The organism is Pseudomonas sp. MYb327 (assembly GCF_040438925.1).
In the GTDB taxonomy this organism is placed as follows: Bacteria; Pseudomonadota; Gammaproteobacteria; order Pseudomonadales; family Pseudomonadaceae; genus Aquipseudomonas.
Window position 1 is genome coordinate 5,670,974 of the sequence record NZ_CP159258.1, and the last position, 57,671, is coordinate 5,728,644.

48 protein-coding genes and 1 tRNA gene (2 of these 49 running past the window's edge) are annotated in these 57,671 nt (G+C 59.0%); 19 read left to right on the plus strand and 30 right to left on the minus strand.

The annotated features are described in order from the left end of the window. Both ABVN21_RS25610 and ABVN21_RS25615 read right to left on the minus strand, forming a co-directional pair. A protein-coding gene (locus ABVN21_RS25610; protein WP_339554854.1) for a TOBE domain-containing protein crosses the window boundary here: on the minus strand, positions 1-303 show its start. 462 nt of this gene lie to the left of the window's left edge; 303 of the gene's 765 nt are visible here — the first part of the coding sequence; its start codon is at positions 301-303; its stop codon lies beyond the left edge, outside the window. A 63-nt stretch (positions 304-366) separates the two neighbouring features. Further along, positions 367-1,107, minus strand: coding sequence for a ComF family protein (locus ABVN21_RS25615; RefSeq protein WP_339554853.1), 741 nt, complete (start codon positions 1,105-1,107; stop codon positions 367-369). Positions 1,108-1,198: 91 nt separating this feature from the next. On the opposite strand from ABVN21_RS25615, the gene bioB reads away from it, so the two are divergent. From bioB to ABVN21_RS25670, 11 genes are all read left to right on the plus strand, one after another. Continuing rightward, positions 1,199-2,254, plus strand: a complete 1,056-nt coding sequence (bioB, locus tag ABVN21_RS25620) for a biotin synthase BioB (protein ID WP_339554852.1) — start codon at positions 1,199-1,201, stop codon at positions 2,252-2,254. A 119-nt stretch (positions 2,255-2,373) separates the two neighbouring features. After that, on the plus strand, positions 2,374-3,552 hold the full coding sequence (gene bioF / locus ABVN21_RS25625; RefSeq protein ID WP_339554851.1) for an 8-amino-7-oxononanoate synthase: 1,179 nt from the start codon (positions 2,374-2,376) through the stop codon (positions 3,550-3,552). Then, a complete protein-coding gene (locus ABVN21_RS25630) occupies positions 3,545-4,276 on the plus strand; it encodes an alpha/beta fold hydrolase (RefSeq protein WP_339554850.1) in 732 nt (243 codons plus the stop codon). Before bioF ends, ABVN21_RS25630 begins: the two co-directional genes overlap by 8 nt. Further along, positions 4,269-5,081, plus strand: a complete 813-nt coding sequence (bioC, locus tag ABVN21_RS25635) for a malonyl-ACP O-methyltransferase BioC (protein WP_339554849.1) — start codon at positions 4,269-4,271, stop codon at positions 5,079-5,081. Before ABVN21_RS25630 ends, bioC begins: the two co-directional genes overlap by 8 nt. Then, positions 5,078-5,758, plus strand: a complete 681-nt coding sequence (gene bioD, locus ABVN21_RS25640) for a dethiobiotin synthase (protein WP_339554848.1) — start codon at positions 5,078-5,080, stop codon at positions 5,756-5,758. Before bioC ends, bioD begins: the two co-directional genes overlap by 4 nt. 107 nt (positions 5,759-5,865) lie before the next feature. Beyond that, complete coding sequence (locus ABVN21_RS25645) at positions 5,866-6,162, plus strand: pyrroloquinoline quinone biosynthesis protein PqqE (RefSeq protein ID WP_339554847.1); 297 nt, start codon at positions 5,866-5,868, stop codon at positions 6,160-6,162. Between the two features lie 277 nt (positions 6,163-6,439). Then, entirely contained in the window at positions 6,440-8,245 is a 1,806-nt protein-coding gene (locus ABVN21_RS25650; protein ID WP_339554846.1) for a phenylacyl-CoA dehydrogenase, read from the plus strand. Between the two features lie 266 nt (positions 8,246-8,511). Then, complete coding sequence (locus tag ABVN21_RS25655) at positions 8,512-10,626, plus strand: cytochrome c peroxidase (RefSeq protein ID WP_339554845.1); 2,115 nt, start codon at positions 8,512-8,514, stop codon at positions 10,624-10,626. Between the two features lie 150 nt (positions 10,627-10,776). Continuing rightward, positions 10,777-12,069 (plus strand): GGDEF domain-containing protein, encoded by a 1,293-nt coding sequence (locus ABVN21_RS25660; RefSeq protein WP_339554844.1) that lies wholly within the window; start codon positions 10,777-10,779, stop codon positions 12,067-12,069. Positions 12,070-12,154: 85 nt separating this feature from the next. Then, on the plus strand, positions 12,155-13,951 hold the full coding sequence (locus tag ABVN21_RS25665) for an acyl-CoA dehydrogenase C-terminal domain-containing protein (RefSeq protein WP_339554843.1): 1,797 nt from the start codon (positions 12,155-12,157) through the stop codon (positions 13,949-13,951). Between the two features lie 189 nt (positions 13,952-14,140). Further along, positions 14,141-15,919 (plus strand): acyl-CoA dehydrogenase C-terminal domain-containing protein, encoded by a 1,779-nt coding sequence (locus ABVN21_RS25670; RefSeq protein WP_339554842.1) that lies wholly within the window; start codon positions 14,141-14,143, stop codon positions 15,917-15,919. Positions 15,920-16,146: 227 nt separating this feature from the next. Here ABVN21_RS25670 and ABVN21_RS25675 read toward each other — a convergent pair whose 3' ends face one another. Next, positions 16,147-17,076 carry a LysR family transcriptional regulator gene (locus ABVN21_RS25675; RefSeq protein WP_339554841.1) on the minus strand — a complete coding sequence of 310 codons (930 nt, stop codon included), beginning with the start codon at positions 17,074-17,076 and terminating at the stop codon, positions 16,147-16,149. A 169-nt stretch (positions 17,077-17,245) separates the two neighbouring features. Here ABVN21_RS25675 and ABVN21_RS25680 point away from each other — a divergent pair, with 169 nt between their 5' ends. Continuing rightward, the gene (locus ABVN21_RS25680; protein WP_339554840.1) at positions 17,246-18,529 is read left to right on the plus strand and encodes an aspartate aminotransferase family protein; all 1,284 of its coding nucleotides are present in this window, start codon (positions 17,246-17,248) and stop codon (positions 18,527-18,529) included. 207 nt (positions 18,530-18,736) lie between these two features. Beyond that, positions 18,737-18,895: a YqaE/Pmp3 family membrane protein gene (locus tag ABVN21_RS25685; RefSeq protein WP_003228885.1), complete on the plus strand. Its 159-nt coding sequence runs from the start codon at positions 18,737-18,739 to the stop codon at positions 18,893-18,895. A 107-nt stretch (positions 18,896-19,002) separates the two neighbouring features. Here the strand turns inward: ABVN21_RS25685 and ABVN21_RS25690 are convergent, their stop codons facing one another. The 10 genes from ABVN21_RS25690 to ABVN21_RS25735 all read right to left on the minus strand — a co-directional run bounded on the left by ABVN21_RS25690 (position 19,003) and on the right by ABVN21_RS25735 (position 29,971). Next, positions 19,003-20,829 carry a S9 family peptidase gene (locus ABVN21_RS25690; RefSeq protein WP_339554839.1) on the minus strand — a complete coding sequence of 609 codons (1,827 nt, stop codon included), beginning with the start codon at positions 20,827-20,829 and terminating at the stop codon, positions 19,003-19,005. Then, positions 20,795-21,949 carry a pyrroloquinoline quinone biosynthesis protein PqqE gene (gene pqqE / locus ABVN21_RS25695; RefSeq protein WP_339554900.1) on the minus strand — a complete coding sequence of 385 codons (1,155 nt, stop codon included), beginning with the start codon at positions 21,947-21,949 and terminating at the stop codon, positions 20,795-20,797. The genes ABVN21_RS25690 and pqqE overlap by 35 nt, the downstream gene beginning before the upstream one ends. Beyond that, the gene (pqqD, locus tag ABVN21_RS25700; protein WP_339554838.1) at positions 21,942-22,217 is read right to left on the minus strand and encodes a pyrroloquinoline quinone biosynthesis peptide chaperone PqqD; all 276 of its coding nucleotides are present in this window, start codon (positions 22,215-22,217) and stop codon (positions 21,942-21,944) included. Before pqqD ends, pqqE begins: the two co-directional genes overlap by 8 nt. Beyond that, positions 22,214-22,966: a pyrroloquinoline-quinone synthase PqqC gene (pqqC, locus tag ABVN21_RS25705; RefSeq protein ID WP_339554837.1), complete on the minus strand. Its 753-nt coding sequence runs from the start codon at positions 22,964-22,966 to the stop codon at positions 22,214-22,216. The genes pqqD and pqqC overlap by 4 nt, the downstream gene beginning before the upstream one ends. Positions 22,967-23,116: 150 nt before the next feature. Continuing rightward, positions 23,117-24,028 (minus strand): pyrroloquinoline quinone biosynthesis protein PqqB, encoded by a 912-nt coding sequence (pqqB, locus tag ABVN21_RS25710; protein ID WP_339554836.1) that lies wholly within the window; start codon positions 24,026-24,028, stop codon positions 23,117-23,119. Between the two features lie 72 nt (positions 24,029-24,100). Then, on the minus strand, positions 24,101-24,175 hold the full coding sequence (gene pqqA / locus ABVN21_RS25715) for a pyrroloquinoline quinone precursor peptide PqqA (protein ID WP_009045898.1): 75 nt from the start codon (positions 24,173-24,175) through the stop codon (positions 24,101-24,103). Positions 24,176-24,330: 155 nt separating this feature from the next. After that, positions 24,331-26,751: a pyrroloquinoline quinone biosynthesis protein PqqF gene (gene pqqF, locus ABVN21_RS25720; RefSeq protein WP_339554835.1), complete on the minus strand. Its 2,421-nt coding sequence runs from the start codon at positions 26,749-26,751 to the stop codon at positions 24,331-24,333. A 38-nt stretch (positions 26,752-26,789) separates the two neighbouring features. Beyond that, positions 26,790-27,584, minus strand: a complete 795-nt coding sequence (locus ABVN21_RS25725; protein ID WP_339554834.1) for a carbon-nitrogen hydrolase family protein — start codon at positions 27,582-27,584, stop codon at positions 26,790-26,792. Between the two features lie 12 nt (positions 27,585-27,596). Then, entirely contained in the window at positions 27,597-29,279 is a 1,683-nt protein-coding gene (locus tag ABVN21_RS25730; RefSeq protein WP_339554833.1) for an FAD-dependent oxidoreductase, read from the minus strand. A gap of 230 nt (positions 29,280-29,509) precedes the next feature. Next, positions 29,510-29,971, minus strand: a complete 462-nt coding sequence (locus tag ABVN21_RS25735; protein WP_046045363.1) for an Lrp/AsnC family transcriptional regulator — start codon at positions 29,969-29,971, stop codon at positions 29,510-29,512. A gap of 184 nt (positions 29,972-30,155) precedes the next feature. Here ABVN21_RS25735 and ABVN21_RS25740 point away from each other — a divergent pair, with 184 nt between their 5' ends. The 3 genes from ABVN21_RS25740 to ABVN21_RS25750 all read left to right on the plus strand — a co-directional run bounded on the left by ABVN21_RS25740 (position 30,156) and on the right by ABVN21_RS25750 (position 34,086). Further along, positions 30,156-32,510, plus strand: coding sequence for a glucose/quinate/shikimate family membrane-bound PQQ-dependent dehydrogenase (locus ABVN21_RS25740; protein ID WP_339554832.1), 2,355 nt, complete (start codon positions 30,156-30,158; stop codon positions 32,508-32,510). A 184-nt stretch (positions 32,511-32,694) separates the two neighbouring features. Beyond that, on the plus strand, positions 32,695-33,348 hold the full coding sequence (locus tag ABVN21_RS25745) for a hypothetical protein (protein WP_339554831.1): 654 nt from the start codon (positions 32,695-32,697) through the stop codon (positions 33,346-33,348). Positions 33,349-33,432: 84 nt separating this feature from the next. After that, complete coding sequence (locus ABVN21_RS25750; protein WP_339554830.1) at positions 33,433-34,086, plus strand: peptidase M41; 654 nt, start codon at positions 33,433-33,435, stop codon at positions 34,084-34,086. A 59-nt stretch (positions 34,087-34,145) separates the two neighbouring features. On the opposite strand, the gene ABVN21_RS25755 is transcribed toward ABVN21_RS25750, so the two are convergent. The 5 genes from ABVN21_RS25755 to rpsU form a co-directional block, all read right to left on the minus strand. Then, a tRNA-Ile gene (locus tag ABVN21_RS25755) sits at positions 34,146-34,222 on the minus strand. 15 nt (positions 34,223-34,237) lie between these two features. Next, positions 34,238-37,984 (minus strand): EAL domain-containing protein, encoded by a 3,747-nt coding sequence (locus ABVN21_RS25760; protein WP_339554829.1) that lies wholly within the window; start codon positions 37,982-37,984, stop codon positions 34,238-34,240. Between the two features lie 126 nt (positions 37,985-38,110). Then, positions 38,111-39,958 (minus strand): RNA polymerase sigma factor RpoD, encoded by a 1,848-nt coding sequence (gene rpoD, locus ABVN21_RS25765; protein ID WP_339554828.1) that lies wholly within the window; start codon positions 39,956-39,958, stop codon positions 38,111-38,113. 67 nt (positions 39,959-40,025) lie between these two features. Next, entirely contained in the window at positions 40,026-41,996 is a 1,971-nt protein-coding gene (gene dnaG, locus ABVN21_RS25770; RefSeq protein ID WP_339554827.1) for a DNA primase, read from the minus strand. A gap of 482 nt (positions 41,997-42,478) precedes the next feature. After that, positions 42,479-42,694 carry a 30S ribosomal protein S21 gene (gene rpsU / locus ABVN21_RS25775; protein WP_002551877.1) on the minus strand — a complete coding sequence of 72 codons (216 nt, stop codon included), beginning with the start codon at positions 42,692-42,694 and terminating at the stop codon, positions 42,479-42,481. Between the two features lie 199 nt (positions 42,695-42,893). On the opposite strand from rpsU, the gene tsaD reads away from it, so the two are divergent. Then, positions 42,894-43,919 (plus strand): tRNA (adenosine(37)-N6)-threonylcarbamoyltransferase complex transferase subunit TsaD, encoded by a 1,026-nt coding sequence (gene tsaD / locus ABVN21_RS25780; protein ID WP_339554826.1) that lies wholly within the window; start codon positions 42,894-42,896, stop codon positions 43,917-43,919. A gap of 23 nt (positions 43,920-43,942) precedes the next feature. On the opposite strand, the gene plsY is transcribed toward tsaD, so the two are convergent. Next, the gene (gene plsY, locus ABVN21_RS25785) at positions 43,943-44,512 is read right to left on the minus strand and encodes a glycerol-3-phosphate 1-O-acyltransferase PlsY (RefSeq protein ID WP_339554825.1); all 570 of its coding nucleotides are present in this window, start codon (positions 44,510-44,512) and stop codon (positions 43,943-43,945) included. Positions 44,513-44,586: 74 nt separating this feature from the next. Between plsY and folB the strand changes: the two genes are divergently transcribed. Both folB and folK read left to right on the plus strand, forming a co-directional pair. After that, positions 44,587-44,943 carry a dihydroneopterin aldolase gene (gene folB / locus ABVN21_RS25790; protein WP_339554824.1) on the plus strand — a complete coding sequence of 119 codons (357 nt, stop codon included), beginning with the start codon at positions 44,587-44,589 and terminating at the stop codon, positions 44,941-44,943. Further along, positions 44,934-45,452, plus strand: coding sequence for a 2-amino-4-hydroxy-6-hydroxymethyldihydropteridine diphosphokinase (gene folK, locus ABVN21_RS25795; protein WP_339554823.1), 519 nt, complete (start codon positions 44,934-44,936; stop codon positions 45,450-45,452). The genes folB and folK overlap by 10 nt, the downstream gene beginning before the upstream one ends. A gap of 90 nt (positions 45,453-45,542) precedes the next feature. Here folK and ABVN21_RS25800 read toward each other — a convergent pair whose 3' ends face one another. From ABVN21_RS25800 to ABVN21_RS25850, 11 genes are all read right to left on the minus strand, one after another. After that, positions 45,543-46,766: a multifunctional CCA addition/repair protein gene (locus ABVN21_RS25800; RefSeq protein ID WP_339554822.1), complete on the minus strand. Its 1,224-nt coding sequence runs from the start codon at positions 46,764-46,766 to the stop codon at positions 45,543-45,545. Positions 46,767-46,829: 63 nt separating this feature from the next. Next, positions 46,830-48,392, minus strand: a complete 1,563-nt coding sequence (locus tag ABVN21_RS25805) for a SpoVR family protein (protein ID WP_339554821.1) — start codon at positions 48,390-48,392, stop codon at positions 46,830-46,832. After that, positions 48,389-49,660, minus strand: coding sequence for a YeaH/YhbH family protein (locus tag ABVN21_RS25810; RefSeq protein ID WP_034147378.1), 1,272 nt, complete (start codon positions 49,658-49,660; stop codon positions 48,389-48,391). Before ABVN21_RS25810 ends, ABVN21_RS25805 begins: the two co-directional genes overlap by 4 nt. Positions 49,661-49,801: 141 nt before the next feature. Continuing rightward, on the minus strand, positions 49,802-51,724 hold the full coding sequence (locus tag ABVN21_RS25815) for a PrkA family serine protein kinase (protein WP_046029985.1): 1,923 nt from the start codon (positions 51,722-51,724) through the stop codon (positions 49,802-49,804). Positions 51,725-52,021: 297 nt separating this feature from the next. Beyond that, positions 52,022-52,351 carry a thiosulfate sulfurtransferase GlpE gene (gene glpE, locus ABVN21_RS25820; protein WP_008027054.1) on the minus strand — a complete coding sequence of 110 codons (330 nt, stop codon included), beginning with the start codon at positions 52,349-52,351 and terminating at the stop codon, positions 52,022-52,024. A 33-nt stretch (positions 52,352-52,384) separates the two neighbouring features. Further along, positions 52,385-53,269 carry a symmetrical bis(5'-nucleosyl)-tetraphosphatase gene (locus ABVN21_RS25825; RefSeq protein ID WP_339554820.1) on the minus strand — a complete coding sequence of 295 codons (885 nt, stop codon included), beginning with the start codon at positions 53,267-53,269 and terminating at the stop codon, positions 52,385-52,387. Continuing rightward, positions 53,269-53,649, minus strand: a complete 381-nt coding sequence (gene apaG, locus ABVN21_RS25830) for a Co2+/Mg2+ efflux protein ApaG (RefSeq protein WP_339554819.1) — start codon at positions 53,647-53,649, stop codon at positions 53,269-53,271. Before apaG ends, ABVN21_RS25825 begins: the two co-directional genes overlap by 1 nt. 123 nt (positions 53,650-53,772) lie before the next feature. Then, positions 53,773-54,591 carry a 16S rRNA (adenine(1518)-N(6)/adenine(1519)-N(6))-dimethyltransferase RsmA gene (gene rsmA, locus ABVN21_RS25835; protein ID WP_339554818.1) on the minus strand — a complete coding sequence of 273 codons (819 nt, stop codon included), beginning with the start codon at positions 54,589-54,591 and terminating at the stop codon, positions 53,773-53,775. Further along, the gene (gene pdxA, locus ABVN21_RS25840; protein WP_339554817.1) at positions 54,588-55,577 is read right to left on the minus strand and encodes a 4-hydroxythreonine-4-phosphate dehydrogenase PdxA; all 990 of its coding nucleotides are present in this window, start codon (positions 55,575-55,577) and stop codon (positions 54,588-54,590) included. The genes rsmA and pdxA overlap by 4 nt, the downstream gene beginning before the upstream one ends. Further along, positions 55,574-56,896 (minus strand): peptidylprolyl isomerase SurA, encoded by a 1,323-nt coding sequence (surA, locus tag ABVN21_RS25845; RefSeq protein WP_339554816.1) that lies wholly within the window; start codon positions 56,894-56,896, stop codon positions 55,574-55,576. Before surA ends, pdxA begins: the two co-directional genes overlap by 4 nt. Further along, positions 56,871-57,671, minus strand: the end of a protein-coding gene (locus ABVN21_RS25850) for an LPS-assembly protein LptD (RefSeq protein WP_339554815.1). 1,998 nt of this gene lie beyond the right edge of the window; only the last 801 of its 2,799 coding nucleotides appear in the window; its start codon lies off the right edge, out of view; it ends in the stop codon at positions 56,871-56,873. The genes surA and ABVN21_RS25850 overlap by 26 nt, the downstream gene beginning before the upstream one ends.

Below are 57,671 nucleotides of genomic sequence, written 5' to 3' on the forward strand. Positions count from 1 at the left end.
CTCTTCGGCGGCATCCAATACCTGGGCCTGCAGCGCTTGCAGCTTTTGATACAGGCGCAATACGCGCTCGCCTTCACTCGACAGTTTGGCGCCGCCACCGCCCTTGCCGCCGACCACGCGCTCCACCAGCGGTTTTTGCGCGAGGTTGTTCAACTCGTCGATGGCGTCCCACGCCGCTTTGTAGCTCAGGCCCGCGCTTTTCGCAGCGCGGGTGATCGAGCCCTGTTCCGCGATGTGCTGCAGCAGGGCGATGCGTTGCGGGCGACGGACAATGTGCTGGGACAACAACGTAGGCAAGGACATGGCTAGGCGCTTTGGGCTGTGACGGTGGTGAGGACGTTGGCGGCTCGGGGCCTGGGAGTCAAGTCAGGTCGACTCGTCAGGCTTGGGCGTGCGGGCCAGGCAATAGACATCGACTCGCGAGGCTCCCGCGTCGACCAACAGACGTGCGAGCGCTTGCGCCGTCGCGCCGGTCGTGAGCACGTCGTCCACCAGCGCAAGGTGCCGCCCCTTCACAACGGCCTCGGGCGTGAGTGCGAAGGCATCGCGCAGATTTTTTCTGCGTGCTTCGGCATTCAGATCCTGTTGTGCGTCGGTGTCTTGAGTCCTCAACAGCAACCGTTCGTCGCAAGGAATGTGCAGTCGGTCGCTGAGCCAGCGAGCCAGCATCGCCGCCTGATTGAATCCGCGTTGGCGCAGACGCTTGGTGGCCAGCGGCACCGGGATCAGGGCATTGGGTCTTGGCAGGTCGTGCTCGAAGCGATGTTGCAGGGATTGAGCAAGAAGTTCGCCCAGCAAGTGGCCAAATGGCCATTTAGCGTTGTGTTTGAAACGAGTAATCAGGCTGTTGACCGGGAAGCCGTACATCCACGGTGCAACGACCCGTTCGAAGGACGGCGGTTGCTTCAAGCATTGGCCGCACGTCAGGCCGGCGGCAGGCAAGGGCAGGGCGCACGTACAGCAGTGCTCGCCGAGCCAGGGCAGTTCGGTTTCGCAGGCCATGCAGATGGGCGTGGCGCCATCGGGTGTTTCACCGCAAAGCAAACAGGGCTGTTTGTTTTTTAGCCAGATGTAAACCGGTCCTTTGTATCCTGGTTGACAGCGCATCGCTCTTCCTTAAATATGCCGAAACATCTGTGATGCGCCTGTGGGTGTTCCGTCCCCAGCGCCAGCCAAGCATAAAACAAAGGAAACGCCCATGAGCGCCAGTACCTCTGCAACCCTGCGTCATGACTGGTCTTTGGCCGAAGTCAAAGCTCTCTTCGTTCAGCCATTCAACGACCTGTTGTTCCAGGCTCAGACGGTGCACCGCGCGCATTTCGACGCCAACCGCGTCCAGGTATCGACCCTGCTGTCGATCAAAACCGGCGCTTGCCCGGAAGATTGCAAATATTGTCCGCAGTCCGGTCACTACAACACCGGGCTGGAAAAAGAAAAGCTGATGGAAGTGCAGAAGGTCCTCGAAGAGGCCGCTCGTGCCAAGGCCATCGGTTCGACCCGTTTCTGCATGGGCGCGGCGTGGAAACATCCGTCGGCCAAAGACATGCCTTACGTGCTGAAGATGGTCGAAGGCGTTAAAGCCCTTGGCCTGGAAACCTGCATGACCCTCGGCCGTCTCGATCAGGACCAGACCGAAGCGCTGGCCAAGGCGGGCCTCGACTACTACAACCACAACCTCGACACCTCGCCTGAGTTCTACGGCAGCATCATCACCACCCGCACCTACAGCGAGCGCCTGCAAACCCTGGCGTACGTGCGTGAGTCGGGGATGAAAATCTGCTCCGGCGGCATTCTTGGCATGGGGGAGTCGCTGGACGACCGCGCCAACCTGCTGATCCAGCTGGCCAACCTGCCCGAGCATCCGGAGTCGGTGCCGATCAACATGCTGGTGAAAGTCGCCGGTACGCCGCTGGAAAACGCTGAAGACGTCGACCCGTTCGACTTCATCCGCATGCTCGCCGTTGCGCGGATCCTGATGCCGAAATCCCACGTGCGCCTGTCCGCCGGCCGCGAAGCCATGAACGAGCAGATGCAGGCCCTGGCCTTCTTCGCGGGCGCCAACTCGATTTTCTACGGCGAAAAACTTCTGACCACTGCCAACCCGCAGGCCGACAAGGACATGCAACTGTTCTCGCGCCTGGGCATCTTGCCGGAAGCCCGCGAAGAGCACGCTGACGAAGTGCACCAGGCCGCCATCGAACAGGCACTGGTGGAGCAGAAGAGCAGCGAGCAGTTCTATAACGCCGCCGTCTAAATGACACTGAACCTGTAGGAGCTGGCTTGCCAGCGATGGCATCGCCACGGTTTTCAGGCAGACCGTGGCGATGCCATCGCCAGCCAGCCGGCTCCTGCGATCTGACCTTCGAGGCCTGCATGTCTTTCGATCTCGCCGCACGCCTTGCTGCCCGTCGTGCCGAAAACCTCTACCGCCAGCGTCCGCTGCTCGAAAGCCCACAAGGCCCGGAAGTGGTGGTCGATGGCCAGCCCTTGCTGGCGTTCTGTAACAACGACTACCTGGGCCTGGCCAATCACCCGCAAGTGATCGAAGCCTGGCGTGCCGGCGCTGCGAAATGGGGCGTCGGTGGCGGGGCTTCGCATTTGGTCATTGGTCATAGCGGCCCGCATCACGCGCTGGAAGAAGCTCTCGCCGACCTCACCGACCGGCCGCGCGCCTTGTTGTTTACCACCGGTTACATGGCCAACCTCGGCGCAGTTACCGCGCTCGTGGGGCAGGGCGATACGGTGCTGGAAGACCGGCTCAACCACGCCTCATTGCTGGATGCCGGGCTGTTGTCCGGCGCACGTTTCAATCGCTATCTGCACAACGACGCGACGAGCCTGGCCAAGCGCCTTGAGAAAGCCACCGGCAATACGCTGGTCGTCACCGACGGGGTGTTCAGCATGGACGGCGACCTGGCGGACTTGTCGGCGCTGGCCCGGGAAGCGAAGGCCAAGGGCGCGTGGCTGATGGTCGATGACGCTCACGGTTTCGGTCCGCTGGGCGCGAATGGCGGCGGTATCGTCGAGCATTTCGGCTTGAGCCAGGACGACGTGCCGGTGCTGGTCGGCACCCTCGGCAAAGCGTTCGGCACGGCAGGCGCCTTCGTCGCAGGCAGTGAAGAACTGATCGAAAGTTTGATCCAGTTCGCCCGCCCCTACATCTACACCACCAGCCAGCCTCCGGCGCTGGCCTGCGCCACGCTGAAAAGCCTGGAGCTGCTGCGCAGCGAGCATTGGCGTCGCGAGCACCTGAAAACGCTGATCCGCCAATTCCGCCAGGGCGCCGAGCAGATCGGCCTGGAGCTGATGGACAGCTTCACGCCGATACAGCCGATCATGATCGGCGACGCCGGGCGCGCCGTGCGTTTTTCACAAATGTTGCGCGAACGCGGATTGATGGTGACCGCGATCCGCCCACCGACCGTACCCGCCGGCAGCGCCCGATTGCGCGTGACCCTGACCGCCGCCCACAGCGAAGCGCAGGTGCAGCTATTGTTAGAAGGATTGGCCGATTGTTTTCAACAACTTGGACCGGAGCCAAGCCATGCGTGATCGATTGATTCTGCTGCCCGGCTGGGGTCTCGGCGTTTCACCGCTGGAGCCATTAGCGGCAGCCTTGCTGGGACTCGATGAACACCTGCGGGTGGAAATCGAGCCGTTGCCTGAGCTGGAGTCTAGCGATCTGGAGGAGTGGCTCGATGAACTCGATTCGACAGTGCCGCAGGACGCCTGGCTCGGCGGTTGGTCCTTGGGTGGCATGCTTGCATCGGAGCTGGCGGCCCGTCGCGGTGATCGCTGCTGTGGTGTGTTCACGTTGGCGAGCAACCCTTCCTTTGTTGCCCATGAGCAATGGCCGAGCGCGATGCCCGGCGAAACCTTCGATGCGTTCCTGGCAGGCTGCGCGGCCGACCCGCGTACTACGCTGAAACGCTTTTCGCTGCTCTGTGCGCAAGGTGCCGAAGATCCGCGTGGGTTGTCGCGGTTGCTGTTCGGTGGCGCGCCGCATACTGCCGCGCCGGTGCTGATGAGCGGCCTGGAGTTGCTTGCGCAACTGGATACCCGGCAAGCGTTGCAAGCATTTCGCGGTCCGCAATTGCATCTATTCGCTGGTCTGGATGGGCTGGTGCCGGCGGAAGCAGCGGGCGACTTGCTGGCGTTGCTGCCGGATATCGAAATCGGTCTGATTGAACAGGCCAGTCACGCGTTTCTCCTGGAAGAACCCCACGGTGTAGCGGGGGCGATCCAGGCCTTTTTGCATGAGTCCGGTGATGACTGATTTAACCCTTCGCAACGTGCCCGGCGGTTTGCCCGACAAGCGCCAGGTCGCGGCGTCCTTTTCCCGTGCCGCGGCGAGCTATGACAGCGTGGCCGAATTGCAGCGCGACGTTGGCAGCCAATTGCTTGGCCGCTTACCCAGTGATTTTGTCCCAGCGCGCTGGCTGGACCTTGGCTGCGGCACCGGGCATTTCAGCCGGGCGCTTGGCGAGCGGTTCCCCGATGGTCACGGCGTGGCGCTGGACATCGCTGAGGGCATGCTTAATCACGCGCGGCCGTTGGGCGGCGCCACGCACTTCATCGCGGGCGACGCCGAGCGTTTGCCATTGCGGGATTCGACCTGCGACCTGATCTTTTCCAGCCTGGCGGTGCAGTGGTGCGCGGACTTCGCCTCGGTGCTCAGCGAGGCCCATCGGGTACTGAAACCGGGCGGAATTTTCGCGTTTGCTAGTCTGTGTGTAGGCACGTTGATTGAACTGCGTGACAGTTGGCGTCAGGTGGATGGCATGGTCCACGTCAACCGCTTCCGTGAGTTCGGCGCTTATCAACAGCTGTGTGCGGACAGCGGCTTGCAGGCGATGAGTCTGGAAACCCGTCCCCATGTGCTGCATTACCCGGATGTGCGCAGCTTGACCCATGAATTGAAGGCCTTGGGCGCGCACAACCTCAATCCCGGGCGGCCGGGCGGCTTGACCGGTCGGGCGCGGATTCTGGGGTTGATCGAGGCTTATGAGCAGTTTCGTCAGGCCCAAGGCCTGCCGGCGACTTATCAAGTGGTGTACGCCGTTATGGAGAAACCCTTATGAGCGCAGCCTATTTCATCACCGGCACTGATACGGATGTCGGCAAAACCACGGTTGCCGCGGGGTTGCTTTACGCCGCGCGTTCGGCGGGTTTGAGCACGGCGGCGGGCAAACCGGTCGCCTCCGGTTGTGACGTGACACCCAAGGGTTTGCGAAATGCCGATGCGTTGGCACTGTTGGCGGAATGCTCGTTGCCGCTGACTTATGCGCAGGTTAATCCGGTGGCTTTCGAGCCAGCGATCGCCCCGCACCTGGCGGCGCGTGAAGCGGGGGTGGCATTGACGGTGCAGTCGTTGTTGACGCCGATGCGGCAGATCCTCGACATGCAGGCCGATTTCACCTTGATCGAAGGTGCAGGTGGCTGGCGTGTGCCACTGGCGGATCAGGACAATCTTTCCGATCTGGCGATGGCCCTGGACTTGCCGGTGATACTGGTGGTCGGTGTACGTCTTGGCTGCATCAGCCATGCGTTGCTGACGGCTGAGGCGATTGCCCGGGACGGTTTGCAGTTGGCGGGTTGGGTCGCCAACATCATCGATTCGAAGACTTCGCGACTGGAGGAAAACCTCGCGACCCTCGCCGAGCGAATTCCGGCGCCGTGCCTGGGGCGGGTGCCGAAACTCAAAGTGGTGACGGCAGAAGCGGTGGCGGAGCACCTGCAACTGGATTTGCTGGACTAGGCTTTTCCTATGACAAGGCACTGTGCCATTAGTGTTTTTGTCGGGTGTTTTGCTCGTGCGTCTGTTTCAATGGCCGCAGTTGATCCTTTGCAAGGACGAGTTCTCCCATGGAAATCTCAGGAAACACCGCTTTTTATGCCGGTCTGAGCACCATTCAGACAGGGCAGAACCGTGTCGATCAAGCCGCTGGCCAGATCGCCAATAACACGATCGAGCGTTCGGTCACCAGTCAGTCCTCCGAGGTTCAGGTCGATCGTCTGCGTTCTGTGGATCGTAGCCAGCAATCGGACCTGGCCAGTAACGTTATCGAAATGTCCCAGGGCAAGTTTCAGGTAGAACTGGGCGTCAAAGTCGCCAAGGCTTCCGATGAAGTGCTCGGAACGCTGATCGATACCTTTGCTTGATCGTTCGTTGAACCCGCCCCGCTGACGCCGCGATTGTTCGCGGCGTTTTTCTGCGTAAGTCCTTCTTCCTTCACAAATCTTTCCTACCCTTGCGTGTTGCTCAGCCAACGGCGTTACGCTGCTGCGGGCGCTGTATTTATTGATGCGATGACGAACGGCAAAAGATCGGCGCTTGACAAGATTTAGGCGTAAACGTATGTTTCAAACAACTGTTTGATCGCAACAACAAATCAATGCGGTCGTTCATTCCCGGTTACATCAGCAGAGGTTTATCGCTATGCCTGACTACAAGGCCCCCTTGCGTGATATTCGCTTCGTTCGTGACGAACTGCTCGGCTACGAAGCGCACTATCAGAGCCTTCCGGCTTGCGCAGACGCAACTCCGGACATGGTTGACGCCATTCTCGAAGAAGGCGCCAAGTTTTGTGAGCAGGTACTGGCTCCGCTGAACCGAGTGGGCGACCTCGAAGGCTGCACCTGGAGCGAGTCCGGCGTTAAAACCCCGACTGGCTTCAAAGAAGCCTACAAGCAATTCGTCGAAGGCGGCTGGCCAAGCCTGGCTCACGACGTAGACCACGGCGGCCAAGGCCTGCCGGAGTCCCTGGGTCTGGCAATCAGCGAAATGGTGGGCGAGTCCAACTGGTCGTGGGGCATGTACCCAGGCCTGTCGCACGGTGCGATGAACACCATCTCCGAGCACGGCACACCGGAGCAGCAACACGCCTACCTGACCAAACTGGTTTCCGGCGAATGGACCGGCACCATGTGCCTGACCGAACCGCACTGCGGCACCGACCTGGGCATGCTGCGCACCAAGGCCGAACCTCAGGCCGACGGTTCCTACAAAGTTTCCGGCACCAAGATCTTCATCTCGGCCGGTGAGCACGACATGGCCGACAATATCGTCCACATCGTACTGGCCCGCCTGCCGGATGCACCGGCTGGCACCAAAGGCATCTCCCTGTTCATCGTGCCGAAGTTCCTGCCGAAGGAAGACGGTTCGATCGGTGAGCGTAACGCGGTGTCTTGCGGTTCCCTGGAACACAAGATGGGCATCCACGGCAACGCCACTTGCGTGATGAACTTCGACGCGGCCACCGGTTTCCTGATCGGCCCGGCGAACAAAGGCCTGAACTGCATGTTCACCTTCATGAACACCGCACGTCTGGGTACCGCGCTGCAAGGCCTGGCCCACGCCGAGATCGGTTTCCAGGGTGGTCTGAAATACGCTCGCGACCGTCTGCAAATGCGCTCGCTGACGGGCCCTAAAGCGCCGGACAAAGCCGCTGACCCGATCATCGTTCACCCTGATGTACGCCGCATGCTGTTGACCATGAAAGCGTTCGCCGAAGGCAACCGCGCGATGGTTTACTTCACCGCCAAGCAAGTCGACATCGTCAAGTACGGCGTGGATGAAGAAGAGAAGAAGAAAGCCGACGCACTGCTGGCCTTCATGACCCCAATCGCAAAAGCCTTTATGACCGAAGTCGGTTTTGAATCGGCTAACCATGGCGTGCAGATCTACGGCGGCCACGGCTTCATCGCCGAATGGGGCATGGAGCAGAACGTTCGCGACAGCCGCATTTCGATGCTGTACGAAGGCACCACCGGCATCCAGGCACTCGACCTGCTGGGCCGTAAAGTGCTGATGACCCAAGGCGAGGCTCTGAAAGGCTTCACCAAGATCGTCCACAAGTTTTGCCAGACCAACGAAGGCAACGAAGCGGTTCAAGAGTTCGTCGCTCCGCTGGCTGCACTGAACAAGGAATGGGGCGAACTGACCATGAAGGTCGGTATGGCTGCCATGAAAGATCGCGAAGAAGTCGGTGCGGCTTCCGTGGACTACCTGATGTACTCCGGTTACGCCTGCCTGGCCTACTTCTGGGCTGACATGGCGCGTCTGGCTGCCGAGAAACTGGCTGCAGGCACTTCCGAAGAGGCGTTCTACACCGCCAAGCTGCAGACTGCGCGCTTCTACTTCCAGCGCATCCTGCCGCGTACCCGTACTCACGTTGCAACCATGCTGTCGGGCGCCAACAACCTGATGGACATGAAAGAAGAGAACTTCGATCTGGGCTACTAAGCCTTAACGAGCCTCTATAAAAAACCGCTGCTCCTTTGGGAGTGGCGGTTTTTTTTGTGTTTGGCCCCAACTATGGGCGCCATTCCCCAGCAGAAACGGTGTAGAACCTCTGCTGATCTTCGTATTTATTGATGCAAAATGTTTCAGGAAGAAGTGGCAAATTAATTGCACCACGCTGGTTAACCGGCGCTCACGAGACATCCTGTCCTGTTCAACGACGCCTCTCGCCCGGCGAACTTATAAAAACAACAGTCAGGGTGAAGCACATGAACATCTGTCGACTTGTTCGTTTTACCGCCTGGTTATTCCTCTCTTTTTTTGCTGTCGATGGAATGGCGGCTACGCCTGCAGAAGTGGACCCGCCCATCCCCGAAGTCCCGAGCCTGCAGTCGTTACACGGCATGACCCCGACTGATCCATCGGGCACTGAAGGCGGACGCAAAGTCGACCTGATGACGGATTACGTGCTCAATCGTTCGGCGGCGATTCTCTTGGGTAAAGCGTTGTTTTGGGACATGGAGGTCGGCAGCGACAGCACGACCGCTTGTGCGTCCTGTCACTATCACGCTGGGGTCGATCACCGAACCACCAACCAGATCAATCCCGGTCAGGCGCACACCAATGCCAACGTTGCGTCGATCTTCAACAAACCGTTCGTGGCTTCTGATATTCCCGGGGATGTGCCGTCCTACACGACTAAATCCGGGGGCAAGGGCGGTCCGAACTATTTGCTAAAGAAAACCGACTTCCCCACCCATGTGCTGGCTAATCCGCTGGATCGCAATTCGCTGATTCTCTACTCCACCGACGATGTGATCGGCTCCCAAGGCGTGTTCGACGCCAACTTCGTCAAACCCAATCAACCGCGTTTCGACAAATGCACGCAGCAACCGGACGGTGTTTTCCAGGTTGGCGGCATCAATGTCCGCCGCAGCACCGGGCGCAACGCACCGTCGGTGATCAATGCCGCGTTCAACGTGCGTAACTTCTGGGATGGCCGGGCCAATAACGTGTTCAACGGCTTTTCACCCTTTGGTAACAGGGATCCCGATGCCGGGATCTATGTGACCAAGGACAACAGTGGCGTAGCGCTCAAAGTGCGGCTGGCGCTCAACGATGCTTCGGCCGCTTCGCAAGCCGTCGGGCCACCCGGCAGCGCTGTGGAAATGTCCTGCGGCGGACGCACCTTTGCCGACATTGGCCGGCGCATGCTCGACACGCTGATGCTCAAACAGCAGCGGATTTCCTCTACCGATTCGGTGCTCGGCCCGGTATCGGGCGCGCGTAGGCCCACTTACCGGGAGCTGATCAAAAACGCCTTCCAGCCACGGCTGTGGAACGCCACGCAACAAGTCCTGGTGGGCGGTGCGCCGTATGCCCAGATCGAGGCCAACTTCCCGCTGTTCTTCGGGCTGGCGATCCAGATGTACGAAGCCACGCTGGTTTCCGATCAGGCGCCGCTGGATGCCTACTTGCAGGGCGACCATACGGCGATGAACGAACAACAAGTCCAGGGTATGAATCTGTTCCTGGGCAAGGGCAAGTGCGTCAATTGCCACGGCGGCGCGGAACTGACCAATGCTGCCAGTCGTTTGCAGTTCCATCCCCGCGAGCGCATCGAACGCATGGTCATGGCGGACAACCTGACCACGCTCTACGACAACGGTTTCTACAACACCGGCGTGCGCCCGACCTCGGAAGACCTGGCGCTCGGTGGCGCGGATGCGTGGGGCAATCCGTTGTCCTTCACCCGTCAGTACAACACCCTGCTGCAAGGTGGGAAAATTCCTGACCCGCTGGATGTCGATGTCTGCACCTTCGAAGCGCCGTTGAGCGCAGCGATTCCCTGTGATTCGACGCTCTTGCCCATTGTCGGTTTCCGCGACGCGGTCGACGGGGCCTTCAAAACGCCGACGCTGCGCAACATCGCGCTGACCGGACCGTATTTCCACAACGGCGGCCGCTCGACGCTGAAACAGGTCATGGAGTTCTACAACCGGGGCGGCGACCGACGCGGCGAGGATGCGAGCAACACCAGCGGCTTCGAACACCCGTCGGCGAACCAGCACAACGGCTCGAACCTCGATCCGGACATGACGAACCTGAACCTGACGGACGATGAAGTGGATGCCCTGGTCAAATTCATGGAGGTTGGCTTGACCGACCCGCGAGTCGCATGGGAGCGGGCGCCGTTCGATCATCCGTCGCTGGTGCTTGCACAGGGTCATGTGGGTGATGAAAACGCCGTTACTCAAAAACCGGTCAGTCCGAAGATCACCACTCGCCAGGCACTGGACGCCACGTTCCAGCTCAAGCCGATTGGTGCAGAAGGACGCAGGCCGGAAGAGGGGGCATTGCAACCCTTCAATAACGACCTTTAACGAAAGATCCCCTTGCGCCGCTGACGGTTCAAACACCGCCAGCGGCGCCGCAAAAAAATACCTCAGCAAAACACTCAGTAAATTGAGGATTCTGCCGTTAAAGTGATGGGCACAATGCCATCAATTGCTATGACGGTCGGAGCTTTACCCTTGCCGCGTTCTTCCGCTGTACGTTTCAGTCATTTCCTGCCGTCATTGCTGCTGTTGCTGGCGGGCCTCGCGGCTGCGTACGTCAAGGATCTGAATGTATTCTTCACGTCGCTGTTCAACGTGCTGCCAACTCTGGTGCTGTTGCTCGGCGGTGCTTACTGCGCGGTTTACCGACGTCAGCGTGAGCTTTTTCTGATGGTCACGGTGTACATCGCCTACTTCCTGCTCGACACCCAGACCGACTATTACCGCGACAACGGCAAGGTGCGCGAAGACGCCGCGGTGGTCTTTCATCTGTGTTGCCTGTTGTTACCACTGCTGTTTGGCGTATTCGCGGCGTGGCAGGAGCGAACGCATCTGTTCCAGGACATGGTGGCGCGCTTTGCCGTGTTGCTGGCAGTGGGCAGCGTAGCGCTGGGACTTGAGCAAAGTTATCCCCAGGCGTTGCTGATGTGGCTGTCGGAGATCCGCTGGCCGGCGTTGCACGGCGCGTGGATGAGCCTGATCCAGTTGTCCTACCCGGTGTTCATCGCCGCGTTCCTGCTGCTGGCGTATCAGTATTGGCGCAACCCTCGACCGCTGCATGCCGCGCAACTGGTCGGGTTGCTGGGGCTGTTCTGGATGTTGCCGAAAACCTTCATCCTGCCGTTCACCCTGAACATCATGTGCAGCCAGGTGATGTTGATGATTGCTGCGGCCGTGGCCCACGAGGCCTACCAAATGGCTTTCCGCGATGAGCTGACCGGCCTGCCGGGTCGTCGGGCATTGAACGAACGCATGCAGCGGCTGGGGCGCAACTACGTGTTGGCCATGAGCGACGTCGACCACTTCAAGAAATTCAACGACACCCACGGTCACGATGTCGGCGATCAGGTGCTGCGATTGGTCGCGAGCAAACTGTCGAAAATCGGCGGCGGCGGTAAGGCGTATCGCTATGGCGGCGAGGAATTTGCCCTGGTGTTCGCAGGCAAGACGCTCGAAGAGTGCATGCCGCACCTGGAAGTCATCCGCGAATCCATCGCCACCTACAACATTCACCTGCGTAATCAGGACAGCCGTCCTCAGGATGATAGCCAGGGTCGTCAGCGTCGCTCCGGTTCCCAGGCTTCGAGCGTGTCGGTCACCGTCAGTATCGGCGTTGCCGAACGGCTGGAGCAGCGTACGCCCGAAGAAGTGCTCAAGTCCGCGGACCAGGCGCTCTACAGTGCCAAAGGCGCCGGGCGAAATTGTGTGATGGCGTTCGGTCAGAACCGTCGTGGCGCTGTTCGAATGGACGTTGCTACGGTTGAGTGATGATGGCGCATTCAGCGTCTGGACTGTGATTGTGAGGCGTGGTCGCCGGCAGTAGGTTGGAGCAATCTGCTGACGGAGAATGACCATGCCCGAGTACAAAGCTCCCCTGCGCGACATGCGCTTTCTGATCGACCAAGTCTTCGATTTTCACGGCAACTACGCGGCGCTGGGTGCTACCGACGCTAGCCCGGACATGGTCAGTGCGATCCTCGAAGAAGGCGCGAAATTCTGTGAGAACGTTCTCGCCCCGCTGAACCGCAGCGGTGACGAAGAAGGCTGCCATTTCGACAACGGCGTAGTGACAACGCCTACAGGCTTTAAGCAGGCTTTCGCACAATATGTCGAGGGCGGCTGGCATGGTCTGGCGGCGGATCCTGCATACGGTGGTCAGGGGCTGCCGAGCTCCCTGGGGCTGGTCATCAGTGAAATGGTCGGTTCCAGCAACACTTCCTGGGGCATGTACCCGGGCCTTACCCACGGCGCCATGTCGGCGATCCACGCCCATGGCACCGAAGCGCAAAAACAGACTTACCTGAGCAAACTCACCGCTGGCCAATGGACCGGCACCATGTGCCTGACCGAAGCCCATTGCGGCACAGACCTGGGCATCATCAAGACCCGCGCTGTGCCTCAGGCTGATGGCAGTTACGCGATCTCCGGCAGCAAGATTTTCATCTCCGCCGGCGAGCACGACATGAGCGCCAACATCATTCACCTGGTACTGGCGAAACTGCCGGACGCACCGTCCGGGACCAAAGGCATTTCACTGTTTATCGTGCCCAAGTTCCTGCCCGATGCCGAGGGTGAGGCGGGTGAGCGCAATGGTGTTTCCTGCGGCTCGATCGAGCACAAAATGGGCATCAAGGCCTCGGCCACCTGCGTGCTGAACTTCGACGGAGCCAAGGGCTTTTTGATCGGCGAACCGAATAAAGGCCTCAACTGCATGTTCACCATGATGAACCACGCGCGCCTGGGTACCGGCATGCAGGGTTTGTGTCTGGGCGAGGCGAGTTTTCAGGGTGCGATCAAGTACGCCAACGACCGCTTGCAGATGCGTTCGCTGACCGGTCCTAAAGCCCCGGAAAAGGCCGCCGACCCGATCATCGTGCACCCGGATGTACGGCGGATGCTGTTGACCATGAAGGCCTTCAACGAAGGCAACCGCGCGCTGACTTACTTCACTGCGCAGTTGCTGGACGCTGCGCACCTGAGCGCAGATGAAGCGGCGCGCCAGAATGCCGAAGACTTGCTGGCGTTCCTGACACCAATCTGCAAAGCGTTCATGACCGAGACTGGCTTGGAAGTGACCAACCACGGCATGCAGGTGTTCGGTGGTCATGGCTTCATTCGTGAGTGGGGCATGGAGCAACTGGTGCGTGACTGCCGCATCGCGCCGATCTACGAAGGCACCAATGGCATTCAGGCGCTGGATCTGCTTGGGCGTAAAGTCCTCGGCAGTCAGGGCAAACTGCTGCGCGGCTTCACCAAAATCGTTCACAAGTTCTGTTTGTCGAACGCTGAACATCCACAGCTCGCCAGTTACGTGGCGCAGCTTAGTGAGTTGAATCAGCAATGGGGCGAATTGACGACCCGGGTCGGCATGGCGGCGATGAAGAATCCGGATGAAGTGGGCGCTGCGTCCGTCGATTACCTGATGTACAGCGGATACATCATTCTTGGCTACTTGTGGTTGCGCATGGCGCTGGTGGCTCAGGCGCAGCTGGATTCTGGGGGCGGTGATGCCGATTTCTACACGGCAAAACTGGCTACCAGCGAGTTTTACTTCAAGCGGTTGCTGCCGCGTACTACCGCTCATCGGGCAGCAATCGAGGCGGGCAGCGATTGCCTGATGAAGCTGCCAGCGGAGTTGTTCGCGCTTTAGGCTTTAAAAATGAATCACAAAGAAAGCCCGCGTAACTGCGGGCTTTTTAATGACTCAATAGTCAGTGACCAAACATTACAATACGGTCACTGGCTGACCCTATGTGTCGCAAAAGTTGTTGGGTTACACTCGGGCCCAACGAAAACACCATTCCTATGAATCACCTGTTTAGATCTTGCGAGGTTTGCCATGGCTGACTACAAAGCGCCCCTGCGCGATATGCGCTTCGTCCTCAATGAAGTTTTCGAGGTCGCCAAACTCTGGGCCGAGTTGCCTGCACTGGCCGAGACTGTTGATGCGGAAACCGTCGAAGCCATTCTCGAAGAAGCCGGCAAGGTCACCAGCAAAAGCATCGCGCCCCTGAGCCGTGCGGCTGACGAAGAAGGTTGCCACTGGGTGGACGGTGCCGTCACCACGCCGGCAGGTTTCCCACAGGCTTATCAGACTTACGCTGAAGGCGGTTGGGTCGGTGTCGGTGGCGATCCGACCTACGGCGGCATGGGCATGCCCAAAGCCGTCTCGGCTCAAGTCGAAGAAATGGTCAACTCCGCCAGCCTGTCGTTCGGTCTGTACCCGATGCTGACCGCTGGTGCTTGCCTGTCGATCAATGCCCACGCCAGCGAAGAACTGAAAGCCGCGTACCTGCCGAACATGTACGCCGGTGTCTGGGCCGGTTCCATGTGCCTGACCGAGCCGCACGCTGGTACAGACCTGGGGATCATCCGCACCAAGGCCGAACCTCAGGCTGACGGTTCCTACAAGGTCAGCGGCACCAAGATCTTCATCACCGGTGGCGAGCACGACCTGACCGAGAACATTATTCACCTGGTGCTGGCCAAACTGCCGGACGCCCCGGCGGGGCCGAAGGGTATTTCACTGTTCCTGGTGCCGAAGTTCATGGTCAATGCCGATGGCAGCCTGGGTGCGCGTAACCCGGCGAACTGCGGTTCGATCGAACACAAAATGGGCATCCAGGCATCCGCGACCTGCGTGATGAACTTCGACGAAGCCGTGGGTTATCTGGTTGGCGAGCCGAACAAAGGCCTGGCGGCGATGTTCACCATGATGAACTACGAGCGTCTGGGCGTCGGTATCCAGGGTCTGGCCACCGGCGAGCGCTCGTATCAGAACGCGGTTGAATATGCTCGCGATCGTCTTCAAAGCCGTTCGCCGACCGGCGCGCAGAACAAGGACAAAGTGGCCGACCCGATCATCGTCCACCCGGACGTGCGTCGCATGCTGCTGACCATGAAAGCTTCGAACGAAGGCGGCCGTGCCTTCTCGACTTACGTGGCCATGCAACTGGATACCGCCAAGTTCAGTGAAGACGCAACGACCCGCAAACGTGCGGAAGACCTTGTGGCGCTATTGACGCCTGTTGCCAAGGCATTCCTGACCGACCTGGGGCTGGAAACCACCGTGCACGGCCAGCAAGTGTTCGGCGGTCACGGTTACATTCGTGAGTGGGGCCAGGAACAACTGGTGCGCGACGTGCGCATCACCCAGATCTACGAAGGCACCAACGGCATCCAGGCGCTGGATTTGGTGGGCCGCAAGATCGTCGGCACCGGTGGTGCGTTCTATAACCTGTTCGCCGACGAAATTCGTCATTTCACCGCCACTGCCAGTGCAGACCTGGCGGAGTTCACCAAGCCGCTGAACGATGCCGTCACCACCCTCGACGAGCTGACTGCGTGGCTGTTGGATCGGGCGAAATCCAACCCGAACGAAATTGGCGCGGCGTCGGTCGAGTACCTGCAAGTATTCGGTTACACGGCTTACGCTTACATGTGGGCGCTGATGGCCAAAGCGGCTTTCGGCAAGGAAGCGCAGGACGAGTTCTACGCGAGCAAACTGGGCACGGCGCGGTTCTATTTCGCCCGCCTGCTGCCGCGAATTCACTCGTTGAGTGCGTCTGTTAAAGCCGGTAGCGAGTCGCTGTTCCTGCTGGATGCCGCGCAGTTCTGACAATGTAACGTCATGTAAGCATTCTCTTACATGACGTGCTGCTGTTCTCCCATAGAAGCAGATTGGATCCACAGCTAATCTACTTCTCATGGACGTAGCGCAGGAAGCGCAAAGCAACAACACGGACACGTAGGATTCTGCCAGGACGGCGGAGCGAAATGGATGTCAGGGAAACAGTCTGCAAAGCCCCGCTTCGGCGGGGTTTTCTTATGCCTGTGAAAAAGTATTCAGCTCAGCCCATCCAATGCCAGCGTGCTGTTCAAGCGTTCATCCGGCCGATTCAGCACTTCCTCCAGCAATGTCTGCAACAACGCCAGTGATGCCTGCTGCCGTTGCACATCGCGACACACCAATCCTACTTTCAACGGCACCCGCGGTTCACTCAGGGGTTTCCACAGCAGATCCTTATTGCCATGGGCCTTTTGCGAGCGCCCCGGTAGCACGGTCGCCAGCCGCGTGTGCGGCAAACTGTCGAGAATCCCGGCCATGTTGTTTAGTTCGGCCTGGACCTGCGGCCGTCGTCCCAGATTGGCCAGTTGTGCCTGCCAGATCTGCCGTACCTGAAACTCTTCTCCCAACAGCAACATCGGCAACTCGGCAGCCTGGCTCATGGACACTTTCTTGAATTCCCGCAGTGGATGGTCCGCCGGGATGACAAGCGTGAGTTCATCTTCGTACAACATCACGCCATGCAGTCCCGGTTGCCGGGGCGGCAGGTAGCTGATGCCGATATCCAGTGAGCCATTAAGCAGTCGCCGTTCGATCTCCAGGCCCGTCAATTCATAGATTTGCACCACCAGATGTGGTTGCGCCTTGCGCACCCGTTCGAGCATCTGCGGCACCAGGCTGGTATGCACCGTTTGCAAAACACCGATGGCCAGTGTGCGCAGTGCTTGCCCCTTGAAATTACCCAGTGCCTCGCACGCTCGCTGCAAGCCATCGAGCAAGGGCAGGGCGTGGTTGTACAGCGTGTGCGCCGCCAACGTCGGTAACAGGCGTTTACTGCTGCGTTCAAACAAACTCACATCGAGGTTTTGTTCGAGCTGGCGGATCTGCTGGGACAGCGCGGGTTGCGAGATGGAAAGTCGCTCCGCAGCGCGGCCGACATGACCTTCTTCATACACCGCGACGAAATAACGCAGTTGCTTGAAATCCATAAGTAATGCTTATCGAAAATGCTCGGAAATCGAAATGGCTCAACGCCGTGTCAGCGCCTAGTCTAACCGCATTCATAAGGCTTACAGGGCCACAGAACGCGATGAGTACCGTTTGTTTCGATGGTGTTTACATAGGGAAGGCAAAAAACCTCAATCGAGGGTTGAGCGCATGAATCTGTTCAACCTGCGTCGTCATTCACCGAGTCTGGATGATCTGGTGGAGGATGCTTACTTTCCATCCAGGGACGACAACTTCTCAAGCGAGTGTCTGATGCCCAGTGTCGAACGGCCGAAACAGGTTTTTGTCCGCGGCCAGGGCTCATGGTTATGGGACAGCGACGACCGCGCCTATCTGGATTTCTCTCAGGGTGGCGGGGCAAACAGCCTTGGCCACAGCCCCAAGGTGCTTGTCGACGCCATGGCGATGCAGGCCCAGTCGTTGATCAATCCCGGATTTGGCCTGCATAACCGCGGATTGCTCAACCTCGCCGAGCGCTTGTGCATCAGTACGGGCAGTGATCAGGCGTATTTGCTCAACACGGGAAGCGAAGCCTGCGAAGCGGCGATCAAACTGGCGCGAAAATGGGGCCAACAACATCGCGGTGGCGCTTCACGGATCATCGTCGCCAACAATGGCTGTCACGGTCGTAGTCTGGGGACGATTTCTGCGTCGGACAGTTCGACGCTGACCAACCGATTCGAGCCGCAACTTCCAGGCTTCAGCCATGTGCCGTTCAACGATCTTCCGGCGTTGCACGCGGCGGTGGATGAGAGGACCGTTGCGATCATGCTCGAACCGATCCAGAGCGATGCCGGGGTGATTCCGGCTGCGGCGCATTACCTCAAAGGCGTCGAGCGTCTGTGCCGTGATCTGGGCATTCTGCTGATCTTCGACGAAGTGCAAACCGGCATCGGCCGATGCGGCACCTTGCTTGCAGAACAGTCCTACGGTGTGCGCGCAGATATCGTCGTGCTCGGCAAAGGGCTGGGCGGTGGTGTGCCGTTGGCGGCATTGCTCGCTCGGGGCAACGCCTGCTGTTTCGCCACGGGCGAAATGACCGGTACTCATCACGGCAATGCTCTGATGACGGCAGCAGGCCTGGCTGTACTCGACAGCGTGCAGGACAAGGGATTTGTCGAGCATGTCGAGGAAATCTCCCAGCACCTGCGCGAAGGCTTACAGCGTTTGTCCCATCGCTATAGCCACGGTGAGTTGCGCGGTCAAGGGCTACTGTGGGGGCTGACGCTGTCCGACGATTCGGCTGATGCCGTGGTCAAAGCGGCTTTGTATGAAGGCCTGTTGCTCAACGCTCCACAGCCCGACTGCCTGCGCTTCACTCCGGCATTGACCGTCAGCAAAGCCAACATCGACGAAATGCTGCTGCGCCTTGCCCGCGCCTTCTCCCGTGTGCGCACCGCGCAATTGCAGTGTCGCAAAGGGATTGCCGTCTGATCAGATGCGCCCTACACAAATTCCGGAACCGTCTCGCGGTATAACGCGTCGCCCCATGCTTGACTCTTTTGGCGTGGGGCGTTTTTTTGTCCGCGAATGCACCGTGATGATGCGGTGGCCGAAAGAATCGATAGTGAACCCTGACCAACGGCACAGGTCGATTGCTTGTAAGGCTCGCACGAGCCGACTTCAAACAGGAGCTGCCCCATGGATTTCATTCGCATCATCATCGCTATTCTGTTGCCGCCGCTGGGAGTGTTTTTGCAGGTGGGGTTTGGCGGGGCGTTCTGGCTGAATATTTTGCTGACGCTGTGCGGTTACATTCCGGGGATCGTGCATGCGGTGTACATCATTGCCAAGCGCTGAGTTTTGCGGCGCCGGATAGACTGGGATCCCTGGCAAGCCGGCTCCTACAGGGGCATCACCGTTTTGTAGGAGCTGGATTGCCAGCGATTGGAAACTCCACCGAATACTCAGTCGGCATTCACCATCACCCGCCGATAAAACAACCACTCCTGCTCCAGCGCATGGGCTTGATTGCCAGCCTTGCGGAAGCCATGACGTTCGTCAGCGTAGTAGTGCGCTTCGACCAGAATGCCGTTGTTTTGAAGGGCCTCGACCATGTCGCGGGTCTGTTGCGGCACGACCACGGCGTCCAGTTCCCCTTGAAAGAAGATCACCGGCACGCTGATGTTGTTCGCGTGCAGTAGTGGCGTTCGCGCGGCATAACGCTCGGCATCCAATACCGGATCGCCGATCAGCCAATCCAGGTAGTCGGCCTCGAACTTGTGAGTCGCCCGACCCAGCGCAACAGGGTCGCTGACCCCATAAAGACTGGCACCGGCGCGGAAGACCTTATGGAACGCCAGTGCGCAAAGCGTGGTGTAACCGCCGGCGCTGCCACCGCGAATGAACGCTTTATCGCCGTCTATCAAGCCACGCTCGGAGAGGTGGCTGACCACCGCGCAAGCGTCTTCGACATCGACATCGCCCCAGCTCAAATGCAGGGCCTGGCGATAGTCCCGGCCATAGCCGCTGCTACCGCGATAGTTGAGGTCAGCGACGGCGAAACCCCGTTGCGCCCAGTATTGGATGCGCGGGTCGAGCATTGGATAACAGGCCGATGTCGGGCCGCCGTGGATGAACACCACCAATGGCGGTTTCGACTCGCCAGTCATCGCGGGATAAAAGAAACCATGTGCTTCACCCGAGCCACTTGGATAGCGCAGGGTTTGCGGGCGGCTGATCTGTTCGGCGGGCAATGGCGCCACGCCGCCGGCCAGCACCTTGACCTTTCGGGTCGCACGATCAATGGCGATGACGGCCGATGAACTGATCGGCGACGCGGCGATGCAATAAATGCATTGCTCATCCAGGGCGAGATGGCGGAAACGACTGTAGTTGCCGGTGAACTCTTCGTTCGAAGCGCCGCACAGGCCCAATCGGCCGAAACCGTCCTGCGTCCAACTGGCCAGATAACTGCCGTCGCTCACGGGCAACCAGGTGCAACCACCAAGCTGCCAGGGCGCGGGGCCGTGGTCGGCGGCGGCGCTTGGCAATGGGCTCAGACCTTTTTCGGACTCCGCCCACGGCTGCCAAAAACCGGCGCGATCCGTCAGGCAAAACAAGCGGCCGCTGTCATTAAACCGAGGTTGCTGCAGAGATTCCTGAACGCCATCGCCGGCCACGCAACGGGGAGGGGCAAAGCCGCCATCGTCACGGCGTTCGGCAACCATCAAACGGGTCGCAGTCCATGGTTGGTGCGGGCGACTCCATTCGATCCAGGCCAAGCGGCGGGCATCCGGACTCAACGTCGGTGCCGCGTAAAAGTCCGCACCTTCAGCCAGTAAATGACGCCTGCCATCAGCCTTATCGATCGCCACCAAACGATGTTGATTGCGGTTTTCCTCGACCGCCAGAACCTGACCATTGGAAAACTGCAAATCGCCGTAACGGCACCGCCCAGAAGTCAGCACCTCGGGCGCGTCGCCTTGCAGCGATTGGCGATACAGCTGCTGGTCTGTCTCGTTGACGAAAACCACCCCGTCATCGGTCAGACAAAACGCCCCACCGCCATATTCGTACACCCGACTGCGCACACTGAAGCCTGGTGGGGTCAGGCAATTCGCCACGCCTTCACGCCAATGCCAGAGGCGGCAAGCGCCATCCTCCGGGCGGTACTCATTCCAGATCAGTCCATTTGTGCCGGCCTGCAACTCGGCAAAGTCGATGCCGGCCGCGACGGCTTTGGCGGCGCTGAAGGGTTCAGATTTTAGCGATGAGTCGTGAGTTTCGTTCATTGCGAAAGGCCAATTGTTCGATGGTCTGGGTCGCGTGCTCGGCTTCTTCGCGGGCCTTGAGGATCACGCCGTGATGATGCGACTTGCTGCACACCGGGTCGGCATTGCTCGCATCACCCGTGAGCATGAACGCCTGGCAGCGACAGCCGCCGAAGTCTTTTTCCTTCTCGTCGCAGGAGCGGCACGGTTCGGGCATCCAGTCGTAGCCACGAAAGCGGTTGAAGCCGAAGGAGTCGTACCAGATGTGCTGCATGCTGTGGTCGCGCACATTGGGAAACTGCACCGGCAACTGTCGGGCGCCGTGACACGGCAGCGCGGTTCCGTCTGGCGTGACTGTCAGAAAAATACTCCCCCAGCCGTTCATACAGGCTTTCGGACGCTCTTCGTAATAATCCGGCGTGACGAAAATCAACTTGCACGGATGCCCTTCAGCTTCGAGTTTGGCGCGATATTCATTGGTGATGCGTTCGGCACGCACCAGTTGCTCTTTGGTCGGCAATAGCCCGACTCGATTGAGCTGCGCCCAGCCATAGAACTGGCAGGTGGCGAGTTCGACGAAGTCGGCTTCAAGGGCAATGCACAGCTCGATAATGCGGTCGATCTTGTCGATGTTGTGCCGATGGGTCACGAAGTTCAGCACCATCGGATAGCCGTGGGCTTTCACCGCACGGGCCATTTCCAGTTTCTGCGCGAAAGCCTTTTTCGAGCCGGCCAGCAGGTTGTTTACCTGCTCGTCGCTGGCCTGGAAACTGATCTGGATGTGATCGAGTCCCGCCTTCTTGAAATCGCTGATTTTCTGCTCGGTGAGGCCAATGCCGGAGGTGATCAGGTTGGTGTAGAAACCCAGTTTGCGCGCTTCCAGAATCAGCTCGGCGAGATCCTGGCGCACCAGTGGTTCGCCACCGGAAAAGCCCAGCTGCGCCGCGCCCATCTCCCGCGCTTCGCGAAACACCTTGATCCACTGTTCGGTGCTGAGCTCTTTGCCTTGCTCGGCGAAGTCCAGTGGGTTGGAGCAATAAGGGCATTGGAGCGGGCAGCGGTAGGTCAGCTCGGCGAGCAGCCACAGCGGCAGGCCGATTTCCGGTTTGGGCGGTAACTTGTCTGACGCGTGATCAGGCAAGTTCGATCCAGTGCTGGGCACGGGCAACCTCCATGAATTGCTCGATGTCGTCACCGAGCTCCGGTACGCCGGGGAATTGCTGATCGAGCTCGGCGATGATGGCCGCGACATCCCGTTGGCCATCGATCAAACCGCCGATCAGTGCGGCGCTTTCGTTAAGTTTAATCATGCCTTCCGGGTACAGCAGCACGTGGCCTTTCTGCGCCGGTTCGTACTGAAAGCGGTAGCCGGGACGCCAGGTCGGGGTCTTGCTGCGATCGAAACTCATAAGGTGATTCCTTTATGCCAGACCCGTTGTTCGGTCACGCTGTGATACGGCGGGCGTTTGAGTTCGTAGGCCATGCTCATGGCATCGAGCATGCTCCAAAGGATGTCCAGTTTGAACTGGAGAATTTCCAGCATGCGCTCCTGGCCTTGCCGCGTCGTGTAGTGCTGCAGGGTGATTGCCAAGCCGTGCTCGACATCGCGCCGTGCCTGGCCCAGGCGAGTGCGGAAATATTCGTAGCCGGCCGGGTCGATCCACGGGTAATGCTGCGGCCAGCTGTCCAGACGCGATTGGTGGATCTGCGGCGCGAACAACTCGGTCAGCGAACTGCTCGCGGCTTCCTGCCAGCTGGCGCGGCGGGCGAAGTTGACGTAGGCGTCCACGGCGAACCGTACGCCGGGCAACACCAGTTCCTGAGAGCGCAGTTGATCGGGATCGAGGCCGACCGCTTGGCCTAGACGCAACCACGCTTCGATGCCGCCGTCTTCACCGGGGGCGCCGTCATGGTCGAGCAGGCGCTGAATCCACTCGCGACGGATCTCGCGGTCCGGACAATTGGCGAGGATCGCGGCGTCCTTGAGCGGAATGTTCACTTGATAGTAGAAACGGTTGGCGACCCAGCCCTGGATCTGCTCGCGAGTCGCCCGGCCTTCGTACATCGCCACGTGGTAGGGGTGATAAATATGGTAATAGGCGCCCTTGGCGCGCAGGGCGGCTTCGAATTCGGTGGGGGACATTGGAGTTTCAATCATGTCTGTTCTCCGGGAACAACCATTGGATTTTGTGGTGTCTGATCGGACGTCATCGCTGCGATGCGGCGACCCGGCAAGCCAGCTCCTACAAGGGTTTTCTGTTGTTCACAAAACTTGTGAGAGCGGGCCTGCCAGCGATGAGGGCATCCGCTACAGCACAATACTCATGCCGTCATACGCCACTTCAACATTGCGCCGATCCAGCTCCGCACGCTCTGGAGAATCTTCATCGAGAATCGGGTTGGTGTTGTTGATGTGGATAAGCACCTTGCGCTGTTCAGGCAGTTGCTCCAGCACTTCAAGCATGCCGCCAGGGCCATTTTGCGCCAGGTGGCCCATCTCCCTACCGGTGCGGGTGCCAACGCCACGGCGTTGCATTTCGTCGTCGTCCCACAGCGTGCCGTCCACCAGCAGGCAATCGCTGCCGGCCATGATTTCCAGCAGCGGCGCATCGACCTTGCCCAGGCCCGGTGCGTAAAACAGCTTGCCGCCGGTGTTGAGGTCTTCAACGATCAGGCCGATGTTGTCGCCCGGATGCGGGTCGAAACGATGGGGCGAGTAGGGCGGGGCGGCGCTGCGCAGTGGCAACGGGGTGAAGCGCAGGTTCGGGCAGGCCGGGATGCTGAAGCTCTGGTCGAGTTCGATGCGGTTCCAGTCCAGGCCACCGTTCCAGTGGGTCAGCATGGTGAACAGCGGAAAGCCTGTGCTCAGGTCTTCGTGGACCATGTCAGTGCACCAGACCTGATGCGGGCAACCTTCGCGCAGCATGAGCAGACCGGTGGTGTGGTCGATCTGGCTGTCCATCAGAATGATCGCGCTGATACCGGTATCACGCAGCGCGCGGCCTGGTTGCATCGGGGCGAAACCCTGGAGCTGGGCACGGATGTCCGGGGAGGTGTTGCACAGCACCCAATTCACGCCGTCATCGGAAATCGCGATGGACGACTGGGTACGCGCCTTGGCATTCAGGCTGCCGTCGCGAAAACCTGCGCAGTTCACGCAGTTGCAGTTCCACTGCGGGAAACCACCGCCGGCGGCGGAACCGAGAATATGGACAAACATGAGGGCACCATCATTCAACGCTGAAAATAAAAACGCCTCGGCAAACCGAGGCGTTGAAACCACAAGACAAATTTAGCGGCTTGCGAAGTACATGGTGACTTCAAAGCCGATACGCAGGTCGGTGTAAGCCGGTTTGGACCAGGACATGGGAGCGCTCCTTCAGGTGATGGGACAGTTGAGGTCTATACATATAGTCCACCTCCAGCCGGAGATGTTCAGATAGTTAGGCAGCTATGTTACTTAAAATTTCACGGTAATTGGCTGCAAATGTTCGAGAAAGTTAATTGCAGCCTTGGTAAAGATCATTTTGTCACTTGCCAAGGCGAGTCGGGGCACGCGCCGTTGGACACGCAGCGCCAGCCGCCTTCAGCGTGATTCAGGCGTTGGGCCGCGGCCAGAAGTGCCGGACGATCTATTTGCAGGATCGCCTCTGGTAACCGTGTCAAATAATCCGACGAGCGGCCAGCCAGTTTGCCCTGCCAGAGCAATTCGGCGGCCTGGACGGTGGGCATGGATTCAGTTGCGAATTGCTCGGCCAAAACTTGGCGCAGGGCTATGAAGCTGTCTTCATCGATCTTGCGGATCAACTCCGGCAACCCGTTCAAAAACTCCTTAATGTGTTGCAGCAGATCCACTGGCGCAACGTTCGGTGACTGCACGCCGAACAGCAGCCCGGTTTGCCCATGCATCTGGCGCAGGGCGCTGAACACCGCATAACCCAATTGCAACTCCACACGCAGACGTTGGTAGAACGGCGTCTGACAGATGTGTGCGAGCAAACGCCACGCGGCTTCGTCGGCGATGTCCTCGGAGGCTGTAGGGCAGAAGAGTAACAACGCGTGTTCTGTGGAGCCTGTATCGAGGGTGCTCCAGCGCTGTTGCGAGTGGATCGAGGGCGGTGGCGTGAGCTGGTTGTCCGGTGTGCCGGGTATACGGCTCAACGCCAGGCCCATCGCGGCCTGGGTTTGAGCGGACAGGCCCAATGCCAATCCATCCCAGCGTGCACTCGACCAGAGTTGTTGCAGGACGTCCGAGTCTGCGGTGCGCTCAAGACAAAGATCGGGCAATGCCTTCAGCAGTTGCCGGATCGGCATCAGCGGTGATTCATCTTGTGGGAAATCGGTATCAGGGCTTGCCAGTGCTTTCAGCGCATGTTCCAGGACCGAGGGCATCGGCTCCTGTAGTCCCGTCATTCTCAACAGCCATTCGTTGCCCGATGCGCTGAAGGAAAAATCGACGCCCGCCTGATGCGCCTCTTCGCGCAACGGTTGCAGATGCTTTTCCAGACTCGATTGCAGTTGTTTGTCAGGTGTTGCGCCGAGGCGCCAGCGCAAATACACCGCACCTTCAGCGCTATTACCCGGCAACGCCTCGCCGAACTGCATCGGCGAGCGCTCGCGGCGACTGCGTGAGCGATCCTGGGCAAAGGTGCGCAGGCCTCGGTGGGCGCTGGTTTGGCCGCGAATCAATCCGGCATTCGAAGCCGGCGCTTCAGAGCGCAGAAAAGGGTTGGGCGTCGGCAGTTGCCATTGACCGGTGAAGTTATCCACAGCGCCGAGCTGTTGCAGGACTTCCTTGAGGGCTGCGACGCCTTGTTCGGATAGCCCGAATTCGCGCCGTTCGCTGTCCAGTCGAGCCAGTTGCAGGGCGCCGCTGACTTGCTGCTGTCGTTGGAGCAGGGCGGTGTATTCGTCGCGCAATCCGCTCCAGTCTTGCCGGGCGAAGAAGCCCAGCCAATCCAGCAATTGTTCGCGAATTCCGCTTGCCGGCGTATTGGCGGGCAATGTGAATTCGATATGCAGCAAGGCTTGCCCGGCGAACTGATACAGCGGCTCGGCCTTCAATCGATCAGCCAAGCCCTGTGTACGCAAGCCAGCCAGCAGCCCGCCGGATTTCGCGCTGTTGAGCCAATGACACAGGAATGCCAGCGCTTCAGGCGATGAGTCTGGCAGCGCTTCAAGGGCGAATAACAGATCCAAGCGATGCTTGCTCGCCTGTTGATAACTGTTGTCCGAAGAATCCATCAACCGTGTAGGTGTTTGCTGCGCGATTGTATTGCCCGCGGGAATGGCCTCAGCGAATGCCTGGGCCAGAACCTTCAAGTCCGCGAGACTTTGCGGGCCAGCCAGACTCAACGTCATCTGCCCGGTTTGATAAAACCGTTGGTAGAAATCCTGCAACGCCTGCTGAAACTCCGGTTTCGGCACCGGCAGGCTGTCGCGGTTGCCAGCATGAAAGCCTCGTAGCGGATGCGTTTCAGACAGGCCATCGAACAACGCCATTTGTTGTTGCGCCGTCGCATCCTGCGACCAGGCGACAAATTCCGCGTGTAGCACTTCGCGTTCCCGCTGCTGTTCCTCCAGATTCATACGCGGATGGGCGAGCATGTCTGACAGACGCTCCAACCCATCGCTAAACGCCTGAGGCGGCAATTCGAAAAAGTAATCAGTAGTGCGTTCGCTGGTGCGCGCGTTCACTTGCCCGCCGTGACCCTGGACGTAGGCCATCAGCCCTTGGTCAGCAGGAAAACGCTCAGTCCCCAGAAACAGCAGATGCTCAAGAAAGTGCGCCAGGCCGGGCCAGGCCAACAGAACATCATGACTACCGGCGGCGACCCGCAATGCCGCGGCGCAGCGCTTCAAATCGGGCGCGTGACGCAGGGTCACCCGCAGACCGTTAGCCAGGGTTTCAATATGGGGGCGAGGGGGATTCAGCGCAGGCATGGGCACTTCCAGAACAGTGAAGTGCCAATGCTAGCGGATTAGCGCTTGTTCAGGGCGCCGTAAAGCTCAGGGCGGCGATCGATCAGGTAGCGATTGGCCTCGCGGGAATCGAGCATCAGCTGGCGATCCAGCTCACCGACAATCAGCGCTTCATCGAGGCCAGCCTGGGCAATGCGGCTGCCATCCGGTGCGGCGATGCTGCTTTGGCCGCAGTAGTGGATATCGCCTTCTTGTCCGCAGTAGTTGGCATAAGCCACGTAGCACTGGTTTTCATAGGCCCGGGCGCGCACGGTGACGTCAGCGATGAAGTCGAACGGGATCATGTTGGCCGTCGGTACCAGGATCAGTTCGGCGCCGGCCAGGGCCAGGCGTCGAGTGTTTTCCGGAAACTCGAGGTCGTAGCAGATCAGGAACCCGAGCTTCCAGCCGTTGAGTTCAACGATGGGGAAGTTGTCCGTGCCGGCGCTGAACATCGAGCGGTCGAGGTCGCCGAACAGGTGCGTCTTGCGGTAGTTGCACAGGCGCTCGCCATTGGCGTCGACCAGCTGCACGGCGTTGTAGATCTGCCCGTCCTCGGTGCGCTCGGGATAGCCATACAAAATGGCGATCCCGGCAGACTTGGCAATGCGCGCGACCTGTTGCGCCGACTCTCCGTTATGCACCTCCGCCAGTACGCTGACGGCATCGACGCCGATGTTGTAGCCGGTCAGGAACATCTCCGGCAGTACCAGCAAATCGGCGCCTTTAGCTTCCAGTGCTAGCTGATGCAGGCGCTGCAGATTGCCAGCAACATCCAAAGGCAACGGTGGACATTGGTAAAGGGCTACGCGCATTTCGGATTCCTCTTACTCGGGCAGGGCGATCGGTCCGATCTCGTTGAACACATCACCTGGACCCGGATTCTCGGCGTGAGTTGCACCGCCGAAGTGTTTCATGATGCCCCACACCGCGTTGAGCGAGGTCTGGACCGCACCCTCGACCCAGGCCGGCGTCCACGAAACATCGTCACCGGCGATAAAGATTCCGCGCTGTTCCGCCGGCATGTCGTCCTGCATGAAATGCGCGTACATGCGCTGGTTGTAGCGGTAGTGACCGGGCAAGGCACCTTTGAAAGCCCCGAGGAAATGCGGGTCGGCTTCCCACGACACGGTGATCGGGTCGCCGATGATGCGCGCGGCGATGTCGACTTTCGGATAGATCTTCTTCAAAGCATCCAGCGCCAGTTTCACGCGTTTTTCCACCGGGTGCGGGAGCATTTTCAGCGCGTCGCTCATCCACGAGTACGACAGGCAAATCACGCCCGGCTTGTCGTCGCCGTTGTCGAACAGGTAGGTGCCTCGGGTAAGGCGATCGGTGAGGGTCATGCTCATCAGGTCGCGACCGGTTTCCGGGTCTTTGTCTTTCCAGAAAGGTCGGTCGACCATCACGAAGGTTTTCGACGATTGCATGTAGCGGGTACGGTCGAGGGCCATCCACATCTTTTGCGAGAACAGGGTTTCGTCGCATTCGATTTGCGTGGTCAGCAACCAGCTCTGGCAAGTGGTCAGCACTGCCGCATATTCGCGCGTGTCGCCATTGTTGTCGGTCACTGCGAAACGGCCATCGGCGGCGTGGGCAATTTTCTTTACGCCGGAACGCGGGGCGCCCCGGTGCAGAGATTTGAGGCTGGTGCCTGCTGGCCAGTGTACGCAACGCTCCGGCACATGACGCCAGATGCCTTGCGGCACTTGCTCCACACCGCCGACCACCAAGTGCTGATGATCGTCGCAGTTGGTCATGACCACGCGGAAGATTTCCAGCATTGAATTCGGGAAGTCGGAGTCCCAGCCGCCGGTGCCGAAACCGACCTGGCCGAATACTTCGCGGTGATGGAACGACAGCTTGGCGAACGCTTTGGAGGTGGCGACGAAGTCGTAGAACGTGCGGTCGTCCCACAGCGGCACCAAGGTGTTCCACAGTGCTTTGAGGCGTGGCACGTCGCGGTCGCGGATGGCCTGCTGGATATCAGAGAACTGCGAGCCAGCTTCCAGTGCATCGGCCCAGGCGTCAGCCACTTCCTGGAACAGTGCAGGAAGATCCGCCAGTTTCTGTGCGTAATGGGTCTTGCCTTCCAGATCGATCACGGTGCTGCCAGAGGCAGGCGTCAGCGGGTTTGGGAAGGGCTTGGTCTCAAGACCGAGTTTGTCGACGTAGTGGTAAAACGCGGTGGACGACACCGGGAAACGCATGCCGCCCAGTTCCGCCACGATGCCGTCAGTTCCATTGAATGCTTGGGAGCGCAGACGGCCACCCATTTTCGAGGCTTCGTAGACGACCGGTTTCAGACCTAGTTTCATCAGCTCGTAAGCCGCCACCAGCCCGGCGATCCCCGCGCCGACAATCGCCACTTCGGCACCGTGATGATGCTCGGGAATGCTGCCCAGGCCGGCCGGGTGTTCGATCCAGTCGTCGAAGGCGAAAGGAAAGTCCGGGCCGAAAATGGTGACGGGTTTTTTACCGTCTGCAGGGTGGCGATTGTTCTTGTTCATGGCTGACCTTACTGGCGACCGGACGCGGGGTGCGCGTCTGAGTATAGGAAAAGATGCCAGCCATTCTAGAGAGCGTAGAACACGTTAATAAGATGCAAAGTGTCGTCGTTTTGCCAATAAATTTATCAATATGACGAACTATTGAGTCAGATTGACAATAAGGTCTTCTGTAGGAGCCAGCTTGCTCGCGACGGCGTCAACCCAGAAAACTCTGATGACAGGGTAAACAATCAAACCGGCTGCCCCCGATCAATTTTGCTACTCAAGATGATCGACGTTGTCGTCTTCTCCACCCCATCCACACTGCCAATCTGATCCAACAATTGATCCAGCTGCTCCGGCGAGTCCGTACGCAACCACGCCACATAATCAAATTCGCCACTTACCGCACACAACTGCTGCACTTGAGCCATGGCGCTCAGCCGTCGCAGCACTTCTTTGCCGGAGCGCGGCTGCACGGTAATCCCCACGTATGCCTGTAATCCGCCATCCACCACGCGCTGGCCCAGTCGAACGCCATAACCAGTGATGACTTTCGACTTTTCCAGCCGTGCCAGCCGCGAAGTGACGGTGGTGCGAGCGATGCCCAGTTGGCGGGCGAGCATGGCTACGCTTTCGCGGGCGTTGATCTGCAAGGCCGCTATCAGTTGGCGGTCGATTTCATCAAGAACGGGGGGGCGAGTGTCAGGCAATGCGTCATCTCCAGCGGCATGGATCAATGCGCAAGCATGTTACAGGCAGTTTCCACACGGCGCCCGCGATGGATCCTTGAACTAGCCTCACTACCGTTCATGCCATTTAACCTGCGACAATTTGCCATAAGTAACCAGGTGGTACATTATTTCGCGCTTGTCACAAATGGGGAAAATTTCCGACATGAATAATTCTGGGGCTGCCGCCGGCGGCAAATGGTTGATTGCGGGACTGGGTGTCCTGATTGCGCTGATCGGGCTCGGGCTGGCCGGTGGCGGTGGCTATTTGATTACGCTCGGCGGCAGTTGGTATTTCCTGCTGATGGGCCTGGCAATGCTGGTCTCCGGGCTGATGATTGCTCGCCGTAAACCCGCCGGTGCGTGGTTATATGGCGTTGCACTAATCCTGACCGCGATCTGGGCCGTGTGGGATGCCGGGCTCGAATATTGGCCACTGGTATCTCGTGTGCTGACTTTTGCCGTGATCGGTCTGGTCGTCGCGCTGATTTACCCGATGCTGGTGCGTGCGTCGGGCGCTTCTGCAGGGCGTGGTGCATACGGCTTGGCTGGTGTTCTCGGCGTCGGTGTCGTCGCAACGATGGCCTATATGTTCGTGCCGACCCACGTGGTCAAGGCCACTACCGAACCTGCAGTGACGCCGGTTGCACCAGGCACCGAGCAGAAAGATTGGGCCCATTGGGGCAACACCACTGCCGGCAACCGCTTTGCCGCGCTGGACCAGATCAACAAAAGCAACATCGACAAATTGCAGGTGGCCTGGACCTTCCGCACTGGCGACATTCCGCAAAGCACCGGCGCCGGTGCTGAAGACCAGAACACCCCGCTGCAAATCGGTGACACGGTCTATACCTGCACCGCCTACGGCAAAGTCTTCGCGCTGGATGCCGACACAGGCACGCAGCGCTGGAAGTTCGACCCGCAAGGCACTGCACCGAACTGGCAGCGTTGCCGTGGCCTGGGCTATGCCGAAACCCCGGCGCCTACGGACGCTCAGCCAACTGCCTGTACGAAACGTCTGTTTCTGCCGACCGGCGATGCGCGTTTGATCGCCATCAATGCCGACACCGGCGAGCCATGCGAAGAATTCGGTAACAAAGGCACGGTCGATCTGACCACTGACATGGGCGAAGTGAAGCCTGGTTACTACCAGCAAACCTCGACCCCGCTGGTCGCCGGTGATGTGGTGATCGTCGGTGGCCGCGTGGCCGACAACTATTCCACCGGCGAGCCGCCGGGTGTAGTCCGTGCCTACGACGTGCGTAGCGGTGAGCTGATGTGGGCGTGGGATCCGGGCAATCCGAACACCACCAAACGCCCTCCAGCGGGTGAGACCTATACCCGTGGTACGCCGAATGTCTGGTCGGCGATGTCCTACGACGCCAAGCTTGGGCTGGTCTATCTGCCAACCGGCAACGCCACCCCGGACTTCTTCGGCGGTCAGCGCACCGAGTTCGACGACAAGTGGAACTCGTCCATCGTCGCCATCGACGTGAAAACCGGTCAGGTGCGCTGGCACTTCCAGACCACTCACCACGATTTGTGGGACTTCGACCTTCCGGCACAACCGCTGCTGTACGACGTGCCGGACGACAAGGGCGGAATGGAACCGGCCCTGGCGCAAGTCACCAAACAGGGTGAGATCTTCCTGCTCAACCGTGAAACCGGCGTGCCAATCGCCCGCGTCGAAGAGCGTCCGGTGCCTCAAGGCAGCGTGCCTGGCGAACGCTACTCGCCAACCCAACCGTTCTCGGTGGACATGCCGTCAATCGGTAACAAGACCTTGACCGAATCCGACATGTGGGGCGCCACGCCGTTTGATCAGCTGATGTGCCGCATCCAGTTCAAAGGCATGCGCCACGAAGGCGTCTACACGCCACCTGGCATGGATCGCGCCCTGCAATTCCCGGGTTCTCTGGGCGGCATGAACTGGGGCAGCGTCTCGGTCGATCCGAACACTAACTACATGTTCGTCAACGACATGCGCCTGGGCCTGGCCAACTACATGATCCCACGCGACAAAATCGGTGCCGGAGCCAGCGGTATCGAAATGGGCGTCGTTCCACAGGAAGGCACACCGTTCGGCGCCATGCGTGAACGCTTTCTTTCGGCGGCCGGCATTCCGTGCCAGAAACCACCGTTCGGCACCATGTCCGCCATCGACCTCAAGACCCACAAACTGATGTGGCAAGTCCCGGTCGGCACCGTGCAAGACACCGGCCCGTTGGGCATCCGCATGCACCTGCCGATCCCGATCGGCATGCCGACCCTCGGCGCATCGCTCGCTACCCAGTCCGGCCTGTTGTTCTTCGCCGGTACCCAGGACTTCTACCTGCGTGCCTTCGATACCGGCAACGGTAATGAGATCTGGAAGTCGCGTTTGCCAGTGGGCAGCCAGTCGGGTCCGATGACTTACGTTTCGCCGAAAACGGGCAAGCAGTACATCCTGCTCACCGTGGGCGGGGCGCGTCAGTCGACGGACCGTGGCGATTATGTGATTGCCTACGCTTTGCCTAAATAAAGCCTGGGCCCCCAGGTACGAAAAAGCCGCGCAATGACGCGGCTTTTTCGTGGGCGAAAATCGAGGGGGAAAAAACAGCGCCACTTCAGGATGCGTCTGACAGACGTTGCAGGTCCACTTGCTGATCATTGAGCCTTTCCGTGGCGTCGGGTCATGGAGAGTTTTGTGAAGGTGCCAAGGGCGAATGGAAAGGGTCTCGTTCGATGTTGATCACGTGTACTGCATATCTCTGAAATTGCGCCATGACCGGCGGCGGTTATTCCAAAGCACGGTAGCAACGCTCATTTCAAACCCGATCGAGTTCTTCATTGCACAACGCTGCAACGACCCGGTCCGAGGTTGTTACGAATCACATCAGGCACTGGCCAAAAAAGTCCTGGCCGAAGGTTGGCAACGAGTGTTGATTTTCGAAGACGACGCCAAACCCTACAGGCTTCCTCCGACACAGGTGTGCTGGGTCAACCGGTTTATTCGCCAAAACAGGTTTGAAGCGTTACACCTGGGGTACAGCATGGGGCGAACGTGGCTGACCTGGTTCCCGTTCATTGCCCGTGGCAACGTGGTGGCGTTGCACGCCTACATCATCTCCCGCGAGGGTTGCAGAGTGCTGGCTCAAACGCCCTATGCCGGGGAGCCGATCGATGTCTTGTTCAAACGGCAGATCAAACAACACTGCGTGTTTCCCATGCTTTTTCGCCAGCAAGCGGCGGCAGTGACAGGCAGCGACATCGAGGCGCTCGCCATGAATGAAGATGAATGGTGGGAACGCAACTGGCAGAAACACAAACTCTCGGTGTGGAAAAACCTTTGGCGAACGGTGTTTAGATTGAGGTTTTAATGATTGATCCTGAGCCCACATCTAGTCTGTGATGTAAGGCAAAGAAGGAATGCTCAATCTACGTCATGACGCGAGGGGATTTCCATGACGAAGAAAATGCCTCCTGCTGTACGCAATCGTGCATGGGAGATTGCCCATCACGAAATGGGCCATTACGTAGTTGCCCGTGCCTTGGGTTTTGCCACGGGCAACGTGAGCCTGACCGTGACCATGGACCTAAGGCATTCCGGCGGGGCATCAGTCAGCATGGTGCGGGCTATTTCGACAATAGACGCCATGAAGCATCATCTGGAGGCCCGAGTGATGGTCCTCCTGGCTGGCGCGATGGCGCAGACACTGCCTTCAAGATATTCAGTCGGACGAAGCGTCGACAAGTCGAAAGCTGCAGCGATCCTCAAGGGTGAGCAGGGGGCGGAACAGGATTACGCAAAGATCCGGGAGCTGCAGCATCTGCTGCGCAATATCCTCTACCCCGAAACCGATCCGGCGTCGTCTGAGCTCATAGCTGCTGAGCTTAAAACACTGACGGATCGTGCATGGCAGCGGACCCAAGACATCGTAGAGGAACTATCGGGAACCATTATCGAATTGGCAGCGGTCTTGGTGGACGCCATGGTTATCGTTGAGCAGTGGGGGCGGGCGGCAGATACATACGAGGTTGTGCTGACGGGGCAGACGCTTGAACGTCTGCGGGCAGTGCAAGCTATACCTTCGTTACATTACGAGGACTGCCAGTGACGGTGATACCGTTCGGCAGCCGGATACGAAAAAGCCGCGCATTGCGCGGCTTTCTTGTTTGGTGGGCCCACACGGACTTGAACCGTGGACCAAAGGATTATGAGTCCTCTGCTCTAACCAACTGAGCTATAGGCCCTCAGTAGGTCGCGGATTATAACGACGGTTTCGCGGCTGTGCTATCCGAAAAGTCTGAAACTGTTATGCGAAGAAACGTCGCGGCAAATTCGTCGGGCGGCAGGGGCACGCTGACGATATAGCCCTGGATCTGCTCACAACCTTCGTCGGCGAGGAATTGCTGTTGCGCCTGGGTCTCCACGCCTTCGGCAATCACCGTGAATTGCATGCTGCGGCCAAGGGCGATGATGGCGCGAACGATGGCTGCGTCGTGGGGGTCATCCGGCAGGCCGCGAACGAAGGACTGATCGATCTTGAGAATGTCCAACGGCAGACGCTTGAGGTAACTCAGTGAGGAATAGCCGGTGCCGAAGTCGTCAATCGCCAGTTGTACACCCAGGTGCTTGAGCTGATGCAGCACCGCCAGCGCTTCCTCAGCCTGGCTCATGATGAAGTTTTCGGTGATTTCCAGTTGCAGGAAGTCCGGTTTGAGGCGGTTATCCTTGAGCAATTGTTCTATTCGACCAAGCAGGTTGGGTTGGCGTAGCTGAGCGCCTGCAAGGTTGACGGACAGCGGGCCGAGCCCCTCGTAGGTCAAGCTCCACTCACGCATTTGCCGGCAGGCAGTCTCGAGCACCCAGTCGCCGATTTGCAGGATCATGCCGTTTTCTTCGGCCAGGGAGATAAAACGTTCCGGCGGAATGTCACCCAGGGTCGGATGACGCCAGCGAATCAGCGCTTCGGCGCCTACCAGGCGATAGTCGTTAAGGCTGATCTTCGGTTGGTAGTAAAGATGCAGCTCATTGCGCTCGATGGCGCGTCTCAGTTCATGTTCCAGCGCCACCCGCTCGCTGGCTTGTGCGGTGAGATCGCAGGTGTAGCTTTCGACCCGGTTGCGGCCCTTGGCTTTGGAGCGGTACATCGCTGCGTCGGCGTTTTTGATCAACGTGGCGACGTCGCAGCCGTCCTGTGGATAAAGGCTGGTGCCGATGCTGGAGCTGATGAAGAACTCATGTTCACCGGCCTGGAACGGTGCGGTAAAGCAATTGAGCAGTTTGGTAGCGATGTTGTCGGCGTCGGCAGGTTGCTGCAGGCCCGGTAGCAGGATGATGAATTCGTCGCCACCCAGTCGCGCCACGGTGTCGATATCACGCAGTTGCTCCTTGAGACGCACGGCAATGCCCTTGAGCAGCAGGTCGCCGACCGGGTGGCCAAGGCTGTCATTGATGTGTTTGAAGCGATCCAGGTCCAGGAACAACACCGCGCCCTGGCCGCCGTGTTCTCGCTGGATATTGAGCGCTGTCTGCAAGCGACTCTCGAACAGTGTGCGGTTTGGCAGGCCGGTCAACGGGTCGTGGTGTGCCTGGTAGTCGAGTTTGGCCTGGGCATGTTTGAGGCTGGAAATGTCGGCGAACACGGCCACAAAGTGGGTGATGAATTTATCCCGATTGCGCACGGCGCTGATGGTCAACCAACTCGGGTACAGCTCGCCATTCTTGCGTCGGTTGGAAATCTCGCCTTGCCAATGACCTTCGGCGGTCAGTTGATGCCACATGGCCGCGTAGAACGCGCTGTCGTGCAGCCCGGAGGCCAGCAGGCGCGGCGTGTGGCCCAGCGCTTCGCTTTCGCTGTAGCCGGTGATCTCGGTGAATGCACGGTTGACCGCACTGATGTGTTGTTGGGTATCAGTGATTAGCACGCCCTCGGCGGTACTCTCGAATACGGTGGCGGCCTGTTGCAGTTTTTCCTGCATCATGTGGCGCTCGGTGATGTCCCGGGCGATGGTCAGCATGCAGTCCTCGTCGCCAATCGGCAGTGGACGGCTGGACACCTCACAAAGGCGGATTTGCCCGTCGCTGCGGCGGATATGGCAACTGAAGTCACGGACAAAACCGTCCCGATGCAGCAGGTCGAGCATCTGTTTGCGCTCGTTGAGATTGACCCAGATGCCCAGATCCAGGGCCGAGCGATCTACCGACATGGCGCTATTGAAGCCGGTAATGCGGCTGAACCCCTCGTTGACCTCCATCAGCAGCCCGTCACTCTGCCGCGACAACAGCAAGCCATCGGGCGAGGCGTGGAAGGCCTTGGCGAATTTTTCTTCGGAGGTTTGCAGTTGCTGTTGGGTTTCCTTGAGTTGCGTGATGTCCCGAACGACGACCACCAGCGCCGGAGTGGTGTCGAGGTCAAACGGTTCGGCCGAGATCAGGCCGGTAAATACCTGGCCATTGCTGCGACGAAAGGGCATTTCCAGGTTGCGGATGCTGCCGGCCTGTAATCGCTGCAACAGGCCTGGCCCGACGCCGGGTATGCCCCAGATGTTCAGGTTGGTGGCGGTTTGGCCAATGACGTCTTCGGCTCGCAGGCCAATTTGTTCTTCGAACGCTTCGTTGACTTCCATCAGGCAGCCGTCGGAGAGTCGCGCGATCACCAGAATGTCGGGACATTGCTGGAATACTGAGGCAAATTTCTGTTCCGACAGGCGCAGGGCTTCTTCGGTGCGTTTGGTCTCGCTGATATCGATCATGAGCCCGCGCATCACCGGTTCATGGCCGTGCTCGATCAGGCTGACAATATCGCGCACCCACAAGCAGCGCCCGTCAGCGGTGATGACCCGGTAATCGAGGCTGTGATCGCGCCCGGCCAGTACTTCGTGATCGCAGAAACTCTGCGCGCGTGTGAGGTCGGCGGGGTGAATGATGTTGCGCCAGAAACCCGGAATCAGCCAGTGGGACAGGGGATAACCGAGTAGATCCTCAGCGTGGGGCGACACATAGCTGTAGGTGTAGTCGCTCATCCGCGCTTCCCAGGCGATGGCCGAAAGGCTCTCCACCAACCCGCGGTAGTGGTACTCGCTGCTGCGAAGTTCCTGTTCCAGGTCCACTCGACGGGCGATTTCCGAACTCAAGCGGCGGTTGATCCGAATCACCACCGCCAACACGATCATCAGCAGGAGCAAACCGGGCAGGCCGTAGACCAGCAGGTCGGACCAGAAGGTTCGATGATCCAGGACGTTGCCGACCCATTGCTCCTGAATGGCGCTGATTTCGGCTGGAGTCATGTCCGCCAGGACCTTGTCCAGAATGCCAACCAGCATTTTGTTCTCACGGGGCACTCCCATGGCCAACTGGTAGCGATACGGGGTTTCACCGCTGACATACAAGCCGTCAAGCTTGAGCTGGCGCAGGCTCCACACACTGGAGGCGAGATCGCCCACCACGGCGTCGACTTCATCAGTTGCCAGTGCCTGCAGCGCCGAGCTGACGTTAGGCATTGCCACCAGATTCAAGTCGGGATTGTGGGTGCGTAACAGCTCATGGGGCGCATAGTTTTCCACCACAGCGATTTTCAGTCCGTACAAATCCTCGATTTTGCGTGGCTGAGGGCCTCCGACGTGAGCAAGTATGACAATCGGAAAATCCAGGTAGGGGCGGGTGAATGCCAGATAGTTCTGGCGTTCCGGGGTCGACATGATGCCGGGTAACAGATCCAGCCTGCCTTGTTTGGCCTGCTCCAGCACAACCGACCAGCTCACAGGCTCGATGGGTGTGAGTTTGACGGCCAGTCGTTGGCGAATCTGGTCGATATAGTCCGCTGCAAGGCCCTGATAGTGTCCCTGATCGTCGCGAAACTCAAAAGGAGGCCATGACGCATCCACACCTAGGCGCAAGTCCGGGTGGGCTGCAAGCCAGCTACGTTCTTCGTCGGTCAGAGTCAGCGCGCCAGCCGTTGCAGTCCAGTTCATCAGCGACAGCAAAAAAAGCACGGTCGGCAGTCTGGGCATAACGGTCTCGTTATGGCTCGGGGGAATGCTTCGAGTGTAGACGGGCAAATCGGCGGGAGGGGCGTAGCGCAGGGGTTTTTATCTGCATAAAAGCAAAACCCCCGGCCTGGGCCGGGGGTTTTGTGATCACTCGTCGAGGAAGGAGCGCAGATGCTCGCTTCTCGTCGGGTGGCGCAGCTTGCGCAACGCCTTGGCTTCGATCTGACGAATCCGTTCACGGGTCACGTCGAACTGCTTACCAACCTCCTCGAGGGTGTGGTCGGTATTCATGTCGATACCGAAGCGCATGCGCAGAACCTTGGCTTCACGGGCAGTGAGGCCGGAGAGAACTTCGCGAGTCGCTTCTTTAAGGCTCTCAACGGTGGCAACATCGATTGGCGACTGCATGGTCGAGTCTTCGATGAAGTCACCCAGATGGGAGTCTTCGTCATCACCGATCGGGGTTTCCATGGAGATCGGCTCTTTAGCGATCTTCAATACCTTGCGGATCTTGTCCTCAGGCATTTCCATGCGTTCGCCCAGCTCTTCCGGGGTCGGTTCGCGGCCCATTTCCTGCAGCATCTGGCGGGAAATACGGTTGAGCTTGTTGATCGTCTCGATCATGTGCACCGGAATACGGATGGTGCGGGCCTGGTCGGCGATCGAGCGAGTGATCGCCTGACGGATCCACCAGGTGGCATAAGTCGAGAATTTGTAGCCGCGACGGTATTCGAACTTATCTACCGCTTTCATCAAGCCGATGTTGCCTTCCTGGATCAGGTCGAGGAATTGCAGGCCACGGTTGGTGTACTTCTTGGCGATGGAGATCACCAGACGCAGGTTTGCTTCAACCATCTCTTTCTTCGCGCGGCGGGCCTTGGCCTCACCGATCGACATGCGACGGTTGATGTCCTTGATCTCGGCGATCGTCAAACCGGTTTCGGTTTCCAGCGCCGTCAGTTTCTGCTGGCAACGAATGATGTCCGGCTGCACGCGACCAATGGCTTCGGCGTATTTGCTCTTGCCTTTGGCCAGCGCGTCGGACCAGCTTTCGTCGACTTCGTTGCCCGGGAACTGGCGCAGGAAATCGGCACGAGGCATGCGAGCATCACGAACGCAGAGCTGCATGATTGCGCGCTCTTGCTGACGCAGACGATCCAGGGCGCTGCGAACACGCTCGACCAGGCCTTCGAATTGCTTCGGGACCAGTTTGATCGGCATGAACAGCTCAGCCAGCACCAACAGTTCGGCAATCGCCGCCTTGTTGTTGCGACCGTGCTTCTTCAGCGCTTTGCGGGTGATTTCCATCTGATCGGCAACAGCGCCAAAACGCTGTGCAGCGATAACCGGATCCGGACCGCTTTCGGCTTCTTCTTCGTCATCCGAAGCTTCGGCGTCATCGTCGTCTGTGTCGTCGTCCGCTTTCACGGCTTTCGGGTCGATCGGCGGTGGCACTTCGGCTGCAGGCGGCGCAATGCCGTCGTCCGGGTCGATATAACCGCTCAGGACGTCGGACAGGCGGCCACCTTCGGAGGTGATGCGGGTGTACTCGGAGAGAATATGATCAACCGTGCCAGGGAAGTGCGCGATTGCGCTCATCACTTCACGGATGCCCTCTTCAATACGTTTGGCGATTTCGATTTCGCCTTCACGTGTGAGGAGCTCTACAGTACCCATTTCGCGCATGTACATGCGCACCGGGTCGGTAGTGCGACCAATGTCGGTCTCGACCGCTGCCAACGCAGCTGCTGCCTCTTCGGCCGCGGCTTCGTCGGTATCGGCGTCGGCCAGCATAAGGGAATCCTTATCTGGCGCAACCTCGAATACGTTGATCCCCATGTCATTGATCATGCGGATGATGTCTTCCACCTGTTCCGGATCTGAAATATCCTCCGGCAGGTGGTCGTTGACCTCCGCGTAAGTCAGGTAGCCCTGCTCACGACCAAGTGTGATCAACTCTTTGATACGAGACTGCTGTTGCGCTTTTCCGGACATAACACCCTATCCACTGAAGGTCTTGGCGGGCAAAAAACAAGCCGAGGATTATACCTGAGCTATGACCTCACGCGCCAGTTGAGGTCGGGTTTGATGCGGAAACATTCTGTTTTAAGAGGTCGCGCATCTGCTTTGCTATCTGAATTTGCTCTTCAGCCGTCAATCCCGGCTGCCTTGCTTTCTTAATCAGTTCATCGAGGGTCTGCGTATGCTGACCTGCGGATAACCTAGTAATGGTGTCTAAAAACTGTTGTTCAAGGTTATCGCCGTCAATTAGCCATTCCTTTTCTGCGAGTGCTTTCAGCAGGCGTCCTTGTTCTGTGCCGTGCCAGCGAGCCATCAGCTGAATAGAGTTTAGCTTAGGATTTTTTTGCACGGCCTCGATCAATGCGATGAGCACCTGAGCATAGGTGTTGCTCGCGTTGGCAAAATGATCGGCACTTTCAACTTTTCCGGCCAGCTGTGGGTGGTGGATAAGCGTACGCAATGCGATAAGCGTCGGAGCTTCCACCGCCACCGGTGTGCGCGGGGCATACGACTCATCGCGATCACCGCGCTTGCCGTTTTTGCTCCAGGGTTTTTTGTCCCATTTCTTGCCGCCGGCGCCGGGTTTCTTCGGCGTCCATTCCTGTTGGGGCGCGTAAGCCTCCTGGGGCTGATGGAGGTCGGCGTAGTCCGGCATGGCGTCGTAATCCATGCCGGGGTCATAGGCTGGCGGCGCATCCTGAGGCGCGCTGTGTACCAGTTGGCTGACCGCTTCACCGCTCAAGCCCGTGATTTCCAGCAGGCGCTGGCGCATCAGGGTACGCAAGTTTGCGCCCGGCACTTTGTCGATCAGCGGCGCGGCGAGCGTGGCCATGTGCGCCTTGCCTTCAAGTGACCGCGGGTCTGCTTCTTCGGTCAGTTGCTGGAAAAAATAATCAGCCAATGGCTGAGCGTGCTGGTTGATGCGTGCGCGGAAGGCGTCAGTGCCTTCGGAGCGGACCAGCGTATCCGGGTCTTCGCCTTCGGGCAGGAACAAAAAGCGTGCGCGTCTCCCGTCTTGCAGGCTCGACAGCGTTGCTTCCAGTGCGCGCCACGCGGCGTTGCGACCCGCCTGGTCGCCGTCGAAGCAGAACAGCACGCTGGGCACGACGCGAAACAGTCGTTTCAAGTGCTCTTCGCTGGTGGCGGTGCCCAGGGTCGCGACGGCATTGCGCAGGCCTTGCTGGGCGAGGGCGATGACGTCCATGTAGCCTTCGACGACGATGATTTCGTCGAGGTTGCGATTGTTCTTGCGCGCCTCATACAGGCCATAGAGTTCCTGGCCTTTATGGAATACCGGGGTTTCCGGCGAGTTCAGGTATTTCGGCTTGTCATCACCCAGTACCCGGCCGCCAAAGGCAATGATACGGCCGCGGCTGTCTCGGATCGGGAACATCACGCGGTCACGGAAGCGATCGTAGCGTTTGCCGGTTTCGGCGTTCTCGATCAGTAAGCCGGCATCGATCATGGCTTTTTGCTGCAAGGTATCGCTGCTCAAGTGCTTGAACAGATTGTCCCAGCCGGGTGGTGCGAAGCCGAGGCCGAAATCCCGGGCTATTTCACCGGTCAATCCGCGACCTTTCAAGTAATCCACCGCAGCTTTGCGAGATGGATGGCTTTTCAGGGCCTGCCGATAAAAGTCGGCAGCGGCGGTGAGCAGCGGGTACAGCGGCGAATCAGTCGGCTGCCGCGGCTTGTGCGCCCGGCCGCTTTCCTCGCGGGGAATTTCCATGCCGGCGGCTTTGGCCAGTTCTTCGACGGCCTGGACGAAGTCCAGGTTATCGTGGTCCATGATGAAGCCGAGGGCGTTACCGCCAGCGCCGCAGCCAAAACAGTAATAGAACTGCTTGTCGGGGCTGACGCTGAAGGAAGGTGTTTTTTCTTTGTGAAACGGGCAGCAGGCGGTGTGGTTCTTGCCGGCTTTTTTCAATTGCAGGCGCGAGCTGACCACATCGACGATGTCGGTGCGGTTCAGAAGGTCGTCAATGAAGCTCTGGGGAATTAGCCCGGCCATGGCGTTCTCGTCATCTGCGCTGAAAGGGACCCGGAACGAAGGGCGGCCGAACGCGGGTCATTGCTTGAGGCGCGCAAGGTGTGCGGCTCGACCAGTGTCGTCTGCGTAATCGCTATCGGGAAGTGTATCTGCCGAAAATCCACTGACGTTAATACCAATCAGTATTCGACTATTTGAAAGTGTTGCGCTGAATCCGGCTGCGACCAGGCAAGTGGTCTCGGATAGCTCACAATCTGGCACGCAAGCGGTGCCTTGGGCTGATCGTCGTGAGAGGAATCAGTGGGTGTGCTCGTCAGTAGCCTTGAAAGGCTCGTCAGAAAAGACGTGCACCGCTGGCAAAAAAGCCAGGTCTGACGTAGTGAAGCAGATTTGTCTCGGTCGCATCTGCGGCTTCGACGGTGAAGCATCAAGCGTTTTACGCAAATGCCATTAGCCCGGCTGAGGGCCGGGCTTGGCAGAAGCTTGCTACGATCGTCTGTGTATTAGTACAGACGAACGGCGCGGCGCTGTTCGCGCTGAACTTTCTTGGCGTGACGCTTAACAGCGGCTGCTGCTTTGCGCTTACGCTCAGAAGTTGGCTTCTCGTAAAATTCGCGGCTACGAACTTCAGCCAGTACACCGGCTTTTTCGCAGGAGCGCTTGAAACGACGCAGAGCTACGTCGAAGGGTTCGTTCTCTTTTACTTTGACGGCTGGCATCCAGAGCTACCTTCATTCATTACCGGGGTCAACATCCTCGCGGCAAAAGAGCACTTGAAGACGTCGGTTTTTAAGGGTTGCGGATGTTAACCCCTCATCGCTCGGAATGCAAAGCCTCTGATCGAAAACCGCTGGTCGGGGCATCACGCGGCGACTATTATGCGCGCCTTCGAATTCAGCCTAAACAAGGCGCAAACCCATGCTAGTACTGGGATTAGAAACCTCTTGCGACGAAACCGGTGTCGCATTATATGACAGTGAGCGCGGCCTGCTGGCCGACGCGCTGTTCAGCCAGATCGACCTGCATCGCGCCTACGGCGGCGTAGTGCCGGAGCTGGCCTCCCGTGACCACGTCAAACGCATGCTGCCCTTGATTCGTCAGGTGTTGGCCGAAGCCGACTGCGTGCCGACCGAGATCGACGCCATCGCTTACACCGCGGGTCCCGGCCTCGTTGGCGCTCTGTTGGTGGGTGCTTCCTGCGCTCAGGCACTGGCTTTTGCCTGGGGCATTCCGGCGCTGGGCGTACACCACATGGAAGGTCACTTACTGGCGCCGATGCTGGAGGCGCAACCACCCGAATTCCCGTTCGTCGCTTTGTTGGTATCGGGCGGCCATACGCAGCTGGTTCAGGTCGACGGAATCGGTCAATACACACTATTGGGCGAGACGCTGGATGACGCCGCGGGCGAAGCGTTCGACAAGACCGCGAAGATGATGGGCCTCAATTATCCCGGTGGGCCGGAAATCGCACGTCTGGCGGAGCAAGGCGTTGCAGGACGTTTCGTCTTCCCGCGTCCGATGTGCGACCGTCCGGGGCTGGATTTCAGCTTCAGTGGCCTGAAAACCTTCGCCTTGAACACCTGGCAGCAGTGCGTGAGCGCCGGGGACGACAGCGAGCAAGCCCGTTGCGACATCTCGCTGGCGTTCCAGCAGGCCGTGGTGGAGACTTTGACCATCAAGTGCAAGCGTGCCCTGAAAGCGGCTGGCATGAAGCGTCTGGTGATCGCTGGGGGCGTCAGTGCGAACAAGGCCCTGCGCACATCTCTGGAAAAAATGCTCGGCGACATGAAGGGCGATGTGTTTTATGCCCGTCCGCAATTCTGCACCGATAACGGCGCAATGATTGCCTTTGCCGGATGCCAGCGCTTGCAGGCGGGTCAGCACGAAAGTCTGGCGATCAGCGTTCAGGCGCGTTGGCCGATGGAGCAGTTGTCGGCACTGTGATGAGTGGCACTCATGTCCGGCCTCTAAAAATGCCGTTCGCGCCCGGCAAACAGGTCGCGTAGATTGCCGCGATGACGCCAGACGATCATGCCGGTGAGTGCGCTCATGGGCAGTAGCGCTGCTGGTTCTTGCCAAGCCAGCAATGGCAGGGTGAGGGGAGTGGCGATCAGTGCGGCCAGGGAGCTTGTGCGGGTCAGGTAGAACGTCAACACCCAGGCGCAGACCGCCAGCAACGCGGCGGGCGGGTAGAGGCCCAGTAACATTCCGGCAGAGGTGGCGACGCCCTTGCCCCCGCGAAAGCGGAAGTACAAGGGAAACAGGTGACCGATGACGGCGCAAACGCCAATCCAGGCCTGATTCTGCAGCGAAAGTCCGGCAATTCCGGCGATCAGTACCGGCAGCAGGCCTTTGCAGAGGTCGCCGAGCAAGGTCAGGATGGCGAGTTTTTTGCCAGCCAGACGAAACATATTGGTGGCACCGGCATTGCCCGAGCCACTCATTCGCGGATCGGGGTTACCGGTCAGGCGGCTGAGCATAATGGCGAAGGACAGAGAGCCGAGCAGGTAGGCGAGGATCGCCAGTAACCAAAACATGCTAACTATTCCGGGCGAGGACGCCCTGATTCTAACGGCGCATTGCGCCCTTGTCGTGTAGCGGAGAAAAGTGCTTGGACAGAGTGTTTATCGAGGGCCTGGAAGTCGACACCGTGATTGGTGCCTACGACTGGGAACGAGGCATCCGACAGTGCTTGCGTCTTGATCTGAGTTTCGCCTGGGACAATCGCCCCGCGGCCGCCGGTGACGACCTGGCCCTGGCGCTCGACTACGCGAGCGTTTCGTCGCGCATCCAGGCCTTTGCCGAGCAAGCGCAATTCCAACTGGTCGAGACTTTTGCCGAGCGTCTGGTCGAAGTGCTGATGAGCGAGTTCAAGATCACTTGGATGCGCCTCAAGCTGACCAAGCCAGGTGCAGTGCCTGCCGCTACCGGTGGTGTGGGTGTGGAGATTGAGCGCGGATGTCGCTGACTCAGGTGTATCTCGGGCTCGGTAGCAATATCGAGCGCGAAGCCCATTTGCGCGCTGGCCTTGATGCCTTGGCGGATTTCCTGGTGGATATCCGTTGCTCGGCGGTTTTTGAAAGCCAGCCGGTGGGAATCAAGAGCGGGCCGTTCTTCAATTTCGTGGTGTCGGCCTATACCGACCTGCCGCTGATGGAACTCGATCGCCGACTGAAGTTCATCGAAGCGGACAACGGTCGTTACGCGCCGGACCGCAAAGGACTGCCGCTGGACATCGACGTGCTGTTGTTCGGTGATCTGGTGGGCAACTTCGATGGCTTGATTCTGCCGCGCGCAGAAATTCTGAAAAATGCCTTTGTGTTGTGGCCGTTGTCGCTGATTGCACCGGATCGGGTGCATCCGGGCGTAGGAAAGAGCTTTGCCACGTTGTGGCGTGAGGCGCAGATTGATCAGGTATTGGCGCCTGTGGCGTTCGAGTGGCGCGGCGAGCAACTGACCCCGTCCGGCTTCCTTTAAAAGCAAAAGATCGCAGCCTGCGGCAGCTCCTACAGAGAAACGCGTATTCCTGTGTAGGAGCTGCCGCAAGCTGCGATCTTTTGATCTTGCTTACACGCTTTCCTTGTAAGCCTTCAGCGCCTTGAGGCGCTCACGCTTGATCGCCTCACCCAACTCCGGTCCCTTGAATCCCTTCTCCAGTAATGGTTGAACCGCAACACTGCGAGCGGCGGTCGCCGCCCCACGCAGATAGTCCGCCTGTGGATAACTTCTCTGCTCCAGCCCTTTGCGACCACGCGCGTCCATCTCGCACGCCGAAATAAATTCCTCGAACCGTTGCGGTCGACGGTAAATATCGAAGCTCTGCAACAACTCCAGCAAGGTCGACGGCTTCAGCTCCAGGGCGCGATGGCCGTGGGTGTGATATTCGCCCACCAGCAGCGCCAGTTCCTGGCAGTCCCTCGGTGCCTTGAAGCGTTCGTTCACCGCTTTGATCAGCTTCAGTCCCTTGAACTCATGAGCAATATGCCGAGGCCAATCTTCCTCAGGTGTCAGTCCTTTACCCAAGTCATGCAGCAGGCAGGCCCAGCGCACGGTCAGCGGTTGTTTGTGTCGAGCGGCTTGCTCCAGCACGCTCAGGGTATGCGCTCCGGTATCGATTTCAGGGTGATGAGCTTCAGGTTGTGGAACACCGAAAAGTGCATTGACTTCAGGCATCAACACCTTAAGAGCCCCGCACGCGCGCAGCACTTCAATGAACACCTGTGGTTGATCTTCCATCAGTGCGCGGGAAATTTCTTTCCAGCTGCGTTCTGCCGTCAGGGCTTCAAGTTCGCCGGATTCACTGAGTTGGCGCATCAACTCCTGAGTCTCCGGAGCGATGGTGAAACCTAGCTCGGCATAACGCGCTGCAAATCTCGCAACACGCAGAACTCTGAGAGGATCTTCGGCGAACGCGGGGGATACGTGTCGAAGTATCCGTGCTTCCAGGTCGCGCTGGCCGTGGTAAGGGTCCGTCAGGATCTGCTGATCATCCTCAGCCATGGCATTGATCGTCAGGTCGCGGCGGATCAGGTCTTCTTCGAGGGTAACTTCGGGGCTGGCGTGGAAGGTGAAACCGCCGTAGCCGCGCCCGCTTTTGCGTTCGGTGCGGGCGAGGGCGTATTCCTCGCCCGTTTTGGGATGTAGAAAAACCGGGAAATCCGCGCCGACCGGGCGAAAACCCTTGGCAAGCATTTCCTCGGTCGTGGCGCCGACCACGACGCGGTCGATGTCGGTGACAGGAATGCCCAGCAGGCGATCGCGTACTGCACCGCCGACTTTATAGATCCGCATAAAAAACCTCCGTTAGCTCGACAGGATAACCTTTGCGTCGAGCTTTCGGAGGCACAAACAGGATCAAAGATGAATGACGGCCAGGTCCAGCCGGCCGTAATCACCTTCGCTGTGCTCGCTTCTGGGCGGCACATGGTGGGTTTTCATTACCTGGTCCCCTTGCAGAGTCTCCAGATGAATGTCGAAGCCCCAGAGTCGGTGCAAATGCTTGAGCACTTCCTCGGTGGATTCACCCAGCGGTTTGCGGTCGTGTTGCTGGTGGCGCAGGGTCAGGGAGCGGTCACCGCGCCGGTCGATGCTGTAGATCTGTATGTTGGGTTCGCGATTGCCCAAGTTGTATTGGGCGGCCAGGGTTTCACGAATGGTGCGATAACCTTCTTCGTCGTGGATCGCCGGTACGAGCAAATCGTCTTTCTGATCGTCATCGAGGATGCTGAACAACTTCAGGTCGCGAATCACCTTGGGTGACAGGTACTGCAGGATGAAACTCTCATCCTTGAAGCTGCTCATGGCGAACTTGATACTCGACAACCAGTCGCTGCCCGCCAGTTCCGGGAACCAGCGACGATCTTCATCGGTAGGTTCTTCGCACATGCGCCGAATATCGCGGTACATGGCAAAGCCCAACGTATAGGGGTTGATGCCACTGTAGTAAGGGCTATCAAAGCCCGGCTGGAATACCACGCTGGTGTGAGAGGTCAGGAACTCCATCATGAAACCGTCGGTGACCAGGCCTTCGTCGTACAGGTCGTTCATCAGGGTGTAGTGCCAGAAAGTCGCCCAGCCCTCGTTCATGACCTGCGTCTGGCGCTGTGGGTAAAAATATTGGGCAATCTTGCGCACGATCCGCACGATTTCCCGTTGCCATGGCTCCAGTAGCGGCGCGTGTTTTTCGATGAAATAGAGGATGTTTTCCTGTGGCTCGGCGGGGAAACGTGCGGTGTCCTTATCGCTGTATTTGTCCGCGCCCTTTGGAATGGTGCGCCAAAGATCATTGATCTGTTTCTGCAAATGCTCTTCCCGATCCTTTTGCCGACGACGTTCTTCTTCGGCGGAAATCGGATAAGGGCGTTTGTAACGGTCGACGCCGTAGTTCATCAGGGCATGGCAGGAATCGAGCAGGTCCTCCACCGCATCGATGCCGTGGCGCTCTTCGCACTGCATGATGTACTGCTTGGCAAACACCAGGTAATCAATGATCGAGCTGGCGTCAGTCCAGGTACGGAACAGGTAATTGCCTTTGAAAAAGCTGTTATGCCCGTAGCAGGCATGCGCCACGACCAGCGCTTGCATGCAGATGGTGTTCTCTTCCATCAAATAGGCGATGCACGGGTCCGAGTTGATCACAATCTCGTAGGCAAGGCCCATCTGCCCGCGGCTGTAGGATTTCTCGGTGCTGAGGAAGTGTTTGCCATAGGACCAATGGTGGTAGCCCAGCGGCATGCCGACAGACGCGTAGGCGTCCATCATCTGCTCGGCGGTGATCACCTCGATCTGGTTAGGGTACGTGTCGAGTGCGTAACGGGCCGCCAGGCGACTGATTTCCTTGTCATACGCCTGGATCAGCTCGAACGTCCATTCGGAGCCGGTGGAAATGGGTTGGCGCTTCTGCTCTTTGGCGGTCATGTCACTAACCTGCGCTGGAAGAGTTCACGGAAGACCGGATAGATATCCCCGGCCGAGACCAGTTGTTGCTGGGCAAAAGTGTCAGAGAAGGCTTCGGCGATGCGCTCGTACTCGAACCACAGGGCCTGATGTTCGCGCGGGGTAATCTCAACGTAAGTGTAATACTGCACGAACGGCATGATCTGGTTGATCAGAATGTCGCGGCAGATCGGCGAGTCGTCGTTCCAGTTGTCGCCGTCGGAAGCCTGGGCGGCGTAGATGTTCCACTCGTTGCTCGGATAGCGCTCGGCCATGATCTCCTGCATCAGTTTCAAGGCGCTGGAGACGATGGTCCCGCCGGTTTCGCGGGAATAGAAAAACTCTTCCTCATCCACTTCGCGGGCACTGGTGTGGTGGCGAATGAACACGACGTCAATTTTGTCGTAGTTACGCTTGAGGAACAGGTACAGCAGGATAAAGAAGCGCTTGGCGATGTCCTTGGTCGCCTGGGTCATGGAGCCGGAAACGTCCATCAGGCAAAACATGACGGCTTTCGAGCTAGGGTTGGGTTGCTTGATCAGCAGGTTGTACTTGAGATCGAATGTGTCCAGAAACGGTACGCGATGAATCCGCGCGCTGAGTTTTTCGATTTCTGCTTCGAGATCCTGAATATCGCCGAAGTTGTCCGGCTCTTCCTGCTTCAATCGCAGGAGTTCTTCCTTGGCTTCGCGAAGTTTTGCCCGGCTGCTGCCGGACAGGGCGATGCGCCGTGCGTGTGCCGACCGCAGCGTGCGGATAATGTTGATCCGCGACGGGTTGCCCTCGTTGCTGATCCCGGCGCGAACGGTCTTGAAGGTATCGGTGCCGGTCAGGTTGCGCTTGACCAGGTTCGGCAGCTCCAGGTCCTCGAACATGAACTCGAGGAATTCCTCCTGGGTGATCTGAAAGACGAATTCGTCCATCCCTTCGCCCGAGTTGCCGGCCTTTCCAGGCCCTCGGCCGCCGCCACCTCCCGGCGGACGGGCAATGTGCTCGCCGCTGGTGAATTCCTTGTTGCCCGGATGCACCACGGTCTGTTTGCCACCGCGCCCGTGGTGAAGCACCGGCTCGTCGATGTCGCGACCGGGGATGCTGATCTGCTCGCCGTGTTCCATATCGGTAATGGAGCGGCGGCTGACCGCCTCTTCGACGGCCTTTTTGATGTGATCACGGTAGCGCCGCAGAAACCGTTGACGGTTCACCGTGCTCTTGTTCTTGCCATTGAGACGTCGGTCGATCACATAGCTCATAGGCCCTCCGGGGAGCTTCGAGTCATAAGCTTCAAGCTGCAAGACAGAAGCTTCAGAAACAAGCGGCGCGCGACATATGGCCACAATTACGCAAACAACGCGTTTTCGCAGGTGTCGTGTCGCAAGCCGCTTGCAGCTCCCTTACTGGGACTTTCTGACCCTCAAGTACCACTCGGACAGTAGCCGTACCTGTTTGTCGGTATAACCGCGTTCGACCATTCGTGTAACGAAGTCGTTGTGCTTCTGCTGATCCTCTTTGCTGGCCTTGGCATTGAAGCTGATGACCGGCAGCAGGTCTTCGGTGTTGGAGAACATTTTCTTCTCGATGACCACCCGCAGTTTTTCGTAGCTGAGCCAGGTTGGGTTCTTGCCATTGTTGTTGGCGCGGGCGCGCAGTACGAAGTTGACGATTTCGTTGCGGAAATCCTTCGGATTGCTGATGCCGGCCGGTTTTTCGATTTTCTCCAGTTCCTCGTTCAATGCCACGCGATTGAGGATTTCGCCGGTTTCCGGATCGCGGTACTCCTGGTCCTGGATCCAGAAGTCGGCGTAAAGCACGTAGCGATCAAAAATGTTCTGGCCGTATTCGCTGTAAGACTCGAGGTAGGCGGTCTGGATTTCCTTGCCGATGAATTCGATATAACGCGGTGCCAGGTATTCCTTGAGGAAGCGCAGATAGCGCTCGCGGGTTTCGGCCTGGAACTGTTCCTGTTCGATCTGTTGTTCCAGTACGTAGAGCAGGTGCACCGGGTTGGCGGCGATTTCGTGCGGGTCGAAGTTGAAGACCTTGGACAGGATCTTGAACGCGAAACGGGTCGACAAGCCGTTCATGCCTTCATCGACACCGGCGTTGTCGCGGTATTCCTGAATCGACTTGGCCTTTGGATCGGTGTCCTTGAGGTTTTCGCCGTCGTACACGCGCATCTTGGAATAGATGTTGGAGTTTTCCGGCTCTTTGAGGCGCGAGAGCACGGTGAACTGGGCCAGCATCTTCAAGGTGTCGGGCGCGCAATGAGCCTTGGCCAGAGAGCTGTTGAACAGAAGCTTGTCGTAGATCTTCACTTCGTCGCTGACCCGCAGGCAATAAGGCACTTTGACGATGTAGATCCGGTCGATGAACGCTTCGTTGTTTTTGTTGTTGCGGAAGGTATGCCATTCCGATTCGTTGGAGTGGGCCAGCAGGATCCCGGTAAACGGAATCGCGCCAAGACCTTCGGTACTGTTGTAGTTGCCTTCCTGGGTGGCGGTCAGCAATGGGTGCAGCACCTTGATCGGTGCCTTGAACATTTCGACGAATTCCATCAGGCCCTGGTTGGCCCGGCACAGTGCGCCAGAGTAGCTGTAGGCATCGGCGTCGTTCTGTGGGTATTCCTCCAGTTTGCGGATATCGACCTTGCCCACCAGCGCCGAGATGTCCTGGTTGTTTTCATCTCCCGGTTCGGTTTTGGCCACGGCGATCTGGTTGAGGATCGACGGGTACAGTTTCACCACGCGGAACTGGCTGATATCGCCACCGAACTCGGCCAGGCGTTTGGTAGCCCATGGCGACATGATGGTGTTGAGGTAGCGTCGCGGAATGCCGAAGTCCTCCTCGAGAATCGCGCCATCTTCGGTGGCGTTGAACAATCCCAGAGGCGATTCGAATACCGGCGAGCCCTTGATCGCGTAGAAGGGCACCTTTTCGATCAGTTGTTTCAGCTTCTCGGCCAGGGACGATTTACCGCCACCGACGGGGCCGAGCAGATAGAGGATTTGTTTCTTCTCTTCCAGGCCCTGAGCGGCATGGCGGAAATACGACACGATCTGGTCGATGCATTCTTCCATCCCATGGAAGTCTTCAAAGGCCGGATAGCGACGGATCACCTTGTTGGAAAAGATTCGCGACAGCCTCGAGTTGGTCGAGGTGTCGAGCAGCTCCGGCTCACCGATGGCAAGGAGCAGACGCTCGGCGGCGGAAACGTAGGCGCTGCGGTCCTTTTTGCACAGCTCAAGATACTCTTGCAGCGAGAGTTCTTCCTGGCGTGTGGACTCGAAGCGTTGTTGGAAGTGGCTAAAGATACTCATGACGTCACCTCGCTCGATACGTGGAGCCGACGCCGGATCACTCAGTCGATGCTGGCAGCAACCGAACAGGCAGTTGCTGTTTACCCCCCAGAAACCTTTCGAAGCTGACGACTCCGAAAGCTACTCCCGATGACCCGCGCGCCGGTGTACCGGCTCTCCCCTGTTTTGGATGGCCTGCGCTTAAGGATAGTTGGGAATTCGGGAGGTAAAGGCGAGATACGTAATTAGTTGTGGCAGACCGTTCGTCTGCCACCGCGCAAGCCCGCGGGAGCCGGGGCCTTGCGCATGACAAAAAAATTATTCGGAGGTGCCTTGCGCCGTTTCCGAAGGATAAGTCGTACGCCACAGCTCGAAACCACCATCCATGCTGTAGACGTCGGAGAAGCCCTGGCTGATCAGGTAGGCGGCAGCACCCTGGCTGGAGTTGCCGTGGTAGCAGACCACCACGGTCGGCGCATCAAGGTCGGCACCCTGGATGAAGGCATGCAGGGAGTGGTTGTCCAGATGCTTCGAGCCGCTGATGTGCAGCGCGGCAAAAGTCGCAGGATCACGGACATCGACCACCACTGCGCCTTGTTCGCGCAGGGCCTGGGCCTGTTCCGGGGGAATACGTTTGAATTCGCTCATGGCGGGCTCCTGTGGCTCGGCTGAAAGCGCAGTCTAGCGCGGGGCGCTGGCTGACGATGGTTCGGAAGTTTGTGGGGCGACTGGCGGCACGGCGGCGTGGCCATGTTCGTCGCATTTGCAGGACAGGCGCTCGCCAGTATCGACATTCATCAAGGTCAGGGCTCCGCCCCAGACGCAACCGGTGTCGAGAGCCGAGATGCCCGGTTCCTGCACCTTGCCTTCCAGCGCGGCCCAGTGACCGAAGATGATTTTCAGATCCTTGGTCTTGCGGTCCTTGTGCTGGAACCAGGGCTTGTAGCCTGGGGGTGCAGAGTCGAGGCCTTCCTTGCTCTTGAGGTCAAGCTTGCCTTCGGCGGTACAGAAGCGCATGCGGGTGAAGTAGTTGGTGATCACCCGCAGGCGCGTCACGCCTTTGAGGTCGCTGTCCCATTTCGCCGGGTCGTTGCCGTACATACCGTCGAGGAAGGGCGGGAGCAGGTTGTCGTCGCGCAGGGCGGCCTCGACTTCGGCGGCGCACTTCAGGGCTTTACGCAGCGACCATTGCGGCGGAATGCCGGCATGTACCAGCGCGACGTTGCGCTGCTCGTCGTAGTGCAGGAGTTTTTGCTGACGCAGCCAGTGCAGCAGATCGGCGCAATCCGGCGCTTCGATGATCTCACGCAGGGTATCGGCTTTCTTCAGGCGTTCGATGTTCTCGCCGGCGGCCAGCAAGTGCAGGTCGTGGTTGCCAAGTACGCAGACCAGCGATTCGCGGATGCTATAGAGGAAGCGCAAGGTTTCCAGCGACTGCGGGCCGCGGTTGACCAGATCACCGACCAGCCACAGACGATCTTTTGCCGGGTCGAAGGAGACCTTCTTGAGCAGGCAGTGCAATGCGTCAAGGCAGCCTTGCAGGTCGCCGACGGCATAGGTTGCCATCAGTGCAAGGCTCCGGGCACCGCCAGACGAAACGGGGCGATGATGGCGTCGAAGTGTTTGCCGTCATCGGCGCGCATCTCGTAAGTGCCTTGCATCGTGCCGACCTTGGACGTCATGACAGTGCCGCTGCTGTAGGTGTGGCTTTCGCCCGGCTCGATCAACGGTTGCTGGCCAACCACGCCCGCACCTCGCACCTCTTCGACATGCCCGTCGCCATCGGTGATCACCCAATGCCGTGACAACAGTTTGGCCGGTATCAGGCCATTGTTTTGCACGGTGATGGTGTACGCGAAGGCAAAGCGGTCTTGTTCAGGTTGCGATTGTTCTGCCAGATAGCGGGTGACGACGCTGACGTCGACCTGATAACGAGGATCGGACATGCAAGAGGCCTTAAAAACGAAGCGGGACGCGGGGCGTAGCTGATGGAGTTCAGTCTAGGCCAAGTATCGGGTAGTAAACCAGACATGGGCGCTGGTGTCCTACCCGATAACGCTTGCGGTCTGTCAGACGTCCGCGGGCTTCTGTAGGGATTGTTCGCTGAGCTTGTCAGCCAGGCGCACGAAGGCTGCCAGATCGAGTTGTTCCGGTCGCAGGCTGCCGTCGACACCGGCGGCTTCGATTTCATCGTTGCTCAGCAGCAGCTTGAGTGTGTTGCGCAGGGTCTTGCGCCGCTGGTTGAAAGCTTCGCGCACCACACGCTCCAGCAAGCGGTGGTCTTTGGCCGGGTGCGGCAGTACGGCGTGAGGCACCAGTCGCACGATGGCCGAGTCGACTTTCGGTGGCGGGTTGAAGGCGCCAGGGCCAACGTTGAACAGATGCTCAACCCGGCAGTGATACTGAACCATGATCGACAACCGACCCCAGTCACCACCGCCAGGCCCTGCTGCCAGACGCTCGACCACTTCCTTTTGCAGCATGAAGTGCATGTCGCGAATCAGGTGCGAGTTGTGCAGGAGGTGGAAAATCAGCGGCGTGGAGATGTTGTACGGCAGGTTGCCGACCACACGCAGGCTGCCAGGTGCGGCGTTCAGGCTGTTGAAGTCGAATTTCAGCGCGTCGCCCTGATGCAGATTGAAGTTGCTCTTGCCGGCGAACTGCTGGTTGAGGATCGGGATCAGGTCTTTATCCAGCTCCACCACATCGAGTTGCGCGCCGCTGTTGAGCAAACCTTGGGTCAGCGCACCCTGGCCCGGCCCGATTTCCAGCAAACGGTCTTCAGCCTTGGCGTGGATGGAGCGCAGGATGCGGTCGATAACGCCGGCGTCGTGCAGGAAGTTCTGGCCAAAGCGTTTGCGCGCCTTGTGTTGGTAATGCTCGGTCATAAACGGGTCTCGGCCATCTGGTAGGCGGTTTCCAGGGCGACTTGCAGGCTGCCGGTGTCGATTTTTCCGCTGCCAGCCAGGTCCAGGGCGGTGCCGTGGTCCACTGATGTGCGAATGATCGGCAAGCCCAGGGTCACGTTGACTGCCGCGCCGAAGCCTTTGTATTTCAGTACAGGCAGGCCCTGGTCGTGGTACATCGCCAGCACCGCGTCGCAGTGCTCCAGATATTTGGGGGTAAACAGAGTGTCGGCGGGCAGGGGGCCGCGCAGGTCCATGCCCTCGCCGCGCAGGCGCTCTAATGTGGGTTCGATGATGTCAATTTCTTCATGGCCCAGGTGTCCGCCTTCACCGGCATGGGGGTTGAGCCCACACACCAGGATTCGTGGCTGGGCGATGCCGAACTTTTGTTGCAGGTCGGCGTGCAGGATTCGTGTGACCCGCTCCAGGCGCTCAGGGGTGATCGCATCGGCAATCTCGCGCAGGGGCAGGTGCGTAGTGACCAGCGCCACGCGCAACCCGCGAGTGGCGAGCATCATCACCACTTGTGCGGTGTGAGTCAGGTCAGCGAGAAATTCCGTGTGCCCGGAAAAGGCGATGCCGGATTCATTGATCACGCCCTTGTGCACCGGGGCGGTGATCATTCCAGCGAAATGCCCATCCAGACAGCCTTGGCCGGCGCGGGTCAGGGTTTCCAGGACGAAAGCGGCATTGGCTTTGTCGAGTTGTCCTGCGACGACCTTGGCGTTGAGCGGTGTATCCCACACATACAGGCTGTTGGCTGGCGCAGGTGCATCGGGCCAGTGGTCCGGGGAGACCGGCAGCAAGTCGACAGCCACACCCAGCTGCGCGGCCCGCTCAAGGAGCAAGTCGCGGCTGGTAATGGCAATCAGGGGGTGTGGCTGGGCTTGCGAGGCGAGCAGCAGGCACAGGTCAGGACCTATGCCGGCCGGTTCACCGGGTGTCAGCGCGAAACGTTGGGGTTTCACTGCGCTGCCTGGTCGGCGCCAGGGAGTTTGATTTCGACATACGCTTCGTCACGAATCTGACGCAGCCAGGTTTGCAGCTCTTCGTCGTATTTGCGGTTACGCAGTACGGTCATCGCTTGTTGCTCGCGAGCCTGGTTGGTGCTGTCGGTGGCGCGACGGCCAAGGACTTCCAGTACGTGCCAGCCGTATTGAGTCTGGAACGGCTTGGACAGCTGACCTTGCGGGGTCTTGGCCATCACTTCGCGGAACTCGGGTACCAGTGCGTTCGGGTCGATCCAGCTCAGATCGCCACCGTTGAGCGCAGAACCCGGGTCTTCCGAGTAGCTTTTCGCCAGTTCGCCGAAGTCTTCACCCGACTCGATGCGGCTGTAGAGCGACTCGGCCAGGGCCTTGGTTTTTGCTTCGTCACGGATCGGACTTGGTTTGACCAGGATGTGGCGGACATGCACTTCGTCACGCACCTGGGCTTCACCGCCACGCTTGTCGGTGATCTTCAGGATGATGAAGCCACCCGGCGTACGCATTGGCTGGGTGATATCGCCAACGGCCATGGTGCTCAGCAGGCGATCGAACGGAGGTGGCAGTTGAGCGGCTTTACGCCAGCCCATGTCGCCGCCTTCCAGTGCGGTTTCACTGGCGGATTTGGCGAGGGCCAGTTGACCGAAGTCGGCGCCTTGCTTGAGTTGCTGGTACACCGCGTCAGCCTGTCTGGCTGCATTCTGAATGGCGTCGGAGTTGGCGCTTTCCGGCGTGGCAATCATGATGTTCGACAGGCGGAATTCTTGGGACAGTTGCATTTTGCCCATGTCCGAAGCGAGGAAGTTCTTAACTTCCTGCTCGGAAACTTGGATGCGCTCTGCCACCCGGCGCTGGCGCACACGGCTGATGACCATTTCGCGGCGGATCTGGTCACGAGCGTCGTCGTAAGACAGGCCGTCATGAGTCAGGGCGGCGCGGAACTGCTCGACCGACATGTTATTGCGCTGGGCAATGGTGCCGACGGCCTGGTTCAGTTCTTCATCGGTGATGCGGATACCGGAACGTTCGCCGATCTGCAGTTGCAGGTTCTCGACAATCAGGCGTTCCAGCACTTGTTGCTCAAGCACGCTGGCCGGTGGCACGGCAGAGCCGCGCTTGGCGATGGTTTGCTGAACTTCATGGACGCGCTGGTCCAGTTGGCTCTGCATGACTACGTCGTTGTCGACGATAGCCACCACTTTATCGATGGACTGTACCGCGGCGTTGGCCGCGGTACCCAGGAACAGCGCGCCCAGCAGCAGCGGGCGCAGACAATCAGAAAGCTTGGTCTTCACGTTCACGATAACCTTGGATGCCTTTGTCGAGGAAGCTCTCTACCTTGGCGCCGGTGAGGCCGCCGAGTCCCTTCAGAACAATTTGGAGGAAGACGCCGTGGTCGCCTTTTTCGTTTTCCGGGGCGTTCTGACTGAATTCGTCATAGCTGACCCAGTAACGGTTGATCAGGCGCAGTTTCCAGCAGCAGTTGTCGTACTCGAAACCACCGAAGGCTTCCAGGGTACGGTTGCGGTTGTAGTCGTACTGCCAGCGGCTGATGGCGTTCCATTGCGGCACGATCGGCCAGATCACCGAGAAGTCGTGCTGTTCGATTTTGTAGTAGTCCTTCACATAGCCAGGCTGACCCGGGGTGCCATAGTCACCGCCGCCCACTTGCCATTTACCCGTGTTCTGGTCGTAACGAATCTGGTCGTTACGATAGCGATAGCCGGCGTTGATGACCTTGTTCGGGTTGTCTTCAGGCTGGTAGTGGAACATCGCGCTACCCGAGCGAGGGCTGCGGCTGTCCGGATCCCAGTTGTAATCGGCGGTGGTGCGCCAATCACGGTTCCAGCGATATTCGTACTCCAGCGCATAAGGCGAAACGTCGGAGTGCGCATCATCACGGGTTTTTGCATCGATACCCGGCAACTGGACTTCGCGGTCCTTGAAGTACAAGGCCTGGCCGACGCTGATGCGTTGACGTTCAAAGCCATCGTCTTCGATCCAGCGGTTGGTCACGCCCAGCGAGAGCTTGTTCTCGTCACCGACGCGGTCGGAACCAGAGAAACGGTTGTCACG

Coding starts and splice junctions, on each gene's coding strand:
- ABVN21_RS25615 (WP_339554853.1), bottom strand. CDS start 1,107: ATGCGCTGTCAACCAGGATACAAAGGACCGGTTTACATCTGGCTAAAA.
- bioB (WP_339554852.1), top strand. CDS start 1,199: ATGAGCGCCAGTACCTCTGCAACCCTGCGTCATGACTGGTCTTTGGCC.
- bioF (WP_339554851.1), top strand. CDS start 2,374: ATGTCTTTCGATCTCGCCGCACGCCTTGCTGCCCGTCGTGCCGAAAAC.
- ABVN21_RS25630 (WP_339554850.1), top strand. CDS start 3,545: ATGCGTGATCGATTGATTCTGCTGCCCGGCTGGGGTCTCGGCGTTTCA.
- bioC (WP_339554849.1), top strand. CDS start 4,269: ATGACTGATTTAACCCTTCGCAACGTGCCCGGCGGTTTGCCCGACAAG.
- bioD (WP_339554848.1), top strand. CDS start 5,078: ATGAGCGCAGCCTATTTCATCACCGGCACTGATACGGATGTCGGCAAA.
- ABVN21_RS25645 (WP_339554847.1), top strand. CDS start 5,866: ATGGAAATCTCAGGAAACACCGCTTTTTATGCCGGTCTGAGCACCATT.
- ABVN21_RS25650 (WP_339554846.1), top strand. CDS start 6,440: ATGCCTGACTACAAGGCCCCCTTGCGTGATATTCGCTTCGTTCGTGAC.
- ABVN21_RS25655 (WP_339554845.1), top strand. CDS start 8,512: ATGAACATCTGTCGACTTGTTCGTTTTACCGCCTGGTTATTCCTCTCT.
- ABVN21_RS25665 (WP_339554843.1), top strand. CDS start 12,155: ATGCCCGAGTACAAAGCTCCCCTGCGCGACATGCGCTTTCTGATCGAC.
- ABVN21_RS25670 (WP_339554842.1), top strand. CDS start 14,141: ATGGCTGACTACAAAGCGCCCCTGCGCGATATGCGCTTCGTCCTCAAT.
- ABVN21_RS25675 (WP_339554841.1), bottom strand. CDS start 17,076: ATGGATTTCAAGCAACTGCGTTATTTCGTCGCGGTGTATGAAGAAGGT.
- ABVN21_RS25680 (WP_339554840.1), top strand. CDS start 17,246: ATGAATCTGTTCAACCTGCGTCGTCATTCACCGAGTCTGGATGATCTG.
- ABVN21_RS25685 (WP_003228885.1), top strand. CDS start 18,737: ATGGATTTCATTCGCATCATCATCGCTATTCTGTTGCCGCCGCTGGGA.
- ABVN21_RS25690 (WP_339554839.1), bottom strand. CDS start 20,829: ATGAACGAAACTCACGACTCATCGCTAAAATCTGAACCCTTCAGCGCC.
- pqqD (WP_339554838.1), bottom strand. CDS start 22,217: ATGAGTTTCGATCGCAGCAAGACCCCGACCTGGCGTCCCGGCTACCGC.
- pqqC (WP_339554837.1), bottom strand. CDS start 22,966: ATGATTGAAACTCCAATGTCCCCCACCGAATTCGAAGCCGCCCTGCGC.
- pqqB (WP_339554836.1), bottom strand. CDS start 24,028: ATGTTTGTCCATATTCTCGGTTCCGCCGCCGGCGGTGGTTTCCCGCAG.
- pqqF (WP_339554835.1), bottom strand. CDS start 26,751: ATGCCTGCGCTGAATCCCCCTCGCCCCCATATTGAAACCCTGGCTAAC.
- ABVN21_RS25725 (WP_339554834.1), bottom strand. CDS start 27,584: ATGCGCGTAGCCCTTTACCAATGTCCACCGTTGCCTTTGGATGTTGCT.
- ABVN21_RS25730 (WP_339554833.1), bottom strand. CDS start 29,279: ATGAACAAGAACAATCGCCACCCTGCAGACGGTAAAAAACCCGTCACC.
- ABVN21_RS25740 (WP_339554832.1), top strand. CDS start 30,156: ATGAATAATTCTGGGGCTGCCGCCGGCGGCAAATGGTTGATTGCGGGA.
- ABVN21_RS25745 (WP_339554831.1), top strand. CDS start 32,695: ATGGAAAGGGTCTCGTTCGATGTTGATCACGTGTACTGCATATCTCTG.
- ABVN21_RS25750 (WP_339554830.1), top strand. CDS start 33,433: ATGACGAAGAAAATGCCTCCTGCTGTACGCAATCGTGCATGGGAGATT.
- ABVN21_RS25760 (WP_339554829.1), bottom strand. CDS start 37,984: ATGCCCAGACTGCCGACCGTGCTTTTTTTGCTGTCGCTGATGAACTGG.
- rpoD (WP_339554828.1), bottom strand. CDS start 39,958: ATGTCCGGAAAAGCGCAACAGCAGTCTCGTATCAAAGAGTTGATCACA.
- dnaG (WP_339554827.1), bottom strand. CDS start 41,996: ATGGCCGGGCTAATTCCCCAGAGCTTCATTGACGACCTTCTGAACCGC.
- rpsU (WP_002551877.1), bottom strand. CDS start 42,694: ATGCCAGCCGTCAAAGTAAAAGAGAACGAACCCTTCGACGTAGCTCTG.
- tsaD (WP_339554826.1), top strand. CDS start 42,894: ATGCTAGTACTGGGATTAGAAACCTCTTGCGACGAAACCGGTGTCGCA.
- plsY (WP_339554825.1), bottom strand. CDS start 44,512: ATGTTTTGGTTACTGGCGATCCTCGCCTACCTGCTCGGCTCTCTGTCC.
- folK (WP_339554823.1), top strand. CDS start 44,934: ATGTCGCTGACTCAGGTGTATCTCGGGCTCGGTAGCAATATCGAGCGC.
- ABVN21_RS25800 (WP_339554822.1), bottom strand. CDS start 46,766: ATGCGGATCTATAAAGTCGGCGGTGCAGTACGCGATCGCCTGCTGGGC.
- ABVN21_RS25805 (WP_339554821.1), bottom strand. CDS start 48,392: ATGACCGCCAAAGAGCAGAAGCGCCAACCCATTTCCACCGGCTCCGAA.
- ABVN21_RS25810 (WP_034147378.1), bottom strand. CDS start 49,660: ATGAGCTATGTGATCGACCGACGTCTCAATGGCAAGAACAAGAGCACG.
- ABVN21_RS25815 (WP_046029985.1), bottom strand. CDS start 51,724: ATGAGTATCTTTAGCCACTTCCAACAACGCTTCGAGTCCACACGCCAG.
- glpE (WP_008027054.1), bottom strand. CDS start 52,351: ATGAGCGAATTCAAACGTATTCCCCCGGAACAGGCCCAGGCCCTGCGC.
- ABVN21_RS25825 (WP_339554820.1), bottom strand. CDS start 53,269: ATGGCAACCTATGCCGTCGGCGACCTGCAAGGCTGCCTTGACGCATTG.
- apaG (WP_339554819.1), bottom strand. CDS start 53,649: ATGTCCGATCCTCGTTATCAGGTCGACGTCAGCGTCGTCACCCGCTAT.
- rsmA (WP_339554818.1), bottom strand. CDS start 54,591: ATGACCGAGCATTACCAACACAAGGCGCGCAAACGCTTTGGCCAGAAC.